Genomic DNA, 52,960 nt, shown 5'->3' with positions numbered 1-52,960 from the left:
CCGAAGTAGCTCAGTGGTAGAGCAACCGGCTGTTAACCGGTTGGTCGTAGGTTCGAGTCCTACCTTCGGAGCCATTTATGGAGAGCTGTCCGAGTGGCCGAAGGAGCACGATTGGAAATCGTGTAGGCGGGTAACACTGTCTCAAGGGTTCAAATCCCTTGCTCTCCGCCAGATAACTTCTCAATATTAAATGGCCCCTTGGTCAAGCGGTTAAGACACCGCCCTTTCACGGCGGTAACACGGGTTCGAATCCCGTAGGGGTCACCATCTATATTAAACCAGCATTTCGGAGGATTAGCTCAGCTGGGAGAGCATCTGCCTTACAAGCAGAGGGTCGGCGGTTCGAGCCCGTCATCCTCCACCATAATTACTCTGATTTAGAGTAATATTAATACTAAGTAAAACGTATACTATTGTCGCGGGGTGGAGCAAATCGTCAAACGAAGATGACGATTAACACCGATGCAGGCGTAGCTGAAGCAGGTGTCTTACTTTCTTCAAGCGTAGTTGATTTAAATTTCAACATTTACTATTATCGCGGGGTGGAGCAGTTCGGTAGCTCGTCGGGCTCATAACCCGAAGGTCACAGGTTCAAATCCTGTCCCCGCAACCAAGGTCCCGTGGTGTAGCGGTTAACATGCCTGCCTGTCACGCAGGAGATCGCCGGTTCGATCCCGGTCGGGACCGCCATTTTCTTAATAAAATACATATGTGGCTCAGTAGCTCAGTCGGTAGAGCAAAGGACTGAAAATCCTTGTGTCGGCGGTTCGATTCCGTCCTGAGCCACCATCTCGCCGGAATAGCTCAATTGGTAGAGCAACTGACTTGTAATCAGTAGGTTGGGGGTTCAAGTCCTCTTTCCGGCACCAGTATCTCTTGTGGAGGGGTAGCGAAGTGGCTAAACGCGGCGGACTGTAAATCCGCTCCTTAGGGTTCGGCGGTTCGAATCCGTCCCCCTCCACCAGTTTTTAATTAGGGGCATAGTTTAACGGTAGAATAGAGGTCTCCAAAACCTTTGATGTGGGTTCGATTCCTACTGCCCCTGCCAAATAACTAGTTAACTCTGAATAATGGCGATTGTGGCGAAGTGGTTAACGCACCGGATTGTGATTCCGGCATTCGTGGGTTCAATTCCCATCAGTCGCCCCATATTCCTATTAGTTAGCTCTTTTTTTATTTTGTGGCGATCGTGGCGAAGTGGTTAACGCACCGGATTGTGATTCCGGCATTCGTGGGTTCAATTCCCATCGGTCGCCCCATTGGGGTATAGCCAAGCGGTAAGGCAACGGATTTTGATTCCGTCATGCCCTGGTTCGAATCCAGGTACCCCAGTTTTGCGGAAGTAGTTCAGTGGTAGAACACCACCTTGCCAAGGTGGGGGTCGCGAGTTCGAACCTCGTCTTCCGCTCCAATATAACGGCGGCATAGCCAAGTGGTAAGGCACGGGTCTGCAACACCCTTATCACCGGTTCAAATCCGGTTGCCGCCTCCAGTTTTAAAATATTCTCTTTGCCGGTGTGGCGGAATTGGCAGACGCGCGGGACTCAAAATCCCGTTCTTTCGAGAGTGTCGGTTCGACCCCGACCACCGGTATTTAAATGAAATATCTTTTACTTCTAGCTTATGAATGCTGTTATTACAGTGCTGATAAGCTTTTTTTATTTTTGGGAATTGCTAATGCGCTAGTCTTTCTGTTCACTTCGAGTAGTGCTACTATTTTAGTCCATACCTCCCTTGGAAAGCTTACTTCTCGCTTTACATCTTCTACTGTCACGTCTCTCCAGACATTACAAATAAAACACTCCACCTGGTTCGAATCATATATTAAGAAGCTTGTCATAGTGGCATGAATTCTTTTACAAGTACCATACTATCTTTAACGATTAGAAGGTAGGTGGATAAATGAAAAGAAAAATACTTTTGGTTATGGGAGTACTCGTCATAATAAGTGGAGGACTTATGCTGGCTGTTTCTATGTCTCCTACGAAAAAATTAAAAGATGTCTCTGTTAACCCACCCCAAAAACCAATTGTACTTCTTGTTATTGATTCTTTAATGACTGAGCCGCTGCAAGAGATAATAAAAGACGAAAAGGCTCCTGCATTCTCCTTTTTGATGGATGCTGGTCAATTCTATCCAGAGTTCATTAGTTCTTATCCTACTATGTCTGTCACTATTGATAGTACTCTGTTGACGGGAACTTATGCAAATGAACATAAGGTTCCAGGTTTGATTTGGTTTAAAGAGGATGAGGAACGTATAGTCAGCTATGGAAGTGGAATAAGGGAAATGTGGGATAATGGAATAAAAAAAGTAGCGTCTGATAGTGTAATTCATTTGAATGAATCGCACCTTAGCAAGGATGTACAAACGATACATGAAGAGCTGGCTAACATTCGAATTTCTTCAGGCTCTATTAATGGACTCTTATACAGGGGAACAATTCCACAGGAACTATATGTACCTAAGCTTTTATCTCTTGTTGGCCTATTACCAAAAGAACTAAATGTTCGTGGTCCAAAGGTTTTGTCACTAGGGGCATTATCCCAATATAACCCGCAAAATGATTGGAATAAGGTTAGCTGGAAGCGTATGGGGGTTAATAATGATTTTACAGTAAAGGAACTCACTTATTTAATTGAACGTAATAAGCTTCCTGCTTTTACCCTTGCTTATCTCCCCGACGCAGATGCCCCTATACACAAGAATGGACCTAATGATACATCTGGATTAGTTAAGACTGATCGAGCTTTACAAGAAATCCTAAACAGTTTTGACTCATGGGAAAAAGCGGTGGAAGAAGTGACGTTGATCATACTGGGAGATAGCGGTCAATCTGCTGTGAAGGAAGAAAAGGAAACAGCCCTAATTGATTTAAATGCCTTATTGAAGGACTATACCTTCTGGGAAAAAGATAATAAGGATGGACAGCTGGCTATCGCGATAAATGAAAGAATGGCTTACATTTATTTAAAAGATAAAAGCATACACATCGATGATGTTGTAGAAATTCTTCAAGAGGATGAGCGAATAGGTTTTATTTCCTGGAAAGATGAAGTGACAAATTATGTTCAACGTTCAAAAGGGGAGGATGTCTTCACATTTTCACCTGAGGGGCCATATATAGATGAATATAAGCAAACTTGGAAGATGGATGGAGATTTATCTATCCTAGATATTAAATTGGATCAGGAAGGTTCTTTACATTATTCAGCATATCCGGATGCGCTTGCTAGGCTGCATGGTGCTCTCCATTCGCAGGACGGTAAGTTTATTATTGTAGATGCAAAGCCTGGGTATGAGTTTATAGAAAAACATAGTCACGATCATGCTGGTGGAGGAGCTCATGGATCTCTGCATAAATTAGATTCAGTTGTCCCTTTAATCGTGGTAGGAGAAACTGTGAATCCACCAACTAACAGGCTTGTCGACATTAAGGAATGGATTATACAAATGCTTAGTGCCTCCTAAAAATAAACGTTTCTTTATCATTATTTTTTAGAAAGCATGTTTGATTTTTGCTGTATAAGGGAATTAAAAAAGTAAATCAAACATAGGATATACTTATTGCAAATTAGAGAGAGAGGAGAATAACAATGGTTAAGGTTTATAATTTTATTTTTGACGGAAAAATTATTGAAGTGAAAGCAAAATCAAAGGTAGAGGCCGAGGAAATGGCTAAAGGCATCTACAACGAAATTAAAGAAGAGCAACTACAGCCACAGCAGCAGTAAGCTGTTGTTTTTAATTGGAGGGGTGTTCCATAAGTATTCTACTTACGGGACACCCTTTCATTATTGAATAGGATCACCTCGTGCGGAAAAAGGGATTTAAGGAAGGAAAACTAAGTTCGTCACATCGTGTGACAACGTTTTCCTGACCAACATCCTGTTGGCCTCCGCGGACAAAAAGAGAACGCCAAATTCAAGAATCAATAGGATCTACCTGAACATTTGACTTTCTACTTTTTTCATTTGCTCACTCAGTAATTCAAAAGCTTTTTTAATTTCCTCCTTAGGAAGAGCCTCATAAACATCTCCGATACTTAGCTCAAAGTAACATGTAGTGTCATCTACCTCATTTACATAAGGAGTAATTGCAATGGAAGAGGTTTCCTGATAAGCAGCAAGCAGTTGTTCTGCCTCCTCCTTTGATCGATTAATATGTACATGAAACATATTAGAAACAGGAATCTCTGGTAACGTCTTTATATCTGGACAAGCATTAAAATAGGCAGCAAGCTCTTTGGCATGTTCGTAGTATTGGTCCATTTTATGGGCACGCTTATTAAAATAATAGTCGGCAGCGATAATATAAGGATAAAGGCTGATTAGGTTGCCGCCGTATCTCTGTTTCCATACTTTTGTTTTCTCCAAGAATTCCTTATCACCAGCTAGAATAGCACCAGCAATTCCACCGATACCCTTATAGAAAGAAACATACACGCTATCAAATAGGTCGCAAATCTCCTTAGCAGTCTTTTGATAGTAAGGCAGCGTTTCCAATAATCTAGCTCCATCTAAGTGAAGCTTGATTCCTTTTTGCATACAATAAGCTGAGATATCTTGTAGGGTTTGCAGGCTAGGGAGCTGGCCACCAATTTCTCTCTGCGGAAGCTCTAGCAGGATACAGGAGACTTCATCTGTAAGGGCTTCAATATCGGCAAGCTCAATGACGCTGTTTTTCTCTGCTAACAACACCGTTTCAATATGATGTAGCTCTTTTAAACCATTCTGTTCGTGAAGCTCTAAATGGCTTAGAGGGTGGTAAGCTACTTTTTTAATGCCTTTGTCGTCACACCAGACACGTAAAGCAATTTGTTGAGCCATTGTACCGCTTGGAAAGAAGACAGCTGCCTCTTTACCTAGAAGCTTTGCCATCTTATCCTGAAATTGTTCAATAATTTCCCCAGAACCGTAAATATCACTCACTTGGTTGCCATCTATTTGTTCCAATGCTTTTTTTAATACATCTACATTGCGTGAACCATTACCTGCAAACGTATAGGTAGGTGTATAAAAAGAATTTCTTAATAATTCTGAACTACTCATATGTAACCCTCCCTTTATTATTTCTCAAGTATAAGGGAAAGAGAGTAGGATTATCAGCATTTTCTCAAAATAACTCTCCCATTGTATTAATGAAACTGTTTTGGTATATTATAAATAATATAAAAGTCTTTGATGTGACCAAGTAGATAAGAATTGTGAAACAGAAAATATAGCATTTGCTGAGAGCTATATCACCGCTTCTTGTTGAAACCTATCACGGAGATGTTATGCAAACATAACCGATTCGTTTTCGTTACCAAACGATTAGAGGGCTTAACATGTTAAGCTAAACTAAGGTGGTACCACGTCTATTCAGCGTAAAGACGTCCTTTTCATAAGGACAGCTTTACGCTTTTATTATTTTAGGAGGGTATTTATATGACAAATCAACAGCAGAACGATTTTACCAAATGGTATATCGACACGATTCAAAAAGCAGACTTGATGGATTATACGCCAGTACGTGGATGTATTGCCTTCAAACCAGACGGATATGAAATCTGGGAGCATATCCAAGAGGAAATGAACAAGCGCTTTAAAGAAACTGGACATCGCAATGCCTATTTCCCAATGCTTATTCCAGAGTCATTCTTTCAAAAGGAAAAGGACCATATTGAAGGCTTCTCTCCAGAGCTTCCATGGGTGACAGAGGCTGCAGGGGAGCAATTAGAAGAAAGGCTAGCACTACGTCCAACCTCTGAAACGATGATCGGGCATTTATATTCTGACTGGATTAAAAGCTATCGTGATCTTCCAGTATTAATCAACCAATGGGCAAACGTTTTCCGTTGGGAGAAGAAGACACTTCCTTTTATTCGTACATCAGAATTCCTATGGCAGGAAGGACATACTGCTCACGTAGACGAAGAGGATGCTCGCAAAGAAACGATGCAAATGCTAAACATCTATAAAGAAGTAGTAGAGGGTCTTTTAGCTATCCCAGTCTATGATGGGCAAAAAACACCTTCTGAGCGCTTTGCAGGAGCGGTAGATACGTATTCTATTGAGGCGATGATGAGAGATGGAAAAGCAGTTCAAGCTGGTACGTCTCATTACCTTGGAACAAAGTTTGCTGAGGCATTTGATATTAAATACTTAAATAAAGAAAACAAGCATGAGTATGTGCATACAACCTCATGGGGAACTTCTACACGCTTAATCGGGTCGGTAATTATGGTCCACGGTGATGAGCAAGGCCTAGTGCTGCCACCACGTGTTGCTCCAACTCAAGTAGTCTTGGTACCAGTTGGTCCATGGAAGAAAAACCCGGCAATCGTTGAAAAATTAGATGAAATCTATGCAGAGCTAAAAGCAAAGGGCATTCGAGTGAAGCTAGATGACTCTGATCAATCACCAGGCTATAAATTTAATGAGTGGGAGCTAAAAGGCGTACCTGTTCGTATTGAACTTGGACCACGTGATTTAGAAAACAATCAAGTTCTTTTAAAAGCTCGCGATTTATCTGAAAAAGAATCCGTAGAGATTGCAAATGTTGTGAGTAGAATTGAAGAAGAACTAACTGTTATGCAAACTCGTCTACTTGACAGAGCTCGCGCATTCCGTGATGAAAATTCTCATACACATGTAAATTCTTTAGATGAGTTAAAGGCTCATATTGAAGGCTCTACTGAAAAAGGGGAAATCCCAGGATGGATTTTAGCTGGCTGGTGTGGAGATGATGCTTGTGAGGAGCATGTGAAGGAAGAAACGAAGTTTACAACACGTAACATTCCTTTCAATCCACCTGCTCATAAAGAAACATGCATCAACTGTGGAAAAGAATCGAAGCACACAGTTTGGTTTGGAAGAGCATACTAATTATAAGATTTAATCAGTCATTGGTTATCCAATGGCTGATTTTTTTATTTCTTCAATTCTTGTAAGATTAAGGGAAGTAAAACGTCTAATGAAGTAGTAGGTAGATAGGAGGGGTCACTTGGAAAGGCAGATAATAGAGGAATGGTTTGAGCTATATGAGCGAGATGTAACGAGCTTCCTCGTATACTATACGGGAAAAATGGATGTTCAGGACCTTGTGCAGGAAACTTTTCTCCGTGCACTAAAAAAGATTTCTTACTTTAAACAAGGTGCCCATCCGAAAACCTGGTTGATAACCATTGCTAAAAATATCGTCATTGATCGGTCTAGAAAGAAAAATATTTGGAGCAGAATAAAATATTCTTTGTTAGAAGAAACATATACGGAAGGTCTTGACCAAACAATTTTAATGGTAGAGTCGAATAAAGAATTATATGTAGCAATTAATAGATTACCAGCTAAAAATAAAGAGGTAATTATATTAAAAGCAATCCTTGAATTACCCTCAAAACAAGTAGCTGAAATAGTAGATTCGAATGAAAACCATGTAAATGTTCTGTACCATCGCTCGCTCAAAAAACTAAGAAGTATTTTGGATACGGAGGGGTTTGGATATGAAACGAGAACACGATGATTTAGAGGAGCAGCTTCGAGATCTTCCAAAGCATTCTCTTAATCAGAAGGACAAAAGAAAAGTTATTCAAAGTATTCGCAGTGCGCCAAAGCCAACACGTTTAAGCTTCTTAAAGCCTCTGTCTATAGGTGTTATAGCTGCTTGTCTATTAATGATTGCTTATTTAGCAAGTCCTATGTACAGTTCTATATTAAAGAAAGAGACAGAATTAGGGCTAAGCTCAGTAACGGAACAGGATAATCTAAAAAGCATGGAGATTACTAACGTTACAGCTTCTGAAAAAAGCATGGATACGTCAGGAGAAAAGTTACATGGAATAAGAATAGAGGTATCATTAGCCTCTAAAGAGCTTGTACCAATGGAAGTGTGGAATAACATAGAGTTTCGAGCTGATAACCCATATCTTTTCTCGAAGGACAGCTATGGTAAAGGAAAAAAAGTAAGCTATAATACAACAGCTAATGAGGCGGGATATAATTATACAATAGCCTTTGAAAGTATGTATGCAAATTATTCGCAGAAGGAATTGGAGAATTTATTTGATGAGATAGAAAATATTCGATTCACGGTGGAATACAATGGTACTCTGTTTACTTTGGAAAACCGCTCCCAAGAAACTGTCACATTGGATGCTCCATTAGCCACTACTTTTCCTTTATCTGACGGAAATCAACATGTAATAGGGATAGAGGGGAAAATAGGAATACTAGGCCCAGAGCATTTTGTGGCAGAGGACCAGCGGCGAGGAGCAAAGCTCATGCTCAACTATTGGGGAGAATCTGATTCACTAGTAGGGAAGGAATACAGGGTAGAGGCTGTCCATGGGGATGGGGAAACCCTTCAATTATCGAAGGGAGTATTAGCTGCTGCTTTATATAGTGAGGATGCGCATGTTGTGACAAGCTTTCCTGCTTTTACGAGAGAAGGGTTCTGGCAGCTTTCCTTTTATGTAGAGGATAATTTGTTCGAACAGTTTCGAATAGAAGTCCTTCCCCCTTTCCCAAAGACAGAACATTATACAATGTTGGATGCACCAAAAGAAATTCCGATTGGTGAATCTGTAGATATAGTGATAGAAAGCACTATACGGGAGAAGAATGATATCGAGGTGCTCTTAGTAAGCTCAGATGAAGAGGAAATTTTGCAGAAGAGCAGCTTTCAATATGATGGATACCCTTTAATTAATGCTAAGAATGGTCAAAGATTATTTCATTATGATGGGCAAATAACATTCCCTAAAAAAGGTGCTTGGAAACTTATGATTAATGGGGAAGAAACACAGGTATTTGAGAATTAACCATATAAAAACGCTCCCTCCAATAAAGGAAAGGAGCGTTTTTCATAGCAGAAGGTTCAGTAATCACTAAGGTTTTGTCAATTGCCATCGCAATGGTCAGTCATTAGTTATTAGTCACAAAGTAAATGGTGAATGGTCATTGGTTTGCCATCATTTAAATTGTAATGACCTCCTACTATGCCTTGGCAAGGAGTCTCACCTTACCAAGGTTTAAGCATATTTTTCTTCATCAAAAGCGATGGTAATGGAATAGTTTTTAGCGTTAATCAGTCCGGATAATTTATTCGCATCTTTTTCAAACTCCAGAGCCTTTTTTCGATATTCCTCCGGTTCAAAGAGAGCAACCTCTACATAAGTAGCCCCATCTCCATAGCCGAATTGAATTTTTTCCTTGTCGTGGCTTCCCAGCTGTTTATACACTCTAGCCTGAGCACGTAGTTGAGTGGCTAGTTCAATGGCCTCCACTATCGTAAGGGTCTCTTTTTTATATGTAATAGTGTTTTGCAAGTTGGCCTCATATATAAGTCTATCAAGCTTTCTAATATCATAGCGAATATCATTCATTTCTACGTCTATTGCTTCTACCGATCTTATTTGGGGAGCAGGTGTAGTCCCTTTTTCAATAACAGTGAAGCCTACTCGCATAATTTCTATTTCTAGTTCTTGTACTCTCTTCAATAAAATACTCTTTAGCTTCACAGCCTCTGCAAGAAGTATAGGTGCCATAAATTTATATCCTCCATTCTATTTGATTATGATCTAAAAGAATACTTTCGGCCTCTCCGCCATGAACTTGGGTAAACATTTGACCCATGGATTCTACTAGTTTAGTAGCTGCTTCCTTTTGCATAGAAGGTCTAAGAAAAACCACTTGGAGAGCAGACGTTGTATCTTCCGTGACTACAGTCCGCTTAGAATCGACAAATGGACTGCCGAATGGACCTTCTTCATCTTGTAATGTCACAATCCCGTTTAGATTATTTTCTCTACCGTTCAATCCAAGATAAGCTGTTTCTGCATTGCCGAGGGTGATGATAATATTTCCTTTTATTTGCTCGAGATCATAGATACCTAATGGGATTTCATAGCGCAGGGAGAAAAAATTATTTAAATCTACTGCGGAATGCAGAGGTGTGATATAATTTTGTTTTGCAATCCTACGGTACATTGCTTCCATAGAAGGTCTGTATCTGTTTGGATCTGCTCCGAGCTTTTTCCAAAGAGCTCTCCATTCCTGAATTCCTTCAAAGGAGTTTACAGGCTTGTCCTCTAGTTCAAAGAAAAGCTGTTCTTGAAATAATTGGAGGCGACCTTTAAGCATTTGAGGGGAAGAGGAAACCGCTATTTTGTTATAATAAAGAAGGCCGATTTGAAAATTGGACTCCTTTTGAAGGATAGCTTCATCTAGCTTTACAATCATGAGAATCACCTCAAGTTGGAATTTATATTAGTGTACCATAAAGAAGGGAGAACCACTGTGAATATCAATCAGTTTCAACAGAATCTTATTGAATACGCCACATCCATTGGAATTGATAAAATTGGTTTTACGACTGTTTCTCCGTTCGCAGAGTTAAAAAATAGATTAATCCGTCAGCAAGAGCTTGGATATGCATCAGGATTTGAAGAGCCGGATGTTGATAAGAGAACAACACCAACACTTCTATTAGAGGAAGCACAAAGTATCATCTCTATTGCTGTTGCGTACCCCTCTAAAATGAAGGACGCTCCACAAAGTAAAAAAGGTGCACGAAGAGGCATTTTTGCACGTGCTTCTTGGGGAATGGATTACCATACCGTCCTAAGAGAAAAGCTAGCGCTTCTAGAATTATATATATTGACTCACATACCAGATGCAAGGATCCGCTCTATGGTGGATACCGGAGAACTGGTCGATCGTGCTGTTGCAGAGCGTGCAGGGATAGGTTGGAGTGCAAAAAATTGCTCTATTATTACTCCTGAGTTTGGTTCTTACGTGTATTTAGGAGAGATGATTACCTCCATTCCTTTCGCGCCAAGCGAGCAGATGGAAGACCAATGCGGAGATTGTCGTCTTTGTCTTGATGTTTGTCCAACCGGTGCTTTAGTAGAAGGTGGGCAGTTAAATGCCCAGCGCTGTATAGCCTTTATTACACAAACGAAAACGATTGTTCCTGACGAGTTTCGAGCAAAGATAGGCAATCGAATCTATGGCTGTGATACTTGCCAAACTGTTTGTCCAAAAAACAAAGGAAAAGCGAATATGCACCAGGAAGCATTTAAACCTGATCCCGAGCTAGTCAAGCCTTTACTGCTGCCAATACTAGAAATGAATAACCGTACCTTCAAGGAAAGATTCGGTCATATGTCAGGCGCTTGGAGAGGGAAAAATCCAATTCAAAGGAATGCTATTATTGCATTAGCACATTTTAAAGAAGAAGCTGCGGTGCCTTCACTGATTGAGTTGCTGAAAAAGGATCCGAGACCTGTCATAAGAGGAACAGCAGCATGGGCAATCGGGAAGATTAATACCCCTGAAGGATTGCTTGCATTACAGCAGGCAGAAGAGACGGAACAAGAGGAACTTGTTTTAGTGGAAATTAAGAAAGGGCTGGAATTCTATTCAGCCATAAAATAAATCTAGGAAGTGGATAATCGTGAGTATCAATGTAGTATTATATCAGCCGGAGATTCCTGCAAATACAGGTAATATTGCAAGAACCTGTGCAGGGACGGGAACCAAGTTACACTTAATTAGACCATTAGGCTTTTCTACCGATGATAAAATGTTAAAAAGAGCAGGTCTTGACTATTGGGAGCATGTGGACATCACTTATTATGATTCACTAGATGATTTTTTTGAAAAGCATCCAAATGCTGAGTATTACCTAATTACGAAGTTTGGAGCAAAGACTCATTCTACTTTCGATTTCAGTGATGCGGAGAAGGATCATTTCTTCATATTTGGGAGAGAAACAAAGGGACTTCCAAAGGAATTCATAGAGGCTCATCCTGACCGAGCACTTCGTATCCCTATGAATGATAATATTCGCTCTCTAAACCTATCCAACACTGCCGCTATTCTTATTTATGAGGCATTGAGACAGCAAAATTATCCAAATTTAGATTAGAAAAAGCCAGGAAGTAGTATCTAATTCATTAGATACTATCTCTTATATAATCCTTATGAATATACGAAAATCAAAAAAACGGACGAAGTCATCTGACTCGTCCGTTTTTGGTATTATTTTTCAGATGCACCTGGTTTGTCGTCATAACCTGCAGTAAAGATAGCAGTTAGGAACGCAACACAAACACCGAGAATAAGTACTAATTTCATGTGAGTGCCTCCTTAATATGTTCTAAATTTTAGTATAACTTACTTTCTGAAAAAATGAAATAAAATGGACATTTTAAATGTGTCAGTTTTCGCTCTATTCAAAGTTGGCAGTCATAGAGGGAAAATAATTTATACACCTTATATTTATGAAGTCGAAGTTGGTTAGAAGGAGTAAATTTTGAGAATGCTTCAGGTAAGACTTAAAGTTGCAACTGTCTTGCAATTCTACTAGGATATAATAAAAGGAGTGATCTTTTCCATGGCTGATTTAAGAAACGGTCCAGAAAACGGTTCAATGGCAAATAATATGGATGAAGTGAAGACTTTAGGCAAGCAAATGGAAAGAATGCGCGACAACAAAGGGCTAGAAGAGAACAACCGAGTAGCAGATCCTGCACAAACAGATGATGCTACCCCTTTAAAAAAGAGAGAGGACAACTGATTTTTTCAGTTGTTCCTCTACTTATCAAGAAAGGATGACACAAATGGAGTTACATATGAATTCAACCAAGCGATTAGCAAATGGTGTGGAAATGCCTCGTATTGGGCTAGGTGTTTATAAAATGACAGAGCCAGAGGAAGCTTTTCAGGCAATGGTTAGTGCCTTAGATGCAGGCTATCGCCACATCGATACAGCTTCTTTATATGGTAATGAAAAACAGGTTGGGGAAGCAGTTAGAGCTTCTGGGCTTAAAAGAGAAGATATTTTTATTACCACCAAGGTGTGGAATACGGATCAAGGCTATGATGAAACGTTAAAGGCATTTGAAAAATCACTTGATTTACTTGGAATGGACTACTTGGATTTATATTTAACACATTGGCCAGTAAAAGAGAAATTCATAGATACATATAGAGCAATTGAAAGATTGTATGAAGAAAAATTAATCAGAGCCACTGGCGTGTCCAATCATAATATCCATCATTTAGAGGCAATTGCTGCAAAGGCAAACATTCAACCAATGGTAAACCAAGTGGAATGTCATCCACGGTTAACGCAATTAGATTTACGAGAGTACTGTGCAGAGCATAATATCGCTGTGACATCATGGTCACCACTTGCTAGAGGCGGCTTATTAGACGAACCATCTTTAGCTAGAATTAGCTCGAAATATGGAAAAACTCCTGCACAAGTAATCATCAGATGGCATCTACAGCATGATTTGGTCGTGATACCAAAGTCAGTAACTCCATCTAGAATAGCGGAGAATATTAATATTTATGACTTTGAGCTATCCTTTGAGGATATGAATAATATTGATGAACTTAATATGAACGCAAGAACAGGAGCGGATCCTGATAATTTTAACTTTTAATAAGAGAGGCTGGCAGATATATTGTCAGCCTTTTCTTATAGAAGGGAGCTGATATAGCATGAATAAGCATGTGCTTTTTATTGTCTCGACATCTATCATAGCTTGTTTTGTGTTGTATTTTTTAGAAAGAGTATTGCTAGTAAGCTATGAAGGAAAAACAATAGCTAAAATTCTTTTGTTTACCTTGCTGCCATTTATCTATTGGAAGTTCTTTGCATCAGTGCGAAATAAAGAAAAAAGGCTGGGCAACCTTTCGCTAAGTGTGGTGTTGTCGATTGCTACGTTTGGTGTAATATGGGGTGCTTTTTTCTTATTAAAGGACTTGGTGGACTTTCAGGAAATTAACAATCAGCTGCAGCTCAGCAAGCAGGAGCTTTTGTTAAGAGGAATATATATTATAGTTGGGAATGCGTTTCTAGAGGAATTCTTTTTCAGAGGGTTTATTTTCTTAAATCTTTATCGTGCTCATTATAAGAAGACAGCTTACATATTTTCGTCGGGCTTGTTTGCCTTATATCATATAGCTATTTTTCAATCGTGGTTCAGCTTGCCAATCATGCTATTAATACTTGTTGCACTGTTCCTAGTTGGTTTCATCTTTAACTATCTTTGTCAGCGAGTATCCTCTTTCACAGGTTCTTGGGTCGTTCATGCTAGTGCGGACCTTGCGATTATCTTAATAGGCTTTTATATGTTTTTTTAATGAAAGAGGTTGGGACAAATCGATTGGGAAGCACTTATGTTAATTTTTGAACCTTAGGTTCTCCGCTGCGTCGGACGCTTTCCGGAGGCCAACAGGATGTTGGTCAGGAAAACGTTGTCACACGATGTGACGTTCTTAGTTTCTCCTTCCTAAAACAAGACAGCACCCACACGGTTGCGTGTGCTGTGCTGTCTCAAGTTTCTTACTTAAAATTAATTTTGATCATTAAAATTCAAACCGAAAAAAATTCTTTAAGGAAGGAATAGGTTTGGACCCAACCATTCTTTTTTATCCCGCATTAAGGGACAGTAAGACTCCCACTCAAGATGGCAAAAGAAATGAGACAGCTAAGTGGGAGATCAACTGTCCCTAAAAGCCCGATTGGTTCAACTAATGATTGGTGGGGATGAAAGAAAACCCCCACCAATCAAAGTTTCACTTTATCTTTTATCCTCCACTGTAATCATTTCTCCCGTGATCGGGTGATTGAATTGAACTTTAAAGGCGTGTAGCTCATACGTGTGAGTAGGTGTTTTTTTAGCTCCATATAAGGTATCCCCTACAATTGGATGACCAAGATGTGCAAAGTGAACACGTATTTGGTGAGTTCTTCCTGTTTCCAAAATAGCGTGTACCTTTGTAAATAGGTCATGCCTTCCAACTACCTCATAATGAGTAATAGCCATTTGCCCGGATGGAGACACAATTTTGCGAGTTGGATGATGACGATCATTTCCGATGGAAGCACGGATGGTTCCATGATTATTTTTTAATTTTCCTTCCACAATCGCTTCATAGGTGCGGATAATTTGTTTCTTTTCAATCATGCGGTCAAGCTGGCCTTTTACGATTGGATTTTTAGCAATCACGATAAGTCCTTTTGTTCCTTCATCTATTCTGTGAATATGCTCAGCATAGTGGTGTCCTTTTGCGGATAAATAATTCATGACTATATTCATCAGTGTATTCGTTTGTCTCGCTTCGTTTGGATGAGTCGCTATATTGCGTGGCTTGGATACTACTAGTAAGTACTCGTCCTCGTAAGCGACGTAAAGTGGAAGGTGGTCAGAAGGAATATAGTGAGACTGGTCTCCCTCCCAAGTGAAAACTAATTTGTCGCCTTGCTTATTTGGAAGCTTCCACTGAAGCAGCTCTCCTTTTTCATTGGAAACCGCCTTTTGCATACGCAGCTCATGGATAAGCTTCTTTCCAAGCTTCCATTTTTCTTGTAAAAGTGTGTCAATCGTTAGTCCATCTTCTTGTACTTGGTAGGTTAGTTTATGAATCATGATATTTCTCCTTTAAAAAAGGTCATGTCCCCATTAGACATGACCATCTTTACTTATTTTAATACAACTTGGTCAAAGAATGCTTGAACAGTAGCACCTGGAACTGCACCTTCGATTCGGTTTACTTCTTTTCCGTCTTCATAATAGACAAGAGTTGGAGTTGATCTTAGAGAATAGTCATCCCAGCCTTGCTCATATTCTAAAACATTGTATTGCACAATATCAATTTCATTTTCTTCTGCCAAAGGTGTTAGGCGTGGTGTGAATTCTTTACAGTGCACACATTCTGGACTAAAAAAGTATGCGGTAACTGGTTCCCCACTTTTAATCTTTTTGTCCAGTTCATCAGGTAAAACGATGTTTTGATAATTTGGGTCGTCGAGTAAGTCAATCGTCGATTGTTGTAAGTTATCTTTATCGTAGGGATTGTCCTTTAGTGCATCGTCATTTTTCATATTGTTTAATACGAGAAGCAATGCAAATACTGCGATAATAACCCCACCAAATATGGCTAGTTTTTTCATTTTATTTGTCCTCCTTGATACTCTTTAAAACCAAGATACTTGTAATCGCAATTAGTATAAATGCTACTAGTGCTAGAAAGGGAATGGTAACAAAGCCGAAATAATTAATATATTCTCCTGTACACGCAACCCTTCCACAAGCTGGTGCATTTTCTGCCATAAAGTCTAGCTTCTGCAGACTATAATGGTAGAGCGAAATACATAGCCCGATAACCGAGAAGGTAAGAGTGGTGGCTGCTATTCTAGCATTTTTTTGAATATATGCGACAGTAAGAATAAGAACAATCGGATACATCAAAATTCGTTGATACCAGCATAGCTCACAGGGCTCGTACTGGCGAATTTCGGAAAAATACAAGGAACCTAAAGTGGCGGTAAGTGAAACAGACCACATGAACAATAGCATATTCTCTATTTTTTTTGTCATAAGTAGCCCCTTTTCTATAACTTATCTCTTTCAAAGTATAAGGCTTATCAAACAACGTGTAAATTGTTTTAACTGAGGGAATAGAAAGATATAATAAATAATTATAACCTAACAACAGAGGAGAGTTCTCATGTCAAAAGAGTTTGATTTATCTAAGTTTGAAAAAAGTATGGTCATTAGACAAATGAAGCATGAAGATATTGAACATATTCTGGAGATTTCTCGTTTGTGCTTTCCTGGGATGGAGCCTTGGAAGGTAGAGCATCTACAGAGTCATCTGTCTATTTTCCCGGAAGGACAGCTGGTTGCTGAACTGGATGGAAAAATAATTGGATCCTGTTCCAGTTTGATAATTAATTTCGACGAATACGATGATCGACATTCCTGGTCGGATGTTACCGACTCAGGTTACATAACAAATCATAATCCTGATGGCTATAACTTATATGGCATTGAAGTAATGGTACACCCAGAATTCAGAAGAATGAAGGTTGGTCAGCGACTATATGAGGGACGTAAGGATATAGCAAGGCAATTTAATTTAAAATCGATTATTATTGGAGGTCGTATTCCTAATTATCATAAATATGCGAATGAGATGTCGCCAAGAGATTACGTAACAGCAGTTTCACGACATAAAATCTATGATCCAGTACTTACGTTTCAGCTAATGAACGGATTTACATTAATGCGTATAAATCCTAATTACTTACCAGATGACGTGGCTTCTGCTAAATATGCGACATTGATGGAATGGAATAACATTGATTATATTCCATTATCCAAGCGTCATTTTAAAACTAGCTATCCGGTCCGTATTTGTGCGGTGCAGTATATGATGAGAAAAATTAATTCCTTTGATGAGTTTGCAAACCAAGTGGAATATTTCGTGGATGTGGCTTCGGATGCGCAATCTGACTTTGTGGTTTTTCCGGAAATCTTCACAACCCAGCTGATGTCTTTCCTCGATGAACCTTCACCAAGTCAGGCAGTTCGTAGACTGACAGAGTTTACTCCGCAATACATGGAGTTATTTTCGGATTTGGCAGTTCGCTATAATATTAATATTGTAGCTGGTTCTCATTTTGTGAAGGAGGAAAACGAGGAAATTTATAATATTGCCTATCTTTTCCATAGAGATGGTAAAATAGATAAACAATATAAAATTCATATTACTCCAAATGAGCGAAGATGGTGGGGAATCAGCGCTGGTGATACAGTGAATGTATTCGATACAGATTGCGGAAAAGTAGCAATACAGATTTGCTACGACATGGAATTTCCGGAGCTTGCTCGAATCGCTACAGACAAGGGAGCGAATATTATCTTTTCTCCTTTCTGTACAGAGGACCGACAAAGCTACTTACGTGTAAGATATTGTGCCCAGGCAAGAGCGGTAGAAAATCAAATATATACAGTAATATCCGGGACAATTGGAAATCTTCCGCAAACGGAAAATATGGATATTCAATATGCACAGTCAGCTATTTTTGCTCCATCTGACTTTGAATTTGCACGAGACGGGATAGTAGGAGAAACAGAGCCAAACGTCGAAATGGTTTTAATTGGAGATGTGGACCTGGAGATACTTAGACGACAAAGACAGGACGGTACGGTGAAGCAGCTAAAAGATCGCCGTCATGATATCTATAGTATCGATTATAAAAAAGAGTAAATGGGGAATTGGTGTATGGGATATAAGCAATTATTTGAAGAATGGGATAGCGCGCAGCATTTAGAGCCAGTATGGAAGAAGGATTTAGCGCTACTTGCGAACGACGAGGCAAGAATGGAGGATGCCTTCTACCGTGACTTAGAATTTGGGACTGGAGGCATGAGGGGGGAAATTGGTGCTGGAACGAATCGTATAAACACTTATACGATTCGTAAGGCATCCCAGGGTCTAGCCAATTACATACATGAGCAAGGAAAAAGAGCAATGGAACAGGGAGTTGTGATTGCCTATGATAGCAGAAGATTTTCTCCCGAGTTTGCGAGAGAGGCTGCAGAAACATTGGCAGCGAACGGAGTGAAGGCTTATCTTTACCAGGAGCCTAGGACAACTCCTCAGCTATCCTTCTCTGTTCGCTATCTACAGGCTTTCATGGGAATTGTTATAACCGCAAGCCACAATCCTCCAGAATATAATGGATTTAAGGTATATGGCAGTGATGGAGCACAGTTGAATTTAGAGGATGCAGATATGGTAATCCGCTATGTAAACAAAGTGGGAGACCCTATTTCGCTTGTCAATGAAATAAGTAATGACGGTCTAATGGAATACCTTGGGGAAGAGATGGACCATGCTTACCAAGAAGCATTGAAAACGGTACAGGCAAATGAGGGCATAGGAAACTCATCTAATCTAGTGGTAGTCTTTACTCCATTACACGGTGCTTCCGGTTCATCTGTAAAACGCTTATTAAAAGACACGGGGTACAAGCATATTCATTTTGTGGAAGAGCAGATGGAACCGGATGGAGAGTTTCCAACAGTTGTTTTGCCAAATCCGGAAGAAAAAAGTGCCTTTGAATATGCCATCAAATATGGTGTGCAGCATGATGCAGACTTATTGATAGCCGTCGATCCAGACGGGGACCGTGTGGGTGCAGCTATACGTACACAGGATGACTATCGTCTACTGACTGGCAATCAAACCGGTGCTATTTTAATAGAGTATCTCTTGACGAATTTGAAAGAAAAAGGTGCAATGCCTGCAAATGGACGAGTATTCAAAACAATTGTTACCTCTGATTTAGGCCGCGTAATTGCAGAGTATCATGGGGCAAGTACAGAGGATGTGCTTACAGGCTTCAAATTTATTGGAGAAAAAATCAAACAGTATGAAGCAACAAAGGAGTTTGCATTTCTATTTGGATATGAAGAAAGCTACGGCTATCTGATAAAGGACTTCGCAAGAGATAAGGATGCTGTACAAAGCGTGCTGGCTCTTGTAGAGGCGGCTGCCTACTATAAAAAACAAGGTCTATCCTTGGTAGACGTGCTGCAAGGTCTCTATGAAAGACATGGCTACTATCTAGAAGACCTTGTTTCTGTTACGAAAAAGGGAGTTGCCGGTGCAAAGGCTATTCAGCATCTGCTCGAACAGATTCGTGTGGAGCCTCTAACAGAAATTGCAGGAATCAGAGTATTATCCCAAGAGGATTACTTGACTTCTACCAGAACATTTGTAGATGGAAGAGACCCAGAGGAAATCTTCTTGCCTAAATCCAACGTAATCAAATATTTCTTGGCAGATGGCTCATGGGTTTGTGTAAGACCAAGCGGCACGGAGCCAAAGATTAAGTATTATTTCGCTGTCATCGGACAGTCTGAAGAAGAAAGCATTGCTAAGCTAGAGGCCCTAAAAAGTGATTTTAGTATAAAAATGGATAAATACCTTGCATAGCTATTGGTTCGTGGATCAAGAAGGAGCAATTCTTCTTGATCTTTTTTTATGTGAGGATGAAAGGTCTGGCTTATTCATTATATGGGTGCACTTGGATAGACGGGGATTGGCCAGCCGTGACTAGCGGGTAGCAGGTCAATAGGGATAGCGAGCCATTACTCTCGTTTGTTAGTAATTTATTCTCAGTCAGGTGATGGTTACTCTCACCCGGGGATGATTTACTCTCGGATAGCCACAGTTTACTCTCATTCAGAAGGTTTACTCTCGTTCGGCGGCAATTTATTCTCGGTTGGCCAAGATTTACTCTCGGTTGGAATGGTAGAAGGGCATGGCCTTTGTCCGCCTTGACCTGTTGGGCTTTACTCTCGGATAGCAACAATTTATTCTCAGTCAGGTGATGGTTACTCTCGTTCGGACAAGATATACTCTCGCTTAGCGGAAGTTTACTCTCATTCAGAAGGGTTACTCTCGTTCGGCGGTAATTTATTCTCGGTTAGCCAAGATTTACTCTCGCTTAGAATGGTAGCATGGCCTTTGTCCGTTTACTCTTATACAGCCACGCGTTCCTCTCGTACATCACCCCCCCTCATCAGAATCAGCCAAAAGTATGACTCGCTTGTAGTATTTCTGCTATCTCAGACATGCTAAAATAAGGATATGGAAAGTAGCTGGAGGAACCTATATGCAATCAAATGAGATTTCAAATATAAAACTATTAAAAGAGATAGCCGAGTTTTTAAATGAAGAGACGGAAATGGAGCAGATGCTTCAAGGGGCTCTTCGAAAGTTATTAGAAGGTACTATTTTTGAGACAGGCTGGATTTTTTTTATTGATGAAAAAGGAAAGCAGCACTTAATTGCCCATGAAAGTCTACCTAAGGCTTTGGCAGAGAATGATTGCAGGCATTTACAAAAGGGTGGCTGCTGGTGCGTATCTCGCTTCCAGAATGGAGAGTTGAACAAAGCCTCCAATATTATAGAATGTCAGCGTATTGAAGGTGCTAGAAAAATGAACGCCTCTCATAAGGAGGGCATTACCCATCATGCGACCGTGCCTTTACAGTCAGGACAGGAGCGTTTTGGACTTTTGAATGTTGCTACCCCGAACACAACTCGTTTTTCAGAAGGCGAGCTGGCACTTTTAGAATCGGTTGCCTTTCAAATTGGGTCTGCCATTAAGAGAATTTATTTAACCAAACGAGAGCAACAGGTCCTATTAGTGCAAGAAAGAAATAGGCTTGCAAAAGACTTGCATGATTCGGTCAATCAGCTTTTATTCTCTGTAACCCTTACTGCTAGGGGCGGAGTGGAAATGACTGAGAAACAGGAAGTGAAAGAAACCTTTCAAGAAATCCAGCACTTAACACAAGAGGCTTTAACGGAGATGCGAGCGCTCATTTGGCAGCTACGTCCTAGAGGCTTGGAGTCTGGGATTATCGAAGGCTTGAAGGGCTATGGAGAGATGTTAGGCTTAAAGCTTCACATACAGGTGAAAGGGGTTATCAATCTTCCAGCTATTATTGAGGAAACAATTTTCCGGATTGCGCAGGAGGCCTTAAATAATATTCGTAAGCATGCAGGTGTCCTAGAAGCGAAGGTGTATTTAACTGTTACCTCTACGGATGTACTACTCGTAATAAAAGATGAAGGCTGCGGCTTTCATTTTCATGATGTTGAAATTCTACCCTCCATTGGTCTGCAGAGCATGAGAGACAGGGCTACTGCTGTCGGTGGAACGGTAGATTGGGTGACAGGTGATAATAAAGGAACAGAAATACTGGTACGTTTACCTTATTAGGGGGGCATAAAAATGATTCGCATTCTGATTGTAGATGATCATCATGTTGTTAGACGTGGGTTAATGTTTTTTCTGAAGACACAAAAGGACATGGATATTGTAGGAGAAGCAGTTAACGGGAAAGAAGCCATCGACATGACAGAAAAGCTGAAGCCAGATGTTATTTTAATGGATTTAATCATGCCAGAGATGGATGGTATTCAAGCGACAAAGAGAATTAAAAGTAAATATCCAGGAATTCATATACTTATGCTTACCAGCTTTTCAGATAGGGATCATGTTATTCCTGCTTTGAAGGCAGGAGCAGCAGGCTATCAGCTGAAGGATATCGAGCCTGATGAACTAGCGGAAGCTATCCGTAAGCTAATGCGTGGAGAAAATACGCTGCATCCAGAAGCAACTACACAAATAGAGCTGGGTCCGGGTGAAATGCTTCCACATGATAAATCTCCTTTGACTCCAAGGGAACAAGATGTCCTTGCAGAATTGACGAAGGGAAAAAGCAATAAGGAGATTGCTTCTTCTTTATTTGTAACAGAAAAAACCGTTAAGACCCATATTTCGAATATCTTTACTAAGCTAGAGGTACAAGATCGCACCCAAGCGGCATTATATGCAGTAAAGCATGGCTTGACAGAGCCGAGTGGACTGTAAAGAAGATTGAGTATCGAGTAGACAGGAAAAGAAAAAAAGCTCTGACAAAACTATTCCCTACTAAAAACATTATTTTTGGTAGGGAAAACTGAGAAGATCACATGGTGTGACAAATTTTCCTGACCTACATCCTGTTGCTAGCGGAAAGCGTCCGAGACAGCGGAGAACCAAAGCACTTATGATTATGAATAATCATGAGTACTTTTCACTTGTTTTGTCCCACATTCTTTTGGTTTTTATTCTAAATCACTCGTATACTTTTCAGGTAATAGCTCTAGAATATTACACTTCACTAATTCACCCTGATACGGTATGATGACCTGTGTTTCTGCACCATAATCGCTAATTAACTCCCGACACATGCCACAAGGAGCAACCACCCAGCATTTATCGATATTCTCATGTGGATGAGGGTGTGCAACTGCTACGATAGTTTCAAATTCATGTTCCCCTTCAGAAATTGACTTGCCAATCGCCATTGCTTCTCCACAAACAGTGATTCTTCCTACATTTGCTTCCACATGAACTGCTGAAAAAATTTGGCCAGATGTCGTCCTAACTGCTGCTCCAATATGATGGCGCTCAAACCTATAATTCTTTTCTATTACCCTTTCAGCCTCCGTAATCAATTCATAGTCTCTTTCCTCTAAAGGTCTAACTTTCAGCATTGCTAATCTCTCCTCTAATATAGAAAACCATTACCACACAATACATAATATGGTATAGGGTCAGTTTATCATAGGAAATATACAAAAACCCCATAAATATTAGGTGACCCTAACATTTATGGGGCAGAAAAATGTGCTATTCTTCTGTTTGGTCCGTTTCTTCTTTTTCCTCAACGGTAGGGATCTTGGTGATTTCTAGGTATTGAATATGATGTCCATCGATCTCTTTGACAACAAATTCATATCCTTGCTCTTCTAGCTTTTCACCGTTTACTACATCAAAGCTTCTTGTCATAAACCATCCGCCGATGGTATCGATATCCTCTTCGTCGATGTGGATGCCAAGTAAATCGTTCACATTTTCAATTAGCATCTTCGCATCAATGATATAATGGTTTTCTTCTATTTTTTGAACCTCAGGCAGTTCATCTGTATCAAATTCATCTCGGATATCACCAACAATTTCTTCGATAATATCTTCAATTGTGACTAATCCAGATGTACCGCCGTATTCGTCCATCAAAATGGCCATATGAATACGTTCACGTTGGATTTTAAGTAATAAATCAGCAATCGGCATGTTTTCAATTACTCGAATGATTGGTTGCATGTAGTCACTGACGGGAGTAGATGCATTTGCAGGGTCTCTAATGAAGGCTGTAAGTAAGTTCTTCATATTAACAAGACCGATAATATGATCCTTGTCTCCATCAGTTACAGGGTACCTTGTGTATTGCTCTACGCCTACTACTTCAAAAACTTCACTAAGTGTTAAGTCCTTATCAATAGAAGTAATTTCAGTTCTTGGGACCATTATTTCTTTGGCTATCCTATCATCAAATTCGAAAATTTTATTCACATACTTGTACTCTGCTTGATTGATTTCTCCACCTTTTAAACTATCGGAAAGAATCATTCGTAATTCTTCCTCTGAATGGGCTACATCGGATTCTGAAACAGCTTCTAATCCAAACACTTTGGTAGCTAAGAACCTTGCAGATCCATTCATTCCATGGATCACTGGATACATTATCTTATCAAAGATGACTAGAGGCTTGGCAACAGCCAAAGTAATTTGTTCAGATCGTTGTATAGCAAATGTTTTAGGGGTTAATTCTCCAACTACTACATGGATATACGTTACAATGGAGAACGCAATAATAAAGGATAGGAATGAAGCTACAGTTTCAGGAAGCTCAAAATATTCGAATGCTGGATGTAGTATTGCTTCTACAGTAGGCTCTCCTAACCACCCTAATCCTAAAGCAGTTATAGTAATACCTAACTGGCAGGCTGACAGGTACTCATCTAAGTTAGAAACAACTCTTTTGGCAGTTATTGCTCTCCTGTTACCTTCCGCTACAAGCTGATCTATTCTTGTAGTCCTTACTTTCACTATTGCGAACTCACTTGCAACGAAAAATGCAGTGAGTGCGATTAAGACAGCAAAAGCTGTCAACCGTATGGCTATGTCCAACTAATTACTTTGTCCCTAACCCAAATGAGGGGTAGAACAAAGTGTACACCTCCTGTTTTCTAAAAAATAGTTTCTGTTTTTAATAATAAATTATCTAAATAAAAAATACAAATCATTCTTCGAGGATGTATTAGGTACTCATTTTTAGGACAAGTGGAAAGCTACGGTAAAAAATTTTCCTTTTTGTAGCATTATGAAGGATTAAAGGAATTTATTATTTAATGCGTCAATGCTATACGTTATTAACTCTGCTGTTTCCAGAAACGTTTCACCGAAAAAATTCAAGGTTTAAAAAATTCAAAAAGTATTGACATTTATTTTTTGTGTATGATAAAGTTGAATGACACTAAACAAATGGAAAGGGAGGTATGTAAAATGATTCGTGTATCGAAAGTTTCAGTAAACAGAATAAATTTTTCATATCCTCCCTATAGCGTACAATCACTTTAAAAAGACTTTTTATATTTGTGTCTATTTTTAAGTGCTTACCGTGATAGGTATGCGCTTTTTTTGTGTTTTCTTTTCCATTTGTCAGTGATAAAAGAAAGGGGAGTTGGATAATGATTGTTCAACGTACAAAACAGCTATTAATAAAGGAATCGCTTGAAGGTGGATAGCCATCTTCTATACATGGTTAGAAAAGAAATGAGGGAATTTATATGTTTTCGGTTTTATTTAAGTTGAAATGGTTTTTTAGAGAGCATTGGATACGCTATACAGTAGCGATTATGTTTCTTATTGTGGCGAGTGCAATCGAAATTATACCTCCTTGGCTCGTTGGGGGAGCAATAGATGTCATCACTTCTGGAAGCATGACTGGTGAACAATTGACACAATATGTACTCTATTTTATCGGGCTTATTTTGATTGGCTATGTATTGAATTTTATTTGGCAATACCAGCTTTTCGGAGGCTCCATTGAGATTGAAAAGATTTTACGAACAAGGCTAAACCGTAAATTTCTTAGTATGACACCAACCTTTTATGAAAAAAATCGTACAGGAGATTTAATGGCACGTGCAACGAATGACTTAAACGCTGTATCTACTACAGCTGGATTCGGAATCATGACGCTAATTGACTCTACGATGTATATGGCAGCGCTCATCTTAGCAATGGGATTTCTTATTTCATGGAAACTTACCTTTTTTGCGCTATTACCAATACCTGTTCTTGCTATCATCATGCAGTATTTAGGGAAGATTATTCATGAAAAGTATATGGTTGCACAAGATGCATTCGGTGATTTAAATGACAGGGTGCTGGAGTCAGTGGCTGGCGTACGGGTCATTAGAGCATATGTCCAGGAAAGAGCGGATGAAAAGAAGTTTTCTGATATGAGTGAAGAGGTCTATCAGAAGAACATGGTAGTAGAACGGATTGATGCACTTTTTGGACCAATTACCAAAGTCGGCACCGGAATCAGCTATGTAGTGGCATTAGGATATGGTGCTTATCTAGTTTCTAAAGGTGAGATGACTGTAGGAAACTTAATCACATTTAATGTTTACTTAGGAATGGCTATCTGGCCGATGTTTGCGATAGGGGAGCTAATCAATGTCATGCAAAGAGGAAATGCTTCTCTTGACCGTGTACAAGAAACACTCCATTACGAAGCAGATGTAAAGGATCCAGGAAGACCGGTAGTTTTGGAAGAGGTTCAGGGTATTGGCTTTGAACAAGTAGGATTCCAGTATCCGCTGTCTCAAGTGAAGAATCTTGAAAATATACGTGTTCAATTAGAAAAAGGGCAGACGCTTGGAATTGTTGGGAAAACAGGAGCAGGAAAAACAACCTTTATGAAGCAGCTATTGAAAGAGTATCCGATGGGTACTGGGAAGCTGACTATTGGAGGAACAGAAATAACAGAACAAAGCAAGGAACAGGTTTTAGAGTGGATAGGATATGTCCCACAGGATCATGTTTTATTTTCTAGAACAATTCGACAAAATATCCTTTTTGGTAAAGATCATGCTACGGAAGAAGATCTCCAAGAGGCTATACGACTTGCTCATTTTGAAAAGGATTTAGAAAATTTGCCGATGGGCTTGGAAACGCTTGTTGGTGAAAAGGGAGTTTCTTTATCAGGTGGTCAAAAGCAGCGTGTTTCTATTGCTAGGGCTTTAATAAAGGATCCAGAAATATTGATGCTCGATGATTCCTTGTCAGCTGTTGATGCAAAGACAGAGGCAAAAATTATAGAAAATATTCAAAATGAACGACAAGGAAAAACAACTATTATCACGACGCATCGTTTATCTGCTATACAGCATGCAGACCACATCATTGTACTAGATGAAGGGGTAATTATAGAAGAAGGTACCCACGAAGAGTTATTGCAGAAGCAAGGCTGGTACAAGGAACAATACAATCGTCAACAGCTTGAGGGGGTGTCGTAATGAGTACAGGAAAAAGACTTACCCATTACGCATTAATTTATAAAAAGCCAATATTGCTTGGACTACTATTTTTAACGATTGCAGTAATTGCAGATTTAACTGGACCTTTTATTGCTATGTATATTATTGATAACTATATTACAGATGGAGCAATTCAAATTCGTCCAATCATTATACTGCTCAGTGTATTTTTTGGCCTATCTATTGTCACAGCGGTGTTTCGATATTTCATGTTCATTAACCTGCAAGTTGGTGCCAATCGTGTGGTCCAGAGATTGCGAAATGATGTATTCGAGCATATCCAACGGTTATCTATTCAATATTTTGATAATCTCCCAGCGGGAAAGGTAGTGGCAAGGGTTACAAACGATACAGAAGCTATTCGAAATCTGTATGTTCAGGTTCTGTCTCAATTTGCAACCAGCATCATTTCCATCATTGGAGTATATACCGCTTTATTCATCTTAGATGTTAGAATGGCTGCTTTGGCGTTATTCGTTCTACCAATCGTCTATATCTGGATGATTGGTTACCGAAAGTATGCATCTAAGTATAACCATATCGTCCGTACGAAAATTGCGGATATGAATGCAATGTTAAATGAATCAATTCAAGGTATGTCTATCATTCAAGCATTCAAACGTGAAAAGCAGATGGACCGTGAATTCGAAGAAATGAATCATGAGCATTATACGTATCAAAGAAAGCTATTAACCTTAGACTCGGCAACCTCCTTTAATCTAGTGCAAGTATTGCGCTCCATGACCTTTGCTGTATTTATCTTCTTTTTTGGAAGCCAGTCCATGGAGCCAGGTACGATTATATCTGCCGGCTTACTTTATGCCTTTGTTGATTATATAACTCGGCTTTTCAATCCGATTAACGGGATCGTTAGCCAATTCTCTCAATTAGAGAGATCATTGGTAGCAGGTAAACGAGTTTTTGAGCTGTTGGATGAAGAAGGAGAAAACGTATCGGACCAAAGAATGCCACGATACGAAGGAAATGTAGCATTTCAAAATGTTTCCTTTGCATATAAAAAGGAAGAATATGTATTAAAAAACTTATCCTTTCAAGCCAATAAAGGCGAGACAATCGCACTTGTTGGTCACACTGGTTCAGGGAAAAGCTCTATTATGAATTTGCTATTTCGTTTTTATGATCCTACGAAAGGTAAGATATTAATTGATGGGATAGATATTACTAGTCTTCCGAGACAGACTATCCGAGAGCACATGGGGATTGTTTTACAGGATCCATATTTATTTTCTGGCACCATTGCCTCTAACGTCAGCCTAAATGACCCTCGAATTACGCGTGAGAAAGTAGAGGAATCATTAGCAGCTGTCGGAGGTGACAGGGTGCTGAAGAACTTGGAAAAGGGTCTGGATGAGCCTGTTATTGAAAAGGGAAGTACGCTATCATCTGGACAAAGGCAGCTGATATCTTTTGCAAGAGCATTAGCCTTTGATCCAGCAATTCTTATTTTAGATGAGGCTACTTCCAATATTGATACGGAAACAGAGGAAATCATTCAGCATGCAATGGATGTATTAAAGAAGGGAAGAACGACCTTTATCATCGCCCACCGATTATCTACGATTAAAAATGCAGATCGCATATTAGTGCTTGATCGCGGAGAAATTGTCGAGAGTGGATCGCACGAGGAGCTGTTAGAGCTTAAGGGTCGATATGAACAAATGTATAAGTTGCAAGCAGGAGTTACCCCACACGCTATATAAGCCTGTGGGGTTTTCCCTATTTAAGCACATCGTGTAAATAGTACTTCTCTTTTTGTAACGAAAATCGTATATTTAGATTATCGAAATATAGGGATGGTTGATGATGTTTAATTGGCTTACTGATTGGAAGAGAAAAATAATTGCTTTCCCACGAAATATACAGATGTTTATGCTTGCAAATATACTCATTCAAATTGGGATGGGTGTTTTTTCAGTTATGTACAATTTATATATTAAAGAGCTTGGTTTCCCAGAAACAATGAATGGAAACATCATTTCCATGACCTCTTTAGCATCCGCCATTATGCTGGTGCCGGCAGGATATCTTAGTGACCGGCTTGGTAGGAGAGAGATTATCATCATTGGCACCATCCTTACTGCTGGGACTTTATATATCAGAAGTCTAGTAGTGGGGGAGGGTTCTTTGGTTGGGGCTGCGTTTTTTACAGGACTTTTTATGGCCTTAGTGCAAGTATCTGGTGTCCCATTTTTAGCAGAGAATTCGAAGCCAAATGAACGGATGAATCTGTTCAGTATTCACTTTTCCATGATTACAATCGCCGGAGTGGTTGGTAGCTTGGGAGGTGGAGTGCTTGCGGATGCCTTTCAGCTAATCGGTGGTCTAGAGCCGGTATTGGCAATTAAACTGGTCCTAATTATTGGGGCAATGATATTCACAGCAGGATTATTTCCTTTAACTAAAATTAATCGAGCTCCTCTTGTGGAGGAGATAACAGATCCAGGTGGACAAAATTTAGAGAGAAACCCTGTTTCATTTAAAAGTAATATTAAGATTATAATTCTTTTCGGAATTGCTAACTTATTAATAGGAACTGGTTCCGGACTCGTTATTCCCTATCTTAACTTGTATTTTTCTAATCGATTTGATGCTACGAATGCCTATATAGGACTTATACTTTCTCTTGGATCTGCTATGACAGCTGTTGCCATGCTTTTAGGTCCTGCCCTAGTGAAGCGTATTGGAAAAGTAAGGGCGCTAGTAACCTTTCAGCTATTATCCATTCCTTTTCTCTTTATTACTGGTTACACAAACTCATTGCTTATTGCATCTATCGCCTTTTTACTTCGTCAGGCACTCATGAATGCAGGAAATCCTATCCAAAGTGCAATTGCGATGGATATCGTACACAATAAATACAAAGGACTTGCAAATTCCATTAATCAGATGGTTTTCAATATTGGTTGGGCAAGTACAGGCGGAATTTCTACAGGACTTGTAGTGGCGTTTGGATATTATTGGGGATACGCTTATACTTTTACAATAACTGGAATATTATACATCATAGCTTCGACCTATTTTTATTTCTTATTTGTTCGAAAAAAGATAGATTAGCATGGAAATTAGGGTAAAGTTCCTAGTAAATAAATAGATAATTTTTCCCTCCTTATATATACCTATTATAGCTACCAGCTTTGGAAGTACTACTTAAAGACAAATCAAACGGAAAAAATGATGGAAGTAATGAGTAAACTTATGGAAAAAAGAAAAAAACTACATGAAGAAACTAGGGGTGTACTGGATAAGGGAAAAGTTTAAAATGTCGTTAACCATTTTGTTTGTCGCTTCTTTATTTTTCACTGGGTTTCAATTTACGGAGTTATCGTATGGAGGTCGCCCACCAGAATCATGGATTGAGATTAAGAATATAGGAGACAGTGAAGTGGCATATGGAGGCCGTCCGCCAGAGCCGTGGATTGAAACAAAAAGCTATCAAGTGAAAACTATCATTTAAAGTGAGAAAGCACATTTGATTTTATTCAACCTATAAAATCAAATGTGCTTTTCATTTTTTCATGAGAAATTCAATTTTTCTTAATCATATACATGGAAAAGCATTAATTCATGGATCATCTTTTTAACAGCTTCCTCGTCTGGAGGTGTTTCACCAATCCAGTTAATGGTGCCATCAGGCTCATATTCAGCAGAATATCTAACATGCTTATAAAAAAAGGAGACAGACCAGCCCGGCAGTTGTCCATTATCATAGAGAGATTTAAAGCTAAAGTGTTGAAGCATTGTAAACAACCTTTCATGTGACAGAATTTGCAAGCATACACTAGGATAAATGACTAGTGAAGGAGCATCTATTTGTTTATCAAAAAATTGGAACAAGCAATACAGGATGAGTACGCATCTTATTACTTTTATCAGGAAATGTCTAAGATGACGGACGATCCTTTTTGGAAGGGATTCATTGAACATGCCTTAGAGGATGAAAAAAGTCATTATGAAATGTTCCAACAACTCCATTATATGTTAACTGGCAGCTATGTTCAAAATGTAAAAAAAGGACCTCCTTGTCCAGATTTAAAAGCTTATGCAAAGCAAGCCGTTAAGGATGAGCTGGATGCGTCCGAGCTTTATAAGGAAATGCTACTTCAAATACCGATTCAACAGGCCTATGCGCCTTTATTTTTGGCAATGCACGACGAGACAGAGCATGCCATACGATTTTCCATGATGTATAATGCGCTCTAAATTATTTTAGTGTTTTCATCACCTCTGCTATAATAAGCTATAAGCTAGAGGAAAAAGGTGAAATTATGCAATATATATGGACAATCACATTTATGGCTTTAGTAGGAGCAGCGATAGGAGCGGTGACCAACCACTTTGCAATCCAAATGCTATTCCGCCCTCACGAGGCAAAATATATAGGAAACTGGAGAGTTCCCTTCACACCAGGTTTAATTCCCAAAAGAAGAGATGAGCTTGCCACACAATTAGGGAAAACAGTCATCAATCATTTATTAACCCCAGAGATATTTCGAAAAAAATATTTTAATGATGAAATGAGAAATAAGGCCAATTCCTTTATTTCCAATCAATTAAAAGAAAAGATTTGGGAATCAGATAAAACGATTACTGATTGGTTAAAGGCTAGTAATATAGAGTCGGTTTCCTTGATGGTAAATGAAAAGCTAGACGAGCAGGTTGACAGTCAGTTTCATAAATTAAAGAGAAAATTAGAGAATGAAACTATTCGTCAAATAACTCCATTAAGCTGGCAGGAGAAGGCAGATCAAAAGATAGAAGATATTGTGGTGTATATCCTGCAAAAGGGCGAGGATTTTTTCCGCTCGGAAGAAGGGACAAGAACAGTAAAGAGACTAATTGATGATTTCCTTTCCACGAAAGGTACAATTGGTAACATGATTCAAATGTTTATGGGAGATTCCCATTCACTCGTTGGAAAGCTACAACCTGAGATTATCAAATTTATAAAGGCACCAGGAACAAAAGAAATGCTAGAACGCATTGTCCATGACGAGTGGGAAAAGCTGAAGGATCGCCCTATTTCAGAAATGGTGGATGGCTTTGACTTTGAACCTGTCGTACAAAATGTTAAGGTATACTTACGTGACCAGCTTGCGGTAGAGGAGAGAATGAATTACACAATTTCTCACTACTTCCCGTCTGCAAGTGTTTGGTCTGAAACGAAATTTGTTCCTACCTTGACTGATCTTGCTTTTAAAGAAGCGGAGAGCAAGCTCGAAGAAGTTCTACGACGAATGAAGATTGAGGACATGGTAAAAGAACAAGTGGATTCCTTCCCTGTTGCGAGATTAGAAGAAATCGTGTTAGGAATTTCTAAACGTGAATTTAAAATGATCACGGTATTAGGTGGAGTGCTTGGGGGATTAATAGGGATCATCCAAGGAATAATCGTTATTTTAACGACTTAAAAATAAAGTTATGTTGATTTAGCATGGCTGCAAAAGGAGATAACGTTCATGATTAATATTTACGACGACATTAACAAATTAGAAAGTAGCCTACGACAAACTACGGAGTTTGCAAATGTAAAGGCAGCTGTTGCAGCTGTTAAGGAAGACCCAGATGCTCTAGCATTATTCCAAAGCTTCCGTAAAATCCAATTGTCCTTGCAAGAAAAACAAATGCAAGGCGAAGAAATTAGCGGAGAAGAGCTTGAATATGCTCAAAAGACTGCCCAGCTAGCACAAGGAAACGAAAAAATCTTTGGGATGCTTCAAGCTGAAATGGCGCTAAGCCAATTAATTGAAGAGGTTAACCGAGTGTTAATCAAACCAGTTCAAGAGCTATACGAAGGAATCTAAAGAGTTATTCCCTGGCTGCCAGATGAAATATCTGGCAGCTTTTTTGTGCTTAAAATAGAAGTGAGGTTTTGGCGAGGAGAATACTGTGGGACGGCGCTCTATCGTTCGATAGAAGGAAGTTATCGTGCGGTAAATTAGGGCTAATGCTCGGTAGTGAGCATCTACTGCTCGGAAAGAGGACGCTACTGCGCGGAACGGCGGGTGTACTGCTCGAAAAGTGACCTTTATTGCTCGGTCATGTTGCGATCGCTCGCCAAACCCATCCATCAATCTATCACTAAGTTTCTCTGAGAGAAATTCTATTTTTAAGAGGATTACAATGACTTTTGGCGAATAGTAAAATGAATGACTATTCATATTTTATTCTGAGAGTGGACTGGTCATTTAGATTGACTAAAGGGGAGAACAAGATGTATCAAAGTTTACTAGTGGAAAAAGAGGGACGTATTGCAACCCTCACATTAAATAGACCTGAAGCGATGAATGCCATGAACGAAGTGATGATGAAGGAACTGGCTGATTGTCTGGAAACATTCAAGAATGAACAGGGTATCCAGGTCTTAATTATCAAAGGGGAAGGTAGAGCTTTTTCTGCAGGGGGAGATATTAAGGCAATGCTTGATCCAGGAAATCCATTGGATATGAAGCTTGCCATGACTTATTTAACTCGAATTGCAAAATCTTTGTATACCCTTCCACAAATCACTATTGCTTCAGTACATGGAGCAGCTGCAGGATTAGGGTTTAGTATGGTTTTAGGCTGCGATATCATCATTGCAGAGGAAACGAGTAAGCTAGCGATGAACTTTATTGGAATAGGACTAGTACCAGATGGTGGTGGTCACTTTTTCTTGAAGGAGAGAGTAGGTATCCCGAAGGCAAAGCAGCTCATGTGGAGTGGTCAGAAGTTTACGGGGAAAGAAGCACAAAAAATGGGCTTAGTCGATGAAGTTGCGTCCGAGGGGCTAGGCTATGCAACAGCACAGTCTTATGCTTATAAGCTAATCGACTCACCAGTTGCTGCAATGCTTGCCTCCAAGGAGATTTTACATACGACGAAGCTAAAAGAATTAGACTTGGTATTGGAGCAAGAAGCAAAAATGCAAACAGCCATGAGACAGACAGAGGACCATTTAGAAGGAATTAAAGCATTTGTGGAAAAGCGAATGCCTGTATTTAAGGGTAAATAAAATGGATGAAAAATGGCTAGAGTGGACAAAGCAGCTCCAAGCGATAGCGCAGGCTGGTTTAACCTACTCAAAGGACGTCTATGATCTAGAAAGATTTGAAATGATACGTGAAATAAGTGTAGAGATGCTGGCATTGCAATCCTCTATGGATAAACAGATCGTTCGAGAGCTTTTTGCTAATGAAACGGGATACGCCACCCCGAAAGTAGATATCAGAGTAGCAGTGCTACAGGAAAACAAACTATTATTTGTAAAGGAAAATGCCGATGGAGCTTGGGCACTACCAGGTGGCTGGGCAGATATTGGTTGTACACCAAGCGAGGTAGCGGTGAAAGAGGTAAAAGAGGAATCCGGCTTTGATGTCCAAGTTGTCAAATTGCTAGGCATAATGGATAAGAAATGTCATCCTCATCCCCCTTCCCCTTATCATGTGTACAAAATGTTCATTCACTGCGAGATAATTGGGGGACAGGCCCTCTCCGGTATAGAAACGGCAGAAGTTGCTTTCTTTGCAGAGGACGAGCTTCCCATTTTGTCAGAGGAACGAAACACGCTTTCTCAAATAGAGTGGGTCTTTAAGGAATTAAAGGAGCCTAGTGAGAAGGTTTATATGGATTAGCACATTAGAATGTTGGAGCTTGAGATATTTTTTCAAGCTCTTTTTTATTTTTTTTGGAAAAGTTTTTCATTTATACTGTAACAAAATAGGAAGTCGGACGTTTTAGGTAGGAAGGGAGGCAAGGAATTGAAGAAAAAGAGACAAGACGAGCTAGAAGAAATCTATCTAGCCTATGCCAAGCCTCTCTACTATTATCTTTGGAAGCTCTCTGGCTCAGAATCGTTAGCCGAAGAACTTACGCAGGAAACGTTTTATCGGGCGACCCTTTCCTTGGATGTCTATGAGGGGGGACAGGTGAAAAGCTGGTTATACAAGGTTGCGAGAAATACATATTTGGACGAATGGCGAAAAAGGAAAAGGTGGAAGTGGGTTCCCTTTTCTAATCACTTGGTAGAAGGAATGGTGAGTCCTTATGGAGTACCGGAGGACCAGCTTGATAAGCAGGAAGTTGCCGAAGACATTCAGGACGTTGCTACTCTGCTTCCAGAAAACTATCGAAGCATCCTTCATTTACGAGAATACGAGATGTTTTCTTATGAAGAAATAGCAGAAACGTTAGATTTATCGATAGATCAAGTAAAGATATCTATACATCGAGCAAGACGAAGATTCAAACAGTTAGCAGAAAGACATGGGAAAGATTTTAAATGAGGTGGAAATGATGGAAATGAATGAAGAAAAAGCACGGCAAATAGTACAAAAGCATAAAAAGAGATTTTCTTGGAAGCTATCACTGCAGGTTATAAGAGTGCTCCTAGGGATATTTTTAGTGTATGCAGTTTATATGATAGCGGTATCGATTATATATCATGAGACAAAAGTAAAAGATCAGACAGAACATTACTTGCAGCTGGCTATTGATTGGACAATGCCTGGTGTCACAACTAATCTTAGCTCTATGGCCGCTAATAATATATCTCCCCTGCTTACTCAAAAAATTGACATGCCTTTATTAAAGAGAATTGGTAAGGAGGAGCAGCACGTATCCACGATGCATGTAAGGAAACCTTTATTAAGCTCTTTGACTAGTATGGAAGAGGATCCTAATGTTACAGAGGAACAGCTGTCTTTTAATTTGCCGTATAATCCTGAGACTGGTGTAAAGTCGGATGTGATCTCAAGAGAGCAAGTGTGGGAAAGACTCGAGATGATTCATGAGGGAAATGTTGCTCAGCTAGCATTCTCTTTAAATGATTATTATACGCCTGAAGAAGTGGTAACTCTTTTGGAGCCTTATGATTTAGATATTCTTTGGATGTCACTATACATGGGGGAGGTTGGAAACGCTAATGAAGGACTCTCTGCTTCTGATACGATTGTATCGCTGAGAAAACCATGGGGACTTGCAGGTTCCCGAATTACCGATGACCAGTTTCAATCAGGCTCTATGGCTCCTTGGCTTTCTAAAGAAACCATAAAGGAAAGCGAACAAGCAATGGTAGACAATATGGAACGCATGTTAACAGATAGAAAAGGATTAGCAGAAACATTCCTACAGACTGATTTATTACAGGAAAGATACGAATATCTAAAGAATGAAGGCTTCCAAGTATACGGAGCTGTGGTGACAGGACCAGTCAAGGAGCTATTAAAGTTGAGAGAAGTGGAGGAAATCCACGAAGAACAGCTTGGAGATATAGATTATTGGAATTGGGTGGAATAAGATGTGTGAAGAGAGCAGCTTTGGTTGCTCTCTTTTTATACAACATAATGTCTTAATTTTACACTTGGATTCCACGTAGCTGTTGGCTAGCTGATTTTACGACTTATGGGTGTATTTTTACGACTTAGCCCTCTATTTTTACGACATTCTGGCTGGTTATTACGACATTCTTTTTATGGCCGATTATTATTACAACATTGTTGCCAAAAATTACAACATATTGAGTGGTTTTTACAACATAGTAAGTAGTTTTTACAACATTGTGGTTCATTTTTACAACATACCCACTGTGGGCATAAAAAAACCGCCCAAATCAGGCGGTCCCTACTCTCTTATACGTGGAATAATACTAGTTTGCCAGAACTGTTTACTAAGCGATGGGTTTTATTAGAAAAGCCCTTTTCTGCTATAACATCCTCGCCTTTTCTTTTTGCTTCCTCATCATTTTCGAAGTTCCAAGTTTCTTCGATGATTAACTCCCCTGTTGGTTCAAACGCTGTGAACTTGTATGCTTTCATTCTACAAACACCCCTTTAATGTTCTTAAATTCATTATACATAAAAAATTTAAAAAACAAAATGTAAAGTCTGCTTGACAATTATACTGAAAGTAAAGTAAACTTTACGTAAAGTTAGCTTTACAATTAAAGGAGGGGAAGTAGTGGAGAATTTCGTCCGAGAGAAGCGTACGGAAATGGGGATGACGCAGGATGAGCTTTCGGAGAAATTAAACGTGTCTAGACAAACGATTATCTCTTTGGAGAGAGGGAAGTATAATCCGTCGATTACATTGGCCTTCAAGCTGTCTAGATTGTTTGGTTGTACGATAGAAGACTTATTCGTTTACGAGGAGGATGAAGGGGATGCATGAGGGGTTTGATTGGTTATCATTTTTAATTGGGTTGCCATTAGCAATTGTGATTATTTCAATCGTGGCTATTATAAATCATAGGATTGGGAAGAAAAAGAGATGGTTTGATGAGCGTTATCAAGAAATACAAAGTAAAGCAAGATCATTTTCGTGGATTGTAACTACGGTGGCGATGCTGCTTGTATGGTTAGTTATCATCTTCATGGAGGGGCCGGGTCTTTCCTTCTTCTTGATGACGGGGCTATGGGTGATTCATATGGTGTCTTATCTGATTGGCTCAATTCTCGCACAAAGGGAAGAGATAGTTGTAAGCAACAATAATAAAATAGGATTAATTGTTTCCCTTATCGTATTAATAGGTACCCCACTTTTTTTCGTCGGAGTGTCCTACGTGACGGGAAATTGGAAATTCTTAATTTTTAGCTTACCACCTACCATGACAGCTGGAACATTTGGCTTACTTGTAAGCTTGAAGCAAATAAAAAAAGAGCAAGGGCATGCTTAAGACTGTAGACGGTTGTCTATAGTCTTTTTTCTATGATAAAATAAGAACAAATATTCTGTTTTAGAGAGGTGCTTGGAATGGAAGAAATACGATTTCTTCATGCAGCAGATTTACACCTAGATAGTCCGTTTAAGGGCATTTCTTCGATTCCAAAGGAAAGATGGATAGAAGTGAGAGAAAGCACCTTTCAGGCTTTTCAACGTTTGATCGACTATGCGGTAAAAAGTAAACCGGATTTTGTATTAATAGCGGGAGATATCTACGATGGGGAAAACCGCAGTCTACGTGCCCAGCATATTTTTCAACAAGGGATGGAGAAGCTCCATAAGGAAGATATTCCTGTCTTTCTATGTCATGGGAACCATGATCACTTGAGTGGCAGCTGGGTTCGTTTTCAATTGCCTGGAAATGTTCATATGTTTCCGGAGCAGGTTGAGACAAAAACAATAACTGTAAGAGGGCAGAAAGTACATGTATCTAGCTTTAGCTATAAAGAAAGGCATATGAAGGAACCGATGCATCTTCAGTATCCAACAGCACAGGGGGAAGATTTTCATATCGGAATGCTGCATGGCAGTGTGGAAGGCGATCAAGAGCATGATGTATATGCTCCTTTTCGAGTGAGTGACTTGCTAGAGAAACAATACCATTATTGGGCGTTAGGTCATATACATAAGCGTCAGCTCTTACATGCTGATCCGCCGATTGTTTATCCTGGCAATCTACAAAGCAGGCATCGAAAGGAAAAAGGGCTCAAGGGATTTTATGAGGTAACACTCTCCAAGCAAAAGGCTACCTTAGAATTTCTTCCTTCTTCTGCATTTCTATATGATGAAGTAGAGGTTTCATGCAAGGGTATTATCCATGCAAACGAGCTGTTGGAGAAAATTGATCAATCGCTCCAATCGTATGGAAAACAATATGGAAGCGCTATTGTAGAAATAAAACTAACAAATATAGATGAGGAGACATTTGAACTTATACAAGGATCGTCAAAAGAGGAATGGCTTCAAATTATACAAGAGGGAACAAATCTGGAGAACGGCTTTTTAATTATAACTGACTTGCATATCCAAAACTCGTTTGCTAACAACAAGGAAACGTCGATAATCTTATCCATTATGGAAGAGTGGGATGTGGAGGATTGGAAGCAAGTGCTGAAGGAATTATACCAGCATCCTAAGGGAAGTAGGTATTTACCAAAAGCAGATGATACATTCATAGAGGAAATAATAACAGAAGCAGAGGAAGCTTTATCCAAGACATTAGAAAGGAGAATATAAGAGTATGAAGTTACAAAAGCTCCATATTTATGGCTTTGGAAAGCATGAAAATCTGCAAATTGAACTTCATGATGGGATGAATGTATTTTTGGGGGACAATGAGGCCGGTAAATCTACTATACAGCAATTTATTCTTCATATTTTATTTGGATTTCCTCAACGAAATTCACAGCTGTTACGCTATGAGCCGAGAAGCGGTGCTACATACGGTGGAAAAATCACCCTTCTAGATGCAGATGGACAAATAGTCGAGGTAGAACGGGTAAGGGGAAAGGCAAGTGGAGATGTCACGCTGTACTATCCAAATGGGACACGGGGCGGGGAAAGAGAGCTTCAACAATTATTGAATGGCTATTCTCGTCAGGATATGGAGGCTATTTACTCCTTTACTTTATTTCAGTTGCAGGGATTGGAAAAAATGACAGAGGAAGAGCTTACACGCACGCTTATTTCTTCAGGTACTACCGGGGTCGATACCTTGGCTAATGTGGAAACAATTTTTGCAAAGGAAATGGGGACGCTATTTAAACCTTCTGGAAAGAAACCTGCTATTAATCAAAAGCTAGAGAGAATTCGAGAGCTAGAGCAAGAATGGCAGGAGTATCTTGTTCGCAGCAATGAATTTGGCCCTTCTATCGAAAGACTCCAGCAGCTAGAGGAAATGCTAGCTACCATTACAAAGGAACAGGAAGAGCTTCAAGAAAAGCTTCAGCAATTTTATCGCTGGCGACAGCTCCAGCCACTCATAGAAAAAGAAGCGTACATTACGGAGGAGCTTAAACCATTACAAGATCAATGCTTCCCAATAGAGGGAATCAGAAGATATGAACTTATAAAGGACAAAAAAACGAGCTGCGAAGCGAGCTTAAAACAGCTTGAACGTGAGCTAGATATATTGCAGCACAATCAAGGGACAATGTCAGCAGAAAATTTGGAGGAGCTACATGCTTTTCTAAACTTTGAATCAGAATGGCATCAGCTTCGTGCACGCCGTATGCAGCTAGAAGAGGAGCATCACAAGCTGTTACAGCAGCAAATGAAGCAGCTCGCACTAATCGGGATAGATTGGGAAAATAGTTTAGAGTTTATTTTAAATGCAGATGTTTCTATCAAGCAAGAAGATATCCTTGCGTCCATCCTGAAGGAATTAGAGGACCAGGAGGCAGCATTATTACAAGAAAAAAGAATCTATGAAATGAAAGAAAAAGAGCTTGTAGAAAAAGAAAAACTTCTACAAGATACAAAGCAAGCTACTTCCAAGTCGTCAGGCAAGCAAACTTCTAAAGTTTTTTACTTCATGGTGACAGTTGTATTATTAACAGGTTTCCTCTTTAGTTATTTGATAGAAAGTTGGATAGTTCTAGTGTTCTCTATTATCTTAGCTGCCTTATTGCTAGGAAGTTCGAAATTTATTGGAAAGGGAAATGACCTAGACAATTATGAAGAATTGATTAAAAAGGAAATCAAAACCATACAGGAACAGTTGCAACAGCTAGAAGGAACAATCCAGAGGATGCAGCAAAGGATAGAGAAAGGGAAAAAACAGCTCAATCAATTCCTTGTGTCCTATCAAATGCCGACCGATATATCTCCTAGCTTATTGCCAGATATCTTTACGAGACTACGTTCTATCCAAGAGCAGCAGCTTCAACTAGATTTTCTGGAAGGACAGTTAGAGCATGCCATGAAAGAGCTACAAAAGCTGTCTACAAAAGCAGCGTCCTTAGTGCCTATTCCTTTGATGGAGGACATGCTATTTCATCAGCTACGAGAGTATTATCTGCTGGCAAAAAAGCAACGAGAAGAGCAGGATAGTAACCTTCAAAAACAGTTAGATAACAAGGAAAAAATCTTAGAACTAAAGGGCATTCTAGCTTCTTATGAGCTGCAAGTACAAGAGCTTTGGCAAGAGGCAGGGGCTGACACAGAAAATAACTACTATGCGGCAAGCAAAAGGTTCCAGCAAAAAAATAACCTGGAGCAGGAGCTTGGTCAAATTCAGTTACAGCTCCAGAAGGAAAAACCGTTTTCTGAGCCATTTACAGATGCAACAGAAAAGGAGCTTAAAGAGGGCATACAAACGTTTGAAAAACAGAGGAATGCTTATATAGAGGAGAAGAGTGCACTACAAGTCAAAACAGAGCAATTATTAAGTGACGAAGGACAAGGCATGCTATTACAACGGATAGAAGAGGAAAAGTCCGAGCTTCAAGAGCTAGTAAAGAAGTGGGCTGTCTATAAAGCTGCAGTCACCTCCATTAAACAAATGATGACCCAGTTAAGGGAGGAAAGGCTTCCAACTGTACTAGAAGAAGCGAAACACCTGTTTTGCAGGCTAACCAATAGTTCCTATGAAGGCTTAGAATTAGTCAGCGAGAAAGGCTTTGAAGCGGTGAAAGCGAATGGGGATCGTTTTGACGTGTCGGAGCTAAGCCAGGCAACGAAGGAACAGGCCTACCTAGCTCTTCGATTCTCACTTGCGATGTCGCAAAGAGAGATTACGGGATTTCCTATTATTATGGACGACCCTTTTGTACATTTCGATCGAAACCGTCTAAAACAAGTGGTACAATTAGTTGAAGAGCTACAATTAGACCATCAGATACTTTATTTTACCTGTCATGAGCACATGGCAAATAGGTGGAGAGATACACATATGATACACGTAGCGGGATTAAGAGTTTAAGTGGAGGGATTGCAGATGAAAGGAATTACACAGCTTCGAGTAGGAGACCCGGTAGATCATTTCTTACTTATTAAACAATCGACCAAGGGGATAACAACGGTTGGAAAGCCTTTTATGTCCTTGATCCTTCAAGATAAAAGTGGTGATATTGAGGCGAAGCTTTGGGATACGAATGAGGAGCATGAAAAGCAATACGCTGCTAGCCAGATAGTGCGTGTCGGTGGAGAAATACAAGATTACCGTGGAAAGTTTCAGCTCCGTGTAAAGAGTATACGTCCTGTAAAGGCTGACGAGCAGATCTCTATTCATGATTTAGTTCCTTCTGCAGAGAAGTCGAAGGAAGAACTCATGGAAGAACTGCTTCAATTCTTCTTTGAAATGAAAAACCCTTTAATACAACGAATAACTCGCCATCTAATGAAAAAGCATCAGACCGCTTTTATGACCTATCCTGCTGCAACTAAGAATCACCATGACTATGCTTCCGGTCTAATTGACCATGTGGTGTCTATGTTAAAGCTTGGTAAGGCATTGTGCGATCTTTATCCGACGTTAAATAAGGATTTGCTATATGCCGGGATTATTTTACACGATATTGGGAAAGTAGTAGAGCTTTCTGGACCAATTGCAACGACCTATACGGTAGAAGGCAATCTTTTGGGTCACATCACCATTATGGTAAATGAAATATCGAAAGCAGCAGAGGAGTTAGACATCGAAGGAGAAGAAGTAATGCTGCTTCAGCATATGGTTCTTTCCCACCATGGGAAAGAAGAGTGGGGAAGCCCTAAACGCCCAATGCTTAGAGAAGCCGAAATCTTGCATTATATTGATAATATAGATGCCAAGATGAATATGCTGAATCGTGCACTTGAGAAGACAAATCCTGGAGAATTTACAGAACGATTATTTCCGCTTGAAAACCGATCATTCTACAAGCCTACGTTCGATTAATACAAAAAATCGTAAGAGCAATAAGCTCTTACGATTTTTTTATAAGCGGAGGAATTGTTTCCTCGCCGTATTTACTTCTCTGTTTCTTCAGTAGTTTCTTTTTCAGTAGTTCCTTCTTCAGTTGTTTCTTCCTCAGTAGTTTCCTCTTCTGTGGATTCTTCAACTGGTTGATCTGCAGCAGATAAGAACTGTTCTAGAGAAGATTTTAAATCTTCATCTTTAATTTTAATATCTGCATCCTTCATCATTTTTGCTACCTTTGAAAGTAGGGCAGAAGGATCCGCTTTTTCAAGCTTTAATTGTTTTTCAATTTCCGCTTTTTTATCTTCATAAGATTCTTCAATTTCACGTTTTTCTGTTACCTCAATAATATGGTAACCAAAGCTTGATTGAACTGGATCACTAATTACATTTGTTTCTAGAGCAAAAGCTGCATCTAAGAAAGCAGGATCCATATTATCAAGTCTGCTAATCCAATCTAAGTTGCCACCTGTATCTTGAGCAGCAGGCTCTGTGGAGTATTCTTTCGCAACTTCTGCAAAGTCCTTGCCAGATTCAAGCTCAGCTTTTACTTTCTTTGCAGTTTCCTCATCTTCCACTACTATATGGCGTGCATTGATTTCTGTTTTAATTCGATCGTATTCAGCCTTAACATCATCTTCCGATACCTCTACATCTTCAATTAATGCTTTCTCTTGTAGAAGGTTTAGCTTGATATATTGCTTGTACGTTTCTTCGTTATAACCATTTTGTGCAATAATGGATTCGAAGCTTTCACCCATTTGTTCCTTGTCAGTAGCTAATTGTGCTTCAATTTCTTCCTTTGATACATCGTACTTATCTTCCAATACTTTTTCGATTACTAGAAGTTGGAACGCTTGTTCACCAATAGAAGCTTTCATTTCTTTATAAAGGTCCTGTTGTGTAATATCTCCAACTTTAGAAGTAGCTAAAACCTCGCTGTTATCTTTAGTGTCATCATTGCAGGCACTAAGAGCAAGTAGTGAGGCCGCTAATGTAAATGTTAAAACTGTTTTTTTCATCTTATCTCTCCTAACTTCTTCATGCACAATTGTAACTATAACATAAACGATATAAAAACAAAAATAGTTCCCGTTAATTTGCCCACCACCATTTTCACCTTCTGCATACGATAAATTAGAAAAAGGAGGTGTTAAGAATGGGTGGACAATATGGTGGTAACTATGGTGCAGGTTCTGGCTTTGCATTACTTGTAGTTCTGTTTATTCTGTTGATTATCGTTGGCGCGGCGTTTATCTACTAATCTAATGATATCAGGAACTAAGATCGTGTAACGCGATCTTGGTTTCTTCTTCTCCTAAAAGAAATGACCCTAAATCATTCTGGATGATTTGGGTCAATTTTTTAGGTTTCATATGACGGTTCTCTTAAACTACGTATACCAATTCCACATAAAAGGTCACGAGAAGTATGGTTATTAGAATATTTATGGTGCGAAAAATCTTCGGATGCTTTTCTTCCGGAATTTCTTTTGACATAACGAGCGCGTATGTCATTCTATTAATTTGTAGCAAATAAAATGCTGAGAATAGAACTAAAGTAAATATGATCATGTCTAAACTCCCTTCATGTACCATAAGCATATCAAATTAGGGGCGAATTATACAAGTATTACATATTACTAACTGTTTTGTTTAATCAAGATTTGATAGCCATTCTCTGTTTCCTCGATATAGGCTTTCTTTGGTGAGTTGCTTAGATTTTTAACGTAAATTAAATCCATCAAGCATAGCCCACAATGATAAGCAAAAAGTATGGTGAAATAATGAGCGAAATTTGGCGCTAAAACAGCCCCGATTAGAATGACTATATTCAGAGAAAAGAAAGGAGCTAGCAATGAACATAGGAATCTGTTTTTATTGATAGGCTCACATACACGTATAGTAATACTAGGTATACATTTATATTTTCTATTAACTAATAGTTTTACATTATTTCTATGCCTAATGAAAGGTAGGTAGTGAATTGTTTTGTGAATAGGATAGATACTGATTAATCCTATGACGAATAGCCAAAAATAATCATCCGATTTATGTGTTTTGTTTACCATCTCTTGTAAAACATAAGTAAACGAAAAAACCAATAATACTAAAATGGATGAAAGTAGAAATACTCTTTCTAAACCGTATTGTTTTTTGATATTAATTGTTTTCCAGCAATTCAAGTTTATAGCATCTCCTAGTTGAAGGTCTATTACAGATACATACGATACGATGTTTTGCTGAAAAAAACAAGGGCTAAGATTATTAAAATTTATATAGCGCTTTCAATTTTAGTGACTATGGGATTTTGAGTACGTTTCGTCAATGTTTTGGATGGAACGTTCAAATATTTCCATAAAATCATCCCCATATATATTGCGAATGACAGCCATTACGTCCATAAACTCAGGAAACTTTCCGTATATTTCTTTCATCGGTAAAGAGCCCTCTATCACAGAATGGTGCGTGTCATGATAGTTTTCATACATTTCTTCCAACAGTTCCTTACCTTTTTCTGTGACGTCTACATAAGTGTTCCTTTTGTCGGAATCGCGCTTGGAGAAGGCTAATAAACCACGCTCTTCTAGCTTTTTGGAAAAATTAAAGGCAGTAGAAACATGCATAACACCAAATTTGGCAATATCGGAAATAGTAGCTCCCTTTAAGTGATAAGAGATCCAGAGTATATGGTGCTCATTAATATTCAAGTCATAAGGCTTGATCCATGTTTGCCAGTCCTTCTCTACAGCTTTCCAAAGTGCTTTTGATAGCTGAGCGATTCGTTGGCTGTATAGCATTGCTTCTTTTAAAGTATAAAACTGCTCATTCATCGTAGTAGCCTTCTTTCCATATTTTTTATTTTTAACACATTATAACAATAAAGGTATTGAGTTGAAATGAATATTTAGAAATATTATTTTAATTATAATATTTAATTAAAAATAAAAAAAGTATGCGTTTAATCCTTAGACTAAATGCATACTTTTTTTTACAGTGTTTCTGCTTCTTTTTTATTCTTTTTAGGCAATTGTTGTTCTAATTCAGTGATAGCTAATTGAATAGAAGCAATTTCCTCTTGAAGGTGTTCTTGTAGTGGACCTGTTTCTTCTTTCCATGTTTCTACACTTGCTTTGATATCGTTAACAGTAGCAGGCACAACGGATTTGGATTCAGCAGTTAGGCTTTTAATAGAAACCTTCACATTTTGAAGCTCTTTCTTAATATCAGCCAGCTTTTCTTGATAGTCCGTAGACTTTGCCTTTATAGAGTGGCGGACCTCTTCGCCAGTTTTAGGGGTCGATAGTAGAACGGTGGCTGCACCTGTTAGCGCGCCTAAAGTGAGTCCATAAAATAATTGTGAAGCTTTCACCATACACACTCCTTTATCTATATATTATTTCGAATTAAGAAAATTGGTTCGACTTGTACTTGCCTTTAGTATGTATTATTCCTTCTCTAAGTATTATTAAAACATATTTACTATCTTCAAAAAAGATTGAGAAAAAAATAATTATAGAAAAGTTTTATTTCACCAATAAAAAAGGAGGTCATTACCCAAGTAAAATGACCCCTGAATCTATAGAAATCCACGAGCAGATTAAGTAATTCATGAGATATGAAACCTTTCTTCTTCTTCAGCCTAGCAAATGATTTCTTATAAGAAAAAGGTACCCGAATTTTTTCGGGCACCCTCTGATTTTATGTTAGATGGATAAGGCTGTTTTAAAATTGGACCGTTTTATTAGACGAGCAATAATTGGGTATATAATAATCAAAAATGCTGCATTAAGGGCTGTAGCTGGTAAAACGACTACTAAGAATAGTTCAGTAAACAATGCTTCAGCTCCAAATACAAATATGGCAGTGGATAAAAAGATTGTTCCTGAAATAAGCGTTCCAATGCAAGTCAGCAAGACACCGACAGCTAGTTTATTAACTGACTTCTGTAACAAAGTAGCCAGTGCAAAGAAAATAAATGCAGTCACAAACTTGTCTATAATATTTGGGACAAAGCCTCCTGGAAACGTAGAAAATAGACCAGAAATAATACCAGTTGTTACTCCCAATAAGAAGACATTTTTCGCTTGCGGGAATAAAAGGATGGATATAAACATCATCACTAAAAGGAAGTCTGGCTTCATTCCACCTATAATTCCAGGGGTAATAATGTAAAGCACTGCTCCTATCCCGATTAATAGAGCCATTAACACAAGATTTTTCGTATTCAATTCTCATCTCTCCTCAGCTTTTCTCAGCTTATTTTTTCTCCTCTGACGTATCCTCATGATCGGCAGCAGGAAAACTTATTTATGATTGTAAATCTTTTACTCCTTAAAAGCAATTGCTAGTTCTTTAGTTTTTCTTCGAGTTCTTTTGCCAATGCTTGAATGGTTTCTGTACTAATTGTTTTTTCTTTCGTGTGCCAAGTCACCTTAAGACCATCCGTTTGATCATAGCGTGGAACAAAATGCAGATGGAAGTGATAAACACTTTGCCCTGCTGGGGCTCCGTTATTATTAATTAGGTTCATTCCCACTGGACCAAATGTTTCCTTTAAAGCTGTTGCAATTTTAGGTACTACCTTAAATAAATTAGCTGCTTCTTCTTCCGAAAGCTCATATACATTTTCTTTGTGGTTCTTCGGGATAATTAGTGCATGTCCCTTTGTGAGAGGCATGATATCCATAAATGCGTATACATGCTCATCCTCATAAATCTTTGCGCTAGGTATACTTCCATCGATTATTTTACAAAAAATACAGTCACTCATGAAAAAGACCTCCTATTCATTATTAGCAAAAGTTTAACATACAATGGGACAGGTTGGTTGAAGAAATGTTCCTTCTAATTCAAGAATAGGAGAGGATTTTTCTTTCATGCTTTGGTAAACTTATCATATAAAGAGAGGTGTAGAGATGTCTATATTAGAAGTAAAAAACGTAACAGGTGGCTATACAAGAAAGCCCGTGCTTCATGACTTAAATTTTTCCATTAAGAAGGGAGAGCTTGTTGGACTAATAGGATTAAACGGAGCAGGTAAAAGTACAACGATTAAGCATATTATCGGTACAATGAATCCTGTAAAAGGTGATATTCTTCTTAACGGAAAAATGATAAAAGAGGATGTGGCGCTTTACCGTTCATCTTTTTCTTATATTCCAGAAACTCCTGTACTATATGATGAGCTCACGCTTAACGAGCACTTAGAACTGACTGCAATGGCGTATAACTTAGACAGAGAAACATTCGAGAGAAGAAAAGAAAGCCTTTTAAAAGAATTTCGTATGGAGAAAAGATTGAATTGGTTTCCTGCACACTTTTCTAAGGGAATGCGCCAGAAGGTAATGATTATGTGTGCTTTCTTAGTGAATCCTTCCTTATATATAATTGATGAACCATTTGTCGGACTAGATCCTCTGGGAATTCAATCCTTGTTAGATCAAATGAAAGATAGAAAGGAAGCAGGCGCTTCTATTCTCATGTCTACGCATATTCTTTCAACGGCAGAAAAATATTGTGATCGCATCTTGCTCCTACATAATGGGAAAATACGTGCTCAAGGCACGATGACTGATTTACGCGCTGCCTTTAACATGCCATTCGCCACATTAGATGATTTATATATTGAGATGACAAAGGAACAAGACAATGAAAAATTTGCATGATATTTGGAGTAAGCGCTTTGTATTCTATATAAATGAGCTACAAAAATACTTGCGCTTTATCGTTTCTGGGCATTTGGCGATTGTGCTTGTGTTTGCGATTGGGGCAGCGGGCTATGCTTACAGTGAATGGCTGAACACGGCACCGAAGGACTTTCCTGCCTATTTACTTGTGTCTTTTTTGCTAGGACTAGCGCTTACTATGAGTACCCCAGTTACACTCCTCAAGAATGCTGATAGTGTGTATTTCTTACCACTAGAGACTAAGCTAGGGGAGTATACGAAGCTGGCTTTAAAGTGGACCTATTTTTCTTCACTTATTCTGTCTTTAGCCATATTCATTGTTGCTATCCCTTTATTGACGCAAATAGGGGGAAGCAGTAAGGAAGAATTGATTTCTCTTTTTATTCTAGTGTTAGTTTTAAAATATTGGAGTATTCAAACGGAGTTTCATGTAAGATGGGCATCGAACGGTACGGGAATATGGATTGATCGATTTGTTCGTTTTCTATTAATTGGAGCCGCCCTTTATTTTACTATGGTAAATAGCTACCTGTTCCTTTTGTTAATCGTAGTAATTTTGGTTGTTTATTTCATTATATGGAATAAAAAAAGATGGGAAGTTCCTTTTCCATTTGATCATTTCATTGCTGTAGAACAGTCTAGAATGATGCGTTTCTACAGATTTGCAAATTATTTTACAGACGTACCATATATAAGAGGTGCCACGAAGAGAAGAGGCTGGCTTTCATTCTTCTATCGATTTGCTCCCTATGGACCTGCAAATGCTCAGCTATATTTGATTCTACGTACCTTTATTCGGACAGATGATTACTTTTATTTGTGGGTGAGGCTAACTGGATTATCACTGATTGGCGTAGTGTTTATTCCTTTTCCAATCGTATCAATGATATTTTCGGGTGCCTTGGCATTTGCGACAGTCATCCAATTAAAGCATGCGCTCCTATCTGGCCACGAGTTCCGTATGGACTTGTTATATCCGATTGGAAAGGAAGCACGGCTGAAAGCAGTAGACAAACTAATTCGTATCATTCAACTGATACAAGCTGTTGTAATTTTAATCGGAGTACTTATACAAGGAGAATTAATGGCTTTAAATTTCTTGATTCCTGTAGTGGCATTTGTTATCTCTGAAATCACCATTCGGGGAAGTAAAGTCGAATCAAACTGAATCTACCTAACGATAGGGGGTGTTTCGTAAGTTAAAAACTTATGGGACGCCTCTTTCTTATTGGAGAAATTCCTGTAGTAGTTGCCTCAAAATGCAACACTCCTCACCAAAAAGGACCGTCTCCGAATCAGACGGCCCACTTTGCATGGAAGCTGTTACTATTATTCTTCCTCTTCGTTCGGCTTAGAACGATAAATAGTCTTATAGGGAGCGCTTGTGAAAATCTTTTGTTTATCCTCCATATGTGTAAAATCGAAATCTTGAGTTTTTTCCCAAACCTCATAACTATTTGCACTAGACCATTCCGTTAAAATGATATAGGTGTCTGATTTTACTGGTTTAAGAACCCTCAGTGCATAAAAGCCTGGTTCATTATCTACAGTGGAGGAAAGATTGGCATACTTAAATTCGAAAATTGGTTTTCCCTCATCAGATAGGGGAATATGATAGAGGACAAAATAGCCATTTTCTTTAAAGTTTCCTCTCGCATCTAAAATTTCGAAAGTACGAGGCATCTGAAACAAAGATTTGCCGTTTGTTTCATGTAAGAGTACAGTATTTCCGGTGCCATGTAGTAAATATATTTGTTCTTTAGGATACTTTTCTTTGATTTTATACATAAATTCAGGTGTACCAGATGTAATATAAAAATTCATATGCTTTCCCTCCTACTGATTGTATTAATACTATTTTCCCCAAAAATGCAAATTTAAAAACTCTTCATTCTGATGGAATTAAGAGAAACAGAGACAATTTTATGACAATTACCCTATATAACTATACAATATGTATGAGAACATCTATAGTTTAATCGTATGGAAACAAGTACGGGATGATAGAAGAAAGGTAGGAACTTTTTTTATGGCTACTTTTAACGATACTCTTTTGCGTGCTGCAAGAGGAGAAAAGGTGGAGCATACACCAGTTTGGTATATGAGACAGGCAGGAAGATCTCAGCCAGAATACAGAAAAATTAAAGAAAAATATTCGCTTGAGCAAATTACACACGAGCCAGAGCTATGTGCTTATGTCACTAGACTGCCAGTAGAAAACTATAATGTAGATGCGGCAATTCTTTATAAAGACATCGTAACTCCACTTCCAGGTATCGGAGTAGATGTAAAAATCAAGTCAGGTGTTGGGCCTGTTATTTCCAATCCGATTAGAACTGTTCAAGACGTTCATAATCTAGGAGATCTATCTCCTGAGGATGATGTACCTTTTGTATTGGAAACAATTAAACTCTTAACAACTGAACAATTGAACGTGCCTTTAATCGGTTTTGCTGGAGCACCATTCACGCTTGCAAGCTATATGATTGAAGGTGGCCCTTCTAGAAGCTATAACAAAACAAAAGCATTTATGGTATCAGAACCAGAGGCTTGGTTCGCTTTAATGGACAAGCTTGCAGATATGATCGTTGTTTATATAAAAGCCCAAGTAAAGGCGGGGGCGAAAGCGATCCAGATTTTCGATTCATGGGTTGGTGCACTAAATGTAGAAGATTATCGAATCTTCATTAAACCAGTGATGACCCGAATTTTCTCCGAGCTAAGAGAAACGAACGTCCCTCTTATTACATTTGGAGTTGGAGCAAGCCATCTAGCAAACGAGTGGCATGACCTTCCTGTAGACGTTGTCGGATTGGACTGGAGATTATCCATCAAAGAAGCTCGTAGCAAAGGGTTGACGAAAACACTAATGGGGAACCTTGACCCATCCTACTTAATTGGAGATTGGTCTGCCATTGAAAAACGTGTGAAGTCAATCATTGAACAAGGTGTGGAGCAGCCTGGTCATATTTTCAATTTGGGTCATGGAGTGTTCCCAGAGGTTGACCCTGACGTATTGAAACGATTAACCGCATTTATTCATGAATATAGTAGAGAACTTATCAGTAAAAAATCTAACTAACTTTTTTGAGGTGACAATAATGAAAAAGACAATGGGTTTATTAGTAATGGCCTATGGTACGCCGTACGAGGAAGCAGATATCGAACGCTATTACACACATATCAGACATGGACGCAAGCCAAGTGAAGAACAGCTAGAGGATCTAACTAGCCGTTATAGAGCAATCGGAGGAATTTCTCCTTTAGCAAAAATCACGGAAGACCAAGCGAAAGGTCTATGTGATCGATTAAACGAAGTGCAGGATGAAATCGACTTTAAATTGTACATTGGCTTAAAGCATATTGAGCCTTTCTTAGAGGACGCGGTAGCCGCTATGCATAAGGATGGAATCACAGAAGCTGTTTCTATCGTTCTAGCACCTCATTTCTCCACTTTCTCTATTAAGTCATATAACGGCCGTATAAAAGAGGAAGCGGAGAAGCTTGGAAATCTAAAAATAACTTCTGTTGAAAGCTGGTACACAGAGCCGAAGTTCATCAAATATTGGAGCGATAAAGTAAAAGAAGCATTCGCTAACATGACGGACGAACAAAGTGAGAAAGCATGTCTCATTGTTTCTGCGCATTCGCTTCCAGAAAAGATTAATACAATGGGAGATCCTTATGAAAATCAGTTAAAAGAAACGGCTGATTTAATTGCGCAAGCTGCAGGTGTTAAAAACTACGCAGTAGGCTGGCAAAGTGCTGGGCAAACTCCAGAGCCTTGGATTGGTCCGGATGTACAAGACTTAACAAAAGAGTTGCATGAAGAAAAAGGCTATACAACTTTTGTTTATACACCAGTTGGCTTTGTTGCAGAACACTTAGAGGTTCTTTACGACAATGACTATGAGTGTAAGGTTGTTTGTGACGAAATAGGCGCTACCTATGTTCGTCCTGAAATGCCAAATGCACAGCCTCAGTTCATAGATGCGATGGCAGATGTAGTGATGAAACATCTAAAAGGATAAACTTTTAAGCACTTATGATTTTATTTATAAAATCGTAGGTGCTTTTATTATGATTTTTACAAAATAATTTTTCACAAAATAGTTGAAAAAATAGGCAACTACGTCGGTTTTCGAATGGTATTTAGTATATGATTGATTTAAAGCTTGAATCTGGAATAAAAGAAAAATACATGAAGAAGACATTAGAGTTAGGAGGAAGGGAACAAATGAAGGCAAAGTTATTAGCGACATTGACAATAACAGGACTAATAATGGGAGCATGTGGTACCGAAGAAGAGGAAACCCATTCCGACCATCAAAATGAAATGATGCAAGAAGTTATAGTGGAAATACAAACAGCTAAGGAATTACCGGTAGGAGAAGAAGTAATTCTTTCTGCAAGAGTGACACAAGGAGAAGAAGCCGTTAATGACGCTGACCATGTAGAATTTGAGGTATGGGAATCAGGTCTAAGAGATGACAGTGTAAAGATTGATGGGGTTCTCACAGAGGACGGCGTATATGAAGCCCCTTTTACTTTCGAGCATGATGGAGTTTACTATATGTTCGCTCACACAACTGCTAGGGACCTTCACGTAATGCCAAAGCAAGAGTTAATAGTAGGAAACCCCGATATGGAAAAGGTTCTACCAGACGATAGTGACAACTCCATGAAAAACCACGGGAAATAATCCGGCATAAAAATGACTAGCTAACCTTATTGGTAATCTAGTCATTTTTTTGTTCCCTATCATTGCTTCTGCCACCTGACTGAGAGTAACCATGACTCAATGAGAATAAAGTAGTGCTATCCGAGAGTAACGCCCAACCGCTTCCATGCCGA

Annotated in this window: 54 protein-coding genes, 15 tRNA genes and 1 other annotated feature; of the genes, 51 read left to right on the top strand and 18 right to left on the bottom strand. The window is 39.1% G+C overall.

Going from position 1 to position 52,960, the window contains the following annotated elements; translation table 11 throughout:
• Positions 1 to 79 precede the first annotated feature (79 nt).
• From AC1VU3_RS14535 to AC1VU3_RS14455, 17 genes are all read left to right on the top strand, one after another.
• Positions 80 to 171: transfer RNA gene (locus AC1VU3_RS14535), tRNA-Ser, on the top strand.
• Between the two features lie 21 nt (positions 172 to 192).
• Positions 193 to 267, top strand: a tRNA-Glu gene (locus AC1VU3_RS14530).
• Positions 268 to 288: 21 nt separating this feature from the next.
• Positions 289 to 364 (top strand) — tRNA-Val (locus tag AC1VU3_RS14525).
• 172 nt (positions 365 to 536) lie between these two features.
• Positions 537 to 613: transfer RNA gene (locus AC1VU3_RS14520), tRNA-Met, on the top strand.
• Position 614: 1 nt separating this feature from the next.
• Positions 615 to 690: transfer RNA gene (locus tag AC1VU3_RS14515), tRNA-Asp, on the top strand.
• Positions 691 to 713: 23 nt separating this feature from the next.
• Positions 714 to 789: transfer RNA gene (locus tag AC1VU3_RS14510), tRNA-Phe, on the top strand.
• A gap of 4 nt (positions 790 to 793) precedes the next feature.
• Positions 794 to 869 (top strand) — tRNA-Thr (locus AC1VU3_RS14505).
• 11 nt (positions 870 to 880) lie between these two features.
• A tRNA-Tyr gene (locus AC1VU3_RS14500) sits at positions 881 to 964 on the top strand.
• Between the two features lie 10 nt (positions 965 to 974).
• Positions 975 to 1,048 (top strand) — tRNA-Trp (locus tag AC1VU3_RS14495).
• Between the two features lie 25 nt (positions 1,049 to 1,073).
• A tRNA-His gene (locus AC1VU3_RS14490) sits at positions 1,074 to 1,149 on the top strand.
• 34 nt (positions 1,150 to 1,183) lie between these two features.
• A tRNA-His gene (locus AC1VU3_RS14485) sits at positions 1,184 to 1,259 on the top strand.
• A 1-nt stretch (position 1,260) separates the two neighbouring features.
• Positions 1,261 to 1,332: transfer RNA gene (locus AC1VU3_RS14480), tRNA-Gln, on the top strand.
• A 4-nt stretch (positions 1,333 to 1,336) separates the two neighbouring features.
• Positions 1,337 to 1,411, top strand: a tRNA-Gly gene (locus tag AC1VU3_RS14475).
• A gap of 7 nt (positions 1,412 to 1,418) precedes the next feature.
• Positions 1,419 to 1,492, top strand: a tRNA-Cys gene (locus tag AC1VU3_RS14470).
• 19 nt (positions 1,493 to 1,511) lie between these two features.
• Positions 1,512 to 1,593 (top strand) — tRNA-Leu (locus AC1VU3_RS14465).
• A 309-nt stretch (positions 1,594 to 1,902) separates the two neighbouring features.
• The gene (locus AC1VU3_RS14460; RefSeq protein ID WP_480388687.1) at positions 1,903 to 3,471 is read left to right on the top strand and encodes an alkaline phosphatase family protein; all 1,569 of its coding nucleotides are present in this window, start codon (positions 1,903 to 1,905) and stop codon (positions 3,469 to 3,471) included.
• A gap of 125 nt (positions 3,472 to 3,596) precedes the next feature.
• Positions 3,597 to 3,734 carry a hypothetical protein gene (locus AC1VU3_RS14455; protein WP_480388686.1) on the top strand — a complete coding sequence of 46 codons (138 nt, stop codon included), beginning with the start codon at positions 3,597 to 3,599 and terminating at the stop codon, positions 3,732 to 3,734.
• A 207-nt stretch (positions 3,735 to 3,941) separates the two neighbouring features.
• Here AC1VU3_RS14455 and AC1VU3_RS14450 read toward each other — a convergent pair whose 3' ends face one another.
• Positions 3,942 to 5,051: a threonine aldolase family protein gene (locus AC1VU3_RS14450; protein WP_480388685.1), complete on the bottom strand. Its 1,110-nt coding sequence runs from the start codon at positions 5,049 to 5,051 to the stop codon at positions 3,942 to 3,944.
• A 120-nt stretch (positions 5,052 to 5,171) separates the two neighbouring features.
• Positions 5,172 to 5,385 (top strand) — a binding site (T-box leader).
• Positions 5,386 to 5,429: 44 nt separating this feature from the next.
• On the opposite strand from AC1VU3_RS14450, the gene proS reads away from it, so the two are divergent.
• The 3 genes from proS to AC1VU3_RS14435 all read left to right on the top strand — a co-directional run bounded on the left by proS (position 5,430) and on the right by AC1VU3_RS14435 (position 8,800).
• Entirely contained in the window at positions 5,430 to 6,869 is a 1,440-nt protein-coding gene (proS, locus tag AC1VU3_RS14445) for a proline--tRNA ligase (RefSeq protein WP_480388684.1), read from the top strand.
• A 118-nt stretch (positions 6,870 to 6,987) separates the two neighbouring features.
• Entirely contained in the window at positions 6,988 to 7,503 is a 516-nt protein-coding gene (locus AC1VU3_RS14440; protein ID WP_480388683.1) for an RNA polymerase sigma factor, read from the top strand.
• Positions 7,484 to 8,800, top strand: coding sequence for a hypothetical protein (locus AC1VU3_RS14435; protein ID WP_482983854.1), 1,317 nt, complete (start codon positions 7,484 to 7,486; stop codon positions 8,798 to 8,800). Before AC1VU3_RS14440 ends, AC1VU3_RS14435 begins: the two co-directional genes overlap by 20 nt.
• Positions 8,801 to 9,010: 210 nt before the next feature.
• Here the strand turns inward: AC1VU3_RS14435 and AC1VU3_RS14430 are convergent, their stop codons facing one another.
• Entirely contained in the window at positions 9,011 to 9,526 is a 516-nt protein-coding gene (locus tag AC1VU3_RS14430) for a hypothetical protein (protein ID WP_480388681.1), read from the bottom strand.
• Between the two features lie 4 nt (positions 9,527 to 9,530).
• Complete coding sequence (locus AC1VU3_RS14425) at positions 9,531 to 10,220, bottom strand: B3/B4 domain-containing protein (RefSeq protein WP_480388680.1); 690 nt, start codon at positions 10,218 to 10,220, stop codon at positions 9,531 to 9,533.
• A 57-nt stretch (positions 10,221 to 10,277) separates the two neighbouring features.
• Between AC1VU3_RS14425 and queG the strand changes: the two genes are divergently transcribed.
• The 5 genes from queG (at position 10,278) to AC1VU3_RS14400 (ending at position 14,138) form a co-directional block, all read left to right on the top strand.
• On the top strand, positions 10,278 to 11,417 hold the full coding sequence (gene queG / locus AC1VU3_RS14420) for a tRNA epoxyqueuosine(34) reductase QueG (RefSeq protein WP_482983853.1): 1,140 nt from the start codon (positions 10,278 to 10,280) through the stop codon (positions 11,415 to 11,417).
• A 19-nt stretch (positions 11,418 to 11,436) separates the two neighbouring features.
• Positions 11,437 to 11,910, top strand: coding sequence for a tRNA (uridine(34)/cytosine(34)/5-carboxymethylaminomethyluridine(34)-2'-O)-methyltransferase TrmL (gene trmL / locus AC1VU3_RS14415; RefSeq protein ID WP_480388678.1), 474 nt, complete (start codon positions 11,437 to 11,439; stop codon positions 11,908 to 11,910).
• 468 nt (positions 11,911 to 12,378) lie between these two features.
• Positions 12,379 to 12,561, top strand: a complete 183-nt coding sequence (locus AC1VU3_RS14410) for a multidrug ABC transporter ATPase (protein WP_480388677.1) — start codon at positions 12,379 to 12,381, stop codon at positions 12,559 to 12,561.
• Between the two features lie 43 nt (positions 12,562 to 12,604).
• Positions 12,605 to 13,435: an aldo/keto reductase gene (locus AC1VU3_RS14405; RefSeq protein WP_482983852.1), complete on the top strand. Its 831-nt coding sequence runs from the start codon at positions 12,605 to 12,607 to the stop codon at positions 13,433 to 13,435.
• 58 nt (positions 13,436 to 13,493) lie between these two features.
• A complete protein-coding gene (locus AC1VU3_RS14400) occupies positions 13,494 to 14,138 on the top strand; it encodes a CPBP family intramembrane glutamic endopeptidase (protein WP_480388675.1) in 645 nt (214 codons plus the stop codon).
• A gap of 440 nt (positions 14,139 to 14,578) precedes the next feature.
• On the opposite strand, the gene AC1VU3_RS14395 is transcribed toward AC1VU3_RS14400, so the two are convergent.
• From AC1VU3_RS14395 to AC1VU3_RS14385, 3 genes are read right to left on the bottom strand one after another with little or no spacing between them, the layout of a single operon-like run.
• Positions 14,579 to 15,427, bottom strand: coding sequence for an RluA family pseudouridine synthase (locus AC1VU3_RS14395; protein ID WP_482983851.1), 849 nt, complete (start codon positions 15,425 to 15,427; stop codon positions 14,579 to 14,581).
• 53 nt (positions 15,428 to 15,480) lie between these two features.
• Positions 15,481 to 15,951, bottom strand: coding sequence for a thioredoxin family protein (locus AC1VU3_RS14390; protein WP_480388673.1), 471 nt, complete (start codon positions 15,949 to 15,951; stop codon positions 15,481 to 15,483).
• Between the two features lies 1 nt (position 15,952).
• Entirely contained in the window at positions 15,953 to 16,378 is a 426-nt protein-coding gene (locus tag AC1VU3_RS14385) for a disulfide oxidoreductase (protein WP_482983850.1), read from the bottom strand.
• A 130-nt stretch (positions 16,379 to 16,508) separates the two neighbouring features.
• Between AC1VU3_RS14385 and AC1VU3_RS14380 the strand changes: the two genes are divergently transcribed.
• The 4 genes from AC1VU3_RS14380 to AC1VU3_RS14365 all read left to right on the top strand — a co-directional run bounded on the left by AC1VU3_RS14380 (position 16,509) and on the right by AC1VU3_RS14365 (position 22,239).
• The gene (locus tag AC1VU3_RS14380; protein ID WP_480388671.1) at positions 16,509 to 18,053 is read left to right on the top strand and encodes a GNAT family N-acetyltransferase; all 1,545 of its coding nucleotides are present in this window, start codon (positions 16,509 to 16,511) and stop codon (positions 18,051 to 18,053) included.
• Between the two features lie 15 nt (positions 18,054 to 18,068).
• Positions 18,069 to 19,787, top strand: a complete 1,719-nt coding sequence (locus AC1VU3_RS14375) for a phospho-sugar mutase (RefSeq protein ID WP_482983849.1) — start codon at positions 18,069 to 18,071, stop codon at positions 19,785 to 19,787.
• Positions 19,788 to 20,469: 682 nt separating this feature from the next.
• Positions 20,470 to 21,585: a GAF domain-containing sensor histidine kinase gene (locus AC1VU3_RS14370; protein ID WP_482983848.1), complete on the top strand. Its 1,116-nt coding sequence runs from the start codon at positions 20,470 to 20,472 to the stop codon at positions 21,583 to 21,585.
• Positions 21,586 to 21,597: 12 nt separating this feature from the next.
• Complete coding sequence (locus AC1VU3_RS14365; RefSeq protein WP_482983847.1) at positions 21,598 to 22,239, top strand: response regulator; 642 nt, start codon at positions 21,598 to 21,600, stop codon at positions 22,237 to 22,239.
• Between the two features lie 236 nt (positions 22,240 to 22,475).
• Here AC1VU3_RS14365 and AC1VU3_RS14360 read toward each other — a convergent pair whose 3' ends face one another.
• Complete coding sequence (locus tag AC1VU3_RS14360; protein WP_480388667.1) at positions 22,476 to 22,907, bottom strand: cytidine deaminase; 432 nt, start codon at positions 22,905 to 22,907, stop codon at positions 22,476 to 22,478.
• Between the two features lie 136 nt (positions 22,908 to 23,043).
• Entirely contained in the window at positions 23,044 to 24,384 is a 1,341-nt protein-coding gene (locus AC1VU3_RS14355) for a hemolysin family protein (protein WP_482983846.1), read from the bottom strand.
• Positions 24,385 to 25,043: 659 nt separating this feature from the next.
• On the opposite strand from AC1VU3_RS14355, the gene AC1VU3_RS14350 reads away from it, so the two are divergent.
• The 4 genes from AC1VU3_RS14350 to AC1VU3_RS14335 all read left to right on the top strand — a co-directional run bounded on the left by AC1VU3_RS14350 (position 25,044) and on the right by AC1VU3_RS14335 (position 30,279).
• On the top strand, positions 25,044 to 26,783 hold the full coding sequence (locus tag AC1VU3_RS14350; RefSeq protein ID WP_482983845.1) for an ABC transporter ATP-binding protein: 1,740 nt from the start codon (positions 25,044 to 25,046) through the stop codon (positions 26,781 to 26,783).
• A complete protein-coding gene (locus AC1VU3_RS14345; RefSeq protein ID WP_482983844.1) occupies positions 26,783 to 28,525 on the top strand; it encodes an ABC transporter ATP-binding protein in 1,743 nt (580 codons plus the stop codon). The genes AC1VU3_RS14350 and AC1VU3_RS14345 overlap by 1 nt, the downstream gene beginning before the upstream one ends.
• A gap of 103 nt (positions 28,526 to 28,628) precedes the next feature.
• On the top strand, positions 28,629 to 29,879 hold the full coding sequence (locus tag AC1VU3_RS14340; protein WP_480388663.1) for an MFS transporter: 1,251 nt from the start codon (positions 28,629 to 28,631) through the stop codon (positions 29,877 to 29,879).
• 205 nt (positions 29,880 to 30,084) lie between these two features.
• Positions 30,085 to 30,279: a hypothetical protein gene (locus AC1VU3_RS14335; RefSeq protein WP_482983843.1), complete on the top strand. Its 195-nt coding sequence runs from the start codon at positions 30,085 to 30,087 to the stop codon at positions 30,277 to 30,279.
• An 80-nt stretch (positions 30,280 to 30,359) separates the two neighbouring features.
• Here the strand turns inward: AC1VU3_RS14335 and AC1VU3_RS14330 are convergent, their stop codons facing one another.
• The gene (locus AC1VU3_RS14330) at positions 30,360 to 30,563 is read right to left on the bottom strand and encodes a YheE family protein (protein ID WP_480388661.1); all 204 of its coding nucleotides are present in this window, start codon (positions 30,561 to 30,563) and stop codon (positions 30,360 to 30,362) included.
• 72 nt (positions 30,564 to 30,635) lie between these two features.
• On the opposite strand from AC1VU3_RS14330, the gene AC1VU3_RS14325 reads away from it, so the two are divergent.
• The 7 genes from AC1VU3_RS14325 (at position 30,636) to AC1VU3_RS14295 (ending at position 36,098) form a co-directional block, all read left to right on the top strand.
• On the top strand, positions 30,636 to 31,025 hold the full coding sequence (locus AC1VU3_RS14325; RefSeq protein WP_480388660.1) for a ferritin-like domain-containing protein: 390 nt from the start codon (positions 30,636 to 30,638) through the stop codon (positions 31,023 to 31,025).
• A gap of 65 nt (positions 31,026 to 31,090) precedes the next feature.
• Positions 31,091 to 32,233, top strand: a complete 1,143-nt coding sequence (locus AC1VU3_RS14320) for a DUF445 domain-containing protein (protein ID WP_482983842.1) — start codon at positions 31,091 to 31,093, stop codon at positions 32,231 to 32,233.
• Positions 32,234 to 32,281: 48 nt separating this feature from the next.
• Complete coding sequence (locus AC1VU3_RS14315) at positions 32,282 to 32,626, top strand: YlbF family regulator (protein ID WP_480388658.1); 345 nt, start codon at positions 32,282 to 32,284, stop codon at positions 32,624 to 32,626.
• 410 nt (positions 32,627 to 33,036) lie between these two features.
• Positions 33,037 to 33,816 (top strand): enoyl-CoA hydratase, encoded by a 780-nt coding sequence (locus AC1VU3_RS14310; RefSeq protein WP_482983841.1) that lies wholly within the window; start codon positions 33,037 to 33,039, stop codon positions 33,814 to 33,816.
• Between the two features lies 1 nt (position 33,817).
• Positions 33,818 to 34,435: an NUDIX hydrolase gene (locus tag AC1VU3_RS14305; protein ID WP_482983840.1), complete on the top strand. Its 618-nt coding sequence runs from the start codon at positions 33,818 to 33,820 to the stop codon at positions 34,433 to 34,435.
• Positions 34,436 to 34,561: 126 nt separating this feature from the next.
• Entirely contained in the window at positions 34,562 to 35,086 is a 525-nt protein-coding gene (locus AC1VU3_RS14300; protein ID WP_482983839.1) for a sigma-70 family RNA polymerase sigma factor, read from the top strand.
• Positions 35,067 to 36,098, top strand: coding sequence for an anti-sigma factor (locus tag AC1VU3_RS14295; RefSeq protein WP_482983838.1), 1,032 nt, complete (start codon positions 35,067 to 35,069; stop codon positions 36,096 to 36,098). The genes AC1VU3_RS14300 and AC1VU3_RS14295 overlap by 20 nt, the downstream gene beginning before the upstream one ends.
• A 332-nt stretch (positions 36,099 to 36,430) precedes the next feature.
• On the opposite strand, the gene AC1VU3_RS14290 is transcribed toward AC1VU3_RS14295, so the two are convergent.
• Positions 36,431 to 36,616 (bottom strand): YhzD family protein, encoded by a 186-nt coding sequence (locus AC1VU3_RS14290; RefSeq protein WP_480388653.1) that lies wholly within the window; start codon positions 36,614 to 36,616, stop codon positions 36,431 to 36,433.
• Positions 36,617 to 36,758: 142 nt separating this feature from the next.
• Between AC1VU3_RS14290 and AC1VU3_RS14285 the strand changes: the two genes are divergently transcribed.
• From AC1VU3_RS14285 to yhaM, 5 genes are all read left to right on the top strand, one after another.
• Positions 36,759 to 36,968: a helix-turn-helix transcriptional regulator gene (locus AC1VU3_RS14285; RefSeq protein WP_480388652.1), complete on the top strand. Its 210-nt coding sequence runs from the start codon at positions 36,759 to 36,761 to the stop codon at positions 36,966 to 36,968.
• On the top strand, positions 36,961 to 37,473 hold the full coding sequence (locus AC1VU3_RS14280) for a DUF2178 domain-containing protein (RefSeq protein WP_482983837.1): 513 nt from the start codon (positions 36,961 to 36,963) through the stop codon (positions 37,471 to 37,473). Before AC1VU3_RS14285 ends, AC1VU3_RS14280 begins: the two co-directional genes overlap by 8 nt.
• A gap of 77 nt (positions 37,474 to 37,550) precedes the next feature.
• On the top strand, positions 37,551 to 38,756 hold the full coding sequence (locus AC1VU3_RS14275; RefSeq protein ID WP_482983836.1) for a metallophosphoesterase family protein: 1,206 nt from the start codon (positions 37,551 to 37,553) through the stop codon (positions 38,754 to 38,756).
• Positions 38,757 to 38,760: 4 nt separating this feature from the next.
• Positions 38,761 to 41,442 carry an ATP-binding protein gene (locus AC1VU3_RS14270; protein ID WP_482983835.1) on the top strand — a complete coding sequence of 894 codons (2,682 nt, stop codon included), beginning with the start codon at positions 38,761 to 38,763 and terminating at the stop codon, positions 41,440 to 41,442.
• Positions 41,443 to 41,457: 15 nt separating this feature from the next.
• Entirely contained in the window at positions 41,458 to 42,396 is a 939-nt protein-coding gene (gene yhaM / locus AC1VU3_RS14265) for a 3'-5' exoribonuclease YhaM (protein ID WP_480388648.1), read from the top strand.
• Positions 42,397 to 42,467: 71 nt separating this feature from the next.
• Here the strand turns inward: yhaM and AC1VU3_RS14260 are convergent, their stop codons facing one another.
• Complete coding sequence (locus AC1VU3_RS14260; RefSeq protein WP_480388647.1) at positions 42,468 to 43,439, bottom strand: peptidylprolyl isomerase; 972 nt, start codon at positions 43,437 to 43,439, stop codon at positions 42,468 to 42,470.
• Between the two features lie 137 nt (positions 43,440 to 43,576).
• Here AC1VU3_RS14260 and AC1VU3_RS14255 point away from each other — a divergent pair, with 137 nt between their 5' ends.
• On the top strand, positions 43,577 to 43,681 hold the full coding sequence (locus AC1VU3_RS14255; protein WP_480388646.1) for a YjcZ family sporulation protein: 105 nt from the start codon (positions 43,577 to 43,579) through the stop codon (positions 43,679 to 43,681).
• Positions 43,682 to 43,805: 124 nt separating this feature from the next.
• Here AC1VU3_RS14255 and AC1VU3_RS14250 read toward each other — a convergent pair whose 3' ends face one another.
• The 6 genes from AC1VU3_RS14250 to AC1VU3_RS14225 all read right to left on the bottom strand — a co-directional run bounded on the left by AC1VU3_RS14250 (position 43,806) and on the right by AC1VU3_RS14225 (position 47,190).
• The gene (locus tag AC1VU3_RS14250) at positions 43,806 to 43,991 is read right to left on the bottom strand and encodes a hypothetical protein (RefSeq protein WP_480388645.1); all 186 of its coding nucleotides are present in this window, start codon (positions 43,989 to 43,991) and stop codon (positions 43,806 to 43,808) included.
• Between the two features lie 68 nt (positions 43,992 to 44,059).
• Positions 44,060 to 44,602, bottom strand: coding sequence for a DUF3267 domain-containing protein (locus tag AC1VU3_RS14245; protein WP_482983834.1), 543 nt, complete (start codon positions 44,600 to 44,602; stop codon positions 44,060 to 44,062).
• A gap of 108 nt (positions 44,603 to 44,710) precedes the next feature.
• On the bottom strand, positions 44,711 to 45,250 hold the full coding sequence (locus AC1VU3_RS14240) for an HTH-type transcriptional regulator Hpr (RefSeq protein ID WP_480388643.1): 540 nt from the start codon (positions 45,248 to 45,250) through the stop codon (positions 44,711 to 44,713).
• Positions 45,251 to 45,408: 158 nt separating this feature from the next.
• On the bottom strand, positions 45,409 to 45,789 hold the full coding sequence (locus AC1VU3_RS14235) for a YtxH domain-containing protein (RefSeq protein WP_482983833.1): 381 nt from the start codon (positions 45,787 to 45,789) through the stop codon (positions 45,409 to 45,411).
• Positions 45,790 to 46,123: 334 nt separating this feature from the next.
• Positions 46,124 to 46,648 carry a tryptophan transporter gene (locus AC1VU3_RS14230; protein ID WP_482983832.1) on the bottom strand — a complete coding sequence of 175 codons (525 nt, stop codon included), beginning with the start codon at positions 46,646 to 46,648 and terminating at the stop codon, positions 46,124 to 46,126.
• Positions 46,649 to 46,764: 116 nt separating this feature from the next.
• Entirely contained in the window at positions 46,765 to 47,190 is a 426-nt protein-coding gene (locus tag AC1VU3_RS14225; RefSeq protein WP_482983831.1) for an HIT family protein, read from the bottom strand.
• A gap of 145 nt (positions 47,191 to 47,335) precedes the next feature.
• Between AC1VU3_RS14225 and AC1VU3_RS14220 the strand changes: the two genes are divergently transcribed.
• Positions 47,336 to 48,085 carry an ABC transporter ATP-binding protein gene (locus AC1VU3_RS14220; RefSeq protein WP_482983830.1) on the top strand — a complete coding sequence of 250 codons (750 nt, stop codon included), beginning with the start codon at positions 47,336 to 47,338 and terminating at the stop codon, positions 48,083 to 48,085.
• The gene (locus tag AC1VU3_RS14215; RefSeq protein WP_482983829.1) at positions 48,069 to 49,274 is read left to right on the top strand and encodes an ABC transporter permease; all 1,206 of its coding nucleotides are present in this window, start codon (positions 48,069 to 48,071) and stop codon (positions 49,272 to 49,274) included. Before AC1VU3_RS14220 ends, AC1VU3_RS14215 begins: the two co-directional genes overlap by 17 nt.
• Positions 49,275 to 49,435: 161 nt before the next feature.
• Here AC1VU3_RS14215 and AC1VU3_RS14210 read toward each other — a convergent pair whose 3' ends face one another.
• Entirely contained in the window at positions 49,436 to 49,930 is a 495-nt protein-coding gene (locus AC1VU3_RS14210) for an antibiotic biosynthesis monooxygenase family protein (RefSeq protein WP_482983828.1), read from the bottom strand.
• Positions 49,931 to 50,135: 205 nt separating this feature from the next.
• Between AC1VU3_RS14210 and hemE the strand changes: the two genes are divergently transcribed.
• The 3 genes from hemE (at position 50,136) to AC1VU3_RS14195 (ending at position 52,808) form a co-directional block, all read left to right on the top strand.
• Positions 50,136 to 51,188 (top strand): uroporphyrinogen decarboxylase, encoded by a 1,053-nt coding sequence (gene hemE, locus AC1VU3_RS14205; RefSeq protein WP_482983827.1) that lies wholly within the window; start codon positions 50,136 to 50,138, stop codon positions 51,186 to 51,188.
• Positions 51,189 to 51,204: 16 nt separating this feature from the next.
• On the top strand, positions 51,205 to 52,137 hold the full coding sequence (gene hemH / locus AC1VU3_RS14200; RefSeq protein ID WP_482983855.1) for a ferrochelatase: 933 nt from the start codon (positions 51,205 to 51,207) through the stop codon (positions 52,135 to 52,137).
• Between the two features lie 206 nt (positions 52,138 to 52,343).
• The gene (locus tag AC1VU3_RS14195) at positions 52,344 to 52,808 is read left to right on the top strand and encodes a FixH family protein (protein ID WP_480388635.1); all 465 of its coding nucleotides are present in this window, start codon (positions 52,344 to 52,346) and stop codon (positions 52,806 to 52,808) included.
• The last annotated feature ends 152 nt before the right edge of the window (positions 52,809 to 52,960 follow it).

The organism is Psychrobacillus sp. Z16_25 (assembly GCF_056856695.1).
This window is presented reverse-complemented; position numbering and strand designations above follow the sequence as displayed.

Excerpts from the sequence above, each read along its gene's own strand:
- AC1VU3_RS14215 (WP_482983829.1), top strand. The coding sequence starts at position 48,069 with ATGAAAAATTTGCATGATATTTGGAGTAAGCGCTTTGTATTCTATATA.
- AC1VU3_RS14410 (WP_480388677.1), top strand. The coding sequence starts at position 12,379 with ATGGCTGATTTAAGAAACGGTCCAGAAAACGGTTCAATGGCAAATAAT.
- AC1VU3_RS14345 (WP_482983844.1), top strand. The coding sequence starts at position 26,783 with ATGAGTACAGGAAAAAGACTTACCCATTACGCATTAATTTATAAAAAG.
- AC1VU3_RS14395 (WP_482983851.1), bottom strand. The coding sequence starts at position 15,427 with ATGATTCATAAACTAACCTACCAAGTACAAGAAGATGGACTAACGATT.
- AC1VU3_RS14225 (WP_482983831.1), bottom strand. The coding sequence starts at position 47,190 with ATGAGTGACTGTATTTTTTGTAAAATAATCGATGGAAGTATACCTAGC.
- AC1VU3_RS14305 (WP_482983840.1), top strand. The coding sequence starts at position 33,818 with ATGGATGAAAAATGGCTAGAGTGGACAAAGCAGCTCCAAGCGATAGCG.
- AC1VU3_RS14390 (WP_480388673.1), bottom strand. The coding sequence starts at position 15,951 with ATGAAAAAACTAGCCATATTTGGTGGGGTTATTATCGCAGTATTTGCA.
- AC1VU3_RS14250 (WP_480388645.1), bottom strand. The coding sequence starts at position 43,991 with ATGATCATATTTACTTTAGTTCTATTCTCAGCATTTTATTTGCTACAA.
- AC1VU3_RS14455 (WP_480388686.1), top strand. The coding sequence starts at position 3,597 with ATGGTTAAGGTTTATAATTTTATTTTTGACGGAAAAATTATTGAAGTG.
- AC1VU3_RS14380 (WP_480388671.1), top strand. The coding sequence starts at position 16,509 with ATGTCAAAAGAGTTTGATTTATCTAAGTTTGAAAAAAGTATGGTCATT.
- AC1VU3_RS14340 (WP_480388663.1), top strand. The coding sequence starts at position 28,629 with ATGTTTAATTGGCTTACTGATTGGAAGAGAAAAATAATTGCTTTCCCA.
- hemE (WP_482983827.1), top strand. The coding sequence starts at position 50,136 with ATGGCTACTTTTAACGATACTCTTTTGCGTGCTGCAAGAGGAGAAAAG.
- AC1VU3_RS14425 (WP_480388680.1), bottom strand. The coding sequence starts at position 10,220 with ATGATTGTAAAGCTAGATGAAGCTATCCTTCAAAAGGAGTCCAATTTT.
- AC1VU3_RS14210 (WP_482983828.1), bottom strand. The coding sequence starts at position 49,930 with ATGAATTTTTATATTACATCTGGTACACCTGAATTTATGTATAAAATC.
- AC1VU3_RS14365 (WP_482983847.1), top strand. The coding sequence starts at position 21,598 with ATGATTCGCATTCTGATTGTAGATGATCATCATGTTGTTAGACGTGGG.
- AC1VU3_RS14280 (WP_482983837.1), top strand. The coding sequence starts at position 36,961 with ATGCATGAGGGGTTTGATTGGTTATCATTTTTAATTGGGTTGCCATTA.
- AC1VU3_RS14330 (WP_480388661.1), bottom strand. The coding sequence starts at position 30,563 with ATGCTTCAACACTTTAGCTTTAAATCTCTCTATGATAATGGACAACTG.
- AC1VU3_RS14310 (WP_482983841.1), top strand. The coding sequence starts at position 33,037 with ATGTATCAAAGTTTACTAGTGGAAAAAGAGGGACGTATTGCAACCCTC.
- proS (WP_480388684.1), top strand. The coding sequence starts at position 5,430 with ATGACAAATCAACAGCAGAACGATTTTACCAAATGGTATATCGACACG.
- AC1VU3_RS14240 (WP_480388643.1), bottom strand. The coding sequence starts at position 45,250 with ATGAATGAGCAGTTTTATACTTTAAAAGAAGCAATGCTATACAGCCAA.
- AC1VU3_RS14335 (WP_482983843.1), top strand. The coding sequence starts at position 30,085 with ATGTCGTTAACCATTTTGTTTGTCGCTTCTTTATTTTTCACTGGGTTT.
- AC1VU3_RS14430 (WP_480388681.1), bottom strand. The coding sequence starts at position 9,526 with ATGGCACCTATACTTCTTGCAGAGGCTGTGAAGCTAAAGAGTATTTTA.
- AC1VU3_RS14350 (WP_482983845.1), top strand. The coding sequence starts at position 25,044 with ATGTTTTCGGTTTTATTTAAGTTGAAATGGTTTTTTAGAGAGCATTGG.
- AC1VU3_RS14195 (WP_480388635.1), top strand. The coding sequence starts at position 52,344 with ATGAAGGCAAAGTTATTAGCGACATTGACAATAACAGGACTAATAATG.
- AC1VU3_RS14320 (WP_482983842.1), top strand. The coding sequence starts at position 31,091 with ATGCAATATATATGGACAATCACATTTATGGCTTTAGTAGGAGCAGCG.
- AC1VU3_RS14385 (WP_482983850.1), bottom strand. The coding sequence starts at position 16,378 with ATGACAAAAAAAATAGAGAATATGCTATTGTTCATGTGGTCTGTTTCA.
- AC1VU3_RS14275 (WP_482983836.1), top strand. The coding sequence starts at position 37,551 with ATGGAAGAAATACGATTTCTTCATGCAGCAGATTTACACCTAGATAGT.
- yhaM (WP_480388648.1), top strand. The coding sequence starts at position 41,458 with ATGAAAGGAATTACACAGCTTCGAGTAGGAGACCCGGTAGATCATTTC.
- AC1VU3_RS14270 (WP_482983835.1), top strand. The coding sequence starts at position 38,761 with ATGAAGTTACAAAAGCTCCATATTTATGGCTTTGGAAAGCATGAAAAT.
- AC1VU3_RS14260 (WP_480388647.1), bottom strand. The coding sequence starts at position 43,439 with ATGAAAAAAACAGTTTTAACATTTACATTAGCGGCCTCACTACTTGCT.
- AC1VU3_RS14295 (WP_482983838.1), top strand. The coding sequence starts at position 35,067 with ATGGGAAAGATTTTAAATGAGGTGGAAATGATGGAAATGAATGAAGAA.
- AC1VU3_RS14360 (WP_480388667.1), bottom strand. The coding sequence starts at position 22,907 with ATGCTGAAAGTTAGACCTTTAGAGGAAAGAGACTATGAATTGATTACG.
- AC1VU3_RS14370 (WP_482983848.1), top strand. The coding sequence starts at position 20,470 with ATGCAATCAAATGAGATTTCAAATATAAAACTATTAAAAGAGATAGCC.
- AC1VU3_RS14255 (WP_480388646.1), top strand. The coding sequence starts at position 43,577 with ATGGGTGGACAATATGGTGGTAACTATGGTGCAGGTTCTGGCTTTGCA.
- AC1VU3_RS14450 (WP_480388685.1), bottom strand. The coding sequence starts at position 5,051 with ATGAGTAGTTCAGAATTATTAAGAAATTCTTTTTATACACCTACCTAT.
- AC1VU3_RS14290 (WP_480388653.1), bottom strand. The coding sequence starts at position 36,616 with ATGAAAGCATACAAGTTCACAGCGTTTGAACCAACAGGGGAGTTAATC.
- AC1VU3_RS14220 (WP_482983830.1), top strand. The coding sequence starts at position 47,336 with ATGTCTATATTAGAAGTAAAAAACGTAACAGGTGGCTATACAAGAAAG.
- AC1VU3_RS14400 (WP_480388675.1), top strand. The coding sequence starts at position 13,494 with ATGAATAAGCATGTGCTTTTTATTGTCTCGACATCTATCATAGCTTGT.
- AC1VU3_RS14375 (WP_482983849.1), top strand. The coding sequence starts at position 18,069 with ATGGGATATAAGCAATTATTTGAAGAATGGGATAGCGCGCAGCATTTA.
- AC1VU3_RS14435 (WP_482983854.1), top strand. The coding sequence starts at position 7,484 with ATGAAACGAGAACACGATGATTTAGAGGAGCAGCTTCGAGATCTTCCA.
- AC1VU3_RS14460 (WP_480388687.1), top strand. The coding sequence starts at position 1,903 with ATGAAAAGAAAAATACTTTTGGTTATGGGAGTACTCGTCATAATAAGT.
- AC1VU3_RS14315 (WP_480388658.1), top strand. The coding sequence starts at position 32,282 with ATGATTAATATTTACGACGACATTAACAAATTAGAAAGTAGCCTACGA.
- AC1VU3_RS14405 (WP_482983852.1), top strand. The coding sequence starts at position 12,605 with ATGGAGTTACATATGAATTCAACCAAGCGATTAGCAAATGGTGTGGAA.